52 protein-coding genes and 1 pseudogene (2 of these 53 cut by a window edge) are annotated in these 57,671 nt (G+C 43.3%); 17 read left to right on the top strand and 36 right to left on the bottom strand.

Annotated elements, in window-relative coordinates:
- Nucleotides 1-47: the 5' end (the start) of a thioesterase family protein gene (locus JQC93_RS04465; RefSeq protein WP_205157238.1), read on the bottom strand. 496 nt of this gene lie to the left of the window's left edge; only the first 47 of its 543 coding nucleotides appear in the window; its start codon is at nucleotides 45-47; the stop codon falls past the left edge of the window.
- 228 nt (nucleotides 48-275) lie between these two features.
- On the opposite strand from JQC93_RS04465, the gene ppk1 reads away from it, so the two are divergent.
- Both ppk1 and ppx read left to right on the top strand, forming a co-directional pair.
- On the top strand, nucleotides 276-2,357 hold the full coding sequence (gene ppk1, locus JQC93_RS04460; protein ID WP_205157390.1) for a polyphosphate kinase 1: 2,082 nt from the start codon (nucleotides 276-278) through the stop codon (nucleotides 2,355-2,357).
- A 3-nt stretch (nucleotides 2,358-2,360) separates the two neighbouring features.
- Complete coding sequence (gene ppx / locus JQC93_RS04455) at nucleotides 2,361-3,878, top strand: exopolyphosphatase (protein WP_205157237.1); 1,518 nt, start codon at nucleotides 2,361-2,363, stop codon at nucleotides 3,876-3,878.
- On the opposite strand, the gene JQC93_RS04450 is transcribed toward ppx, so the two are convergent.
- Nucleotides 3,858-4,805, bottom strand: coding sequence for an NAD(P)H-binding protein (locus tag JQC93_RS04450; protein WP_205157236.1), 948 nt, complete (start codon nucleotides 4,803-4,805; stop codon nucleotides 3,858-3,860). The genes ppx and JQC93_RS04450 overlap by 21 nt on opposite strands.
- An 83-nt stretch (nucleotides 4,806-4,888) precedes the next feature.
- Here JQC93_RS04450 and JQC93_RS04445 point away from each other — a divergent pair, with 83 nt between their 5' ends.
- Nucleotides 4,889-5,764 (top strand): LysR family transcriptional regulator, encoded by an 876-nt coding sequence (locus JQC93_RS04445; RefSeq protein WP_205157235.1) that lies wholly within the window; start codon nucleotides 4,889-4,891, stop codon nucleotides 5,762-5,764.
- Here the strand turns inward: JQC93_RS04445 and JQC93_RS04440 are convergent.
- The 13 genes from JQC93_RS04440 to JQC93_RS04380 form a co-directional block, all read right to left on the bottom strand.
- The gene (locus tag JQC93_RS04440; protein WP_205157234.1) at nucleotides 5,757-6,617 is read right to left on the bottom strand and encodes a sulfurtransferase; all 861 of its coding nucleotides are present in this window, start codon (nucleotides 6,615-6,617) and stop codon (nucleotides 5,757-5,759) included. The two genes, JQC93_RS04445 and JQC93_RS04440, sit on opposite strands and share 8 nt — an antisense overlap.
- Nucleotides 6,618-6,668: 51 nt before the next feature.
- On the bottom strand, nucleotides 6,669-7,064 hold the full coding sequence (locus JQC93_RS04435; RefSeq protein ID WP_205157233.1) for a nuclear transport factor 2 family protein: 396 nt from the start codon (nucleotides 7,062-7,064) through the stop codon (nucleotides 6,669-6,671).
- Nucleotides 7,065-7,106: 42 nt separating this feature from the next.
- Nucleotides 7,107-7,781, bottom strand: coding sequence for an SDR family oxidoreductase (locus tag JQC93_RS04430; RefSeq protein ID WP_205157232.1), 675 nt, complete (start codon nucleotides 7,779-7,781; stop codon nucleotides 7,107-7,109).
- Between the two features lie 156 nt (nucleotides 7,782-7,937).
- Entirely contained in the window at nucleotides 7,938-8,570 is a 633-nt protein-coding gene (locus JQC93_RS04425) for an HAD family hydrolase (protein ID WP_205157231.1), read from the bottom strand.
- Between the two features lie 26 nt (nucleotides 8,571-8,596).
- Nucleotides 8,597-9,070 carry a GNAT family N-acetyltransferase gene (locus tag JQC93_RS04420; protein WP_205157389.1) on the bottom strand — a complete coding sequence of 158 codons (474 nt, stop codon included), beginning with the start codon at nucleotides 9,068-9,070 and terminating at the stop codon, nucleotides 8,597-8,599.
- Between the two features lie 60 nt (nucleotides 9,071-9,130).
- Nucleotides 9,131-9,595: a 2TM domain-containing protein gene (locus JQC93_RS04415; protein WP_205157230.1), complete on the bottom strand. Its 465-nt coding sequence runs from the start codon at nucleotides 9,593-9,595 to the stop codon at nucleotides 9,131-9,133.
- Nucleotides 9,596-9,752: 157 nt separating this feature from the next.
- Nucleotides 9,753-10,040, bottom strand: coding sequence for a carboxymuconolactone decarboxylase family protein (locus JQC93_RS04410; protein ID WP_205157229.1), 288 nt, complete (start codon nucleotides 10,038-10,040; stop codon nucleotides 9,753-9,755).
- Nucleotides 10,041-10,240: 200 nt separating this feature from the next.
- Nucleotides 10,241-11,974 carry a methyl-accepting chemotaxis protein gene (locus JQC93_RS04405; protein WP_205157228.1) on the bottom strand — a complete coding sequence of 578 codons (1,734 nt, stop codon included), beginning with the start codon at nucleotides 11,972-11,974 and terminating at the stop codon, nucleotides 10,241-10,243.
- 328 nt (nucleotides 11,975-12,302) lie between these two features.
- Entirely contained in the window at nucleotides 12,303-12,878 is a 576-nt protein-coding gene (locus tag JQC93_RS04400) for a YdeI/OmpD-associated family protein (RefSeq protein WP_205157227.1), read from the bottom strand.
- 129 nt (nucleotides 12,879-13,007) lie between these two features.
- Complete coding sequence (locus JQC93_RS04395) at nucleotides 13,008-13,358, bottom strand: hypothetical protein (protein ID WP_205157226.1); 351 nt, start codon at nucleotides 13,356-13,358, stop codon at nucleotides 13,008-13,010.
- A 108-nt stretch (nucleotides 13,359-13,466) separates the two neighbouring features.
- Nucleotides 13,467-13,880 (bottom strand): VOC family protein, encoded by a 414-nt coding sequence (locus tag JQC93_RS04390; RefSeq protein ID WP_205157225.1) that lies wholly within the window; start codon nucleotides 13,878-13,880, stop codon nucleotides 13,467-13,469.
- 340 nt (nucleotides 13,881-14,220) lie between these two features.
- Nucleotides 14,221-14,712, bottom strand: a complete 492-nt coding sequence (locus tag JQC93_RS04385; RefSeq protein ID WP_205157224.1) for a YcxB family protein — start codon at nucleotides 14,710-14,712, stop codon at nucleotides 14,221-14,223.
- A gap of 176 nt (nucleotides 14,713-14,888) precedes the next feature.
- Nucleotides 14,889-16,082 (bottom strand): acetate/propionate family kinase, encoded by a 1,194-nt coding sequence (locus JQC93_RS04380; protein WP_205157223.1) that lies wholly within the window; start codon nucleotides 16,080-16,082, stop codon nucleotides 14,889-14,891.
- A gap of 203 nt (nucleotides 16,083-16,285) precedes the next feature.
- On the opposite strand from JQC93_RS04380, the gene JQC93_RS04375 reads away from it, so the two are divergent.
- Entirely contained in the window at nucleotides 16,286-16,936 is a 651-nt protein-coding gene (locus tag JQC93_RS04375) for a glutathione S-transferase family protein (RefSeq protein ID WP_205157222.1), read from the top strand.
- Between the two features lie 63 nt (nucleotides 16,937-16,999).
- On the opposite strand, the gene JQC93_RS04370 is transcribed toward JQC93_RS04375, so the two are convergent.
- Nucleotides 17,000-18,919: a DEAD/DEAH box helicase gene (locus JQC93_RS04370; protein WP_205157221.1), complete on the bottom strand. Its 1,920-nt coding sequence runs from the start codon at nucleotides 18,917-18,919 to the stop codon at nucleotides 17,000-17,002.
- A 331-nt stretch (nucleotides 18,920-19,250) separates the two neighbouring features.
- Here JQC93_RS04370 and rnb point away from each other — a divergent pair, with 331 nt between their 5' ends.
- Complete coding sequence (rnb, locus tag JQC93_RS04365) at nucleotides 19,251-21,230, top strand: exoribonuclease II (RefSeq protein WP_205157220.1); 1,980 nt, start codon at nucleotides 19,251-19,253, stop codon at nucleotides 21,228-21,230.
- A gap of 51 nt (nucleotides 21,231-21,281) precedes the next feature.
- Nucleotides 21,282-22,118 (top strand): AraC family transcriptional regulator, encoded by an 837-nt coding sequence (locus JQC93_RS04360; RefSeq protein WP_205157219.1) that lies wholly within the window; start codon nucleotides 21,282-21,284, stop codon nucleotides 22,116-22,118.
- Here the strand turns inward: JQC93_RS04360 and JQC93_RS04355 are convergent.
- Nucleotides 22,103-22,438, bottom strand: coding sequence for a DUF3024 domain-containing protein (locus JQC93_RS04355; RefSeq protein WP_084882932.1), 336 nt, complete (start codon nucleotides 22,436-22,438; stop codon nucleotides 22,103-22,105). The genes JQC93_RS04360 and JQC93_RS04355 overlap by 16 nt on opposite strands.
- 95 nt (nucleotides 22,439-22,533) lie before the next feature.
- On the opposite strand from JQC93_RS04355, the gene JQC93_RS04350 reads away from it, so the two are divergent.
- A complete protein-coding gene (locus JQC93_RS04350) occupies nucleotides 22,534-23,343 on the top strand; it encodes a phosphate ABC transporter substrate-binding protein (protein ID WP_205157218.1) in 810 nt (269 codons plus the stop codon).
- A gap of 85 nt (nucleotides 23,344-23,428) precedes the next feature.
- Here JQC93_RS04350 and JQC93_RS04345 read toward each other — a convergent pair whose 3' ends face one another.
- A complete protein-coding gene (locus JQC93_RS04345; RefSeq protein ID WP_205157217.1) occupies nucleotides 23,429-26,182 on the bottom strand; it encodes a M16 family metallopeptidase in 2,754 nt (917 codons plus the stop codon).
- Between the two features lie 205 nt (nucleotides 26,183-26,387).
- On the opposite strand from JQC93_RS04345, the gene JQC93_RS04340 reads away from it, so the two are divergent.
- Nucleotides 26,388-26,933: a YaeQ family protein gene (locus tag JQC93_RS04340; protein WP_205157216.1), complete on the top strand. Its 546-nt coding sequence runs from the start codon at nucleotides 26,388-26,390 to the stop codon at nucleotides 26,931-26,933.
- Nucleotides 26,930-27,469: a hypothetical protein gene (locus JQC93_RS04335; protein WP_205157215.1), complete on the top strand. Its 540-nt coding sequence runs from the start codon at nucleotides 26,930-26,932 to the stop codon at nucleotides 27,467-27,469. Before JQC93_RS04340 ends, JQC93_RS04335 begins: the two co-directional genes overlap by 4 nt.
- 56 nt (nucleotides 27,470-27,525) lie before the next feature.
- On the opposite strand, the gene JQC93_RS04330 is transcribed toward JQC93_RS04335, so the two are convergent.
- Entirely contained in the window at nucleotides 27,526-28,794 is a 1,269-nt protein-coding gene (locus tag JQC93_RS04330) for an O-acetylhomoserine aminocarboxypropyltransferase/cysteine synthase family protein (protein ID WP_205157214.1), read from the bottom strand.
- 189 nt (nucleotides 28,795-28,983) lie between these two features.
- Here JQC93_RS04330 and yjeH point away from each other — a divergent pair, with 189 nt between their 5' ends.
- A complete protein-coding gene (yjeH, locus tag JQC93_RS04325; RefSeq protein ID WP_205157213.1) occupies nucleotides 28,984-30,243 on the top strand; it encodes an L-methionine/branched-chain amino acid transporter in 1,260 nt (419 codons plus the stop codon).
- 18 nt (nucleotides 30,244-30,261) lie between these two features.
- Here yjeH and JQC93_RS04320 read toward each other — a convergent pair whose 3' ends face one another.
- From JQC93_RS04320 to JQC93_RS04310, 3 genes are all read right to left on the bottom strand, one after another.
- Nucleotides 30,262-31,206 carry an ADP-ribosylglycohydrolase family protein gene (locus JQC93_RS04320; RefSeq protein WP_205157212.1) on the bottom strand — a complete coding sequence of 315 codons (945 nt, stop codon included), beginning with the start codon at nucleotides 31,204-31,206 and terminating at the stop codon, nucleotides 30,262-30,264.
- Nucleotides 31,207-31,224: 18 nt separating this feature from the next.
- Nucleotides 31,225-32,307 carry a GGDEF domain-containing protein gene (locus tag JQC93_RS04315; RefSeq protein ID WP_205157211.1) on the bottom strand — a complete coding sequence of 361 codons (1,083 nt, stop codon included), beginning with the start codon at nucleotides 32,305-32,307 and terminating at the stop codon, nucleotides 31,225-31,227.
- A 94-nt stretch (nucleotides 32,308-32,401) separates the two neighbouring features.
- The gene (locus tag JQC93_RS04310) at nucleotides 32,402-34,396 is read right to left on the bottom strand and encodes a peptidase U32 family protein (RefSeq protein WP_205157210.1); all 1,995 of its coding nucleotides are present in this window, start codon (nucleotides 34,394-34,396) and stop codon (nucleotides 32,402-32,404) included.
- A gap of 148 nt (nucleotides 34,397-34,544) precedes the next feature.
- Between JQC93_RS04310 and JQC93_RS04305 the strand changes: the two genes are divergently transcribed.
- The 3 genes from JQC93_RS04305 to JQC93_RS04295 all read left to right on the top strand — a co-directional run bounded on the left by JQC93_RS04305 (nucleotide 34,545) and on the right by JQC93_RS04295 (nucleotide 37,351).
- Entirely contained in the window at nucleotides 34,545-35,093 is a 549-nt protein-coding gene (locus JQC93_RS04305) for a DUF1439 domain-containing protein (protein WP_205157209.1), read from the top strand.
- A 112-nt stretch (nucleotides 35,094-35,205) separates the two neighbouring features.
- A complete protein-coding gene (locus JQC93_RS04300; protein ID WP_205157208.1) occupies nucleotides 35,206-36,162 on the top strand; it encodes an AEC family transporter in 957 nt (318 codons plus the stop codon).
- A gap of 16 nt (nucleotides 36,163-36,178) precedes the next feature.
- Entirely contained in the window at nucleotides 36,179-37,351 is a 1,173-nt protein-coding gene (locus JQC93_RS04295; RefSeq protein WP_205157207.1) for a multidrug effflux MFS transporter, read from the top strand.
- Nucleotides 37,352-37,403: 52 nt separating this feature from the next.
- On the opposite strand, the gene JQC93_RS04290 is transcribed toward JQC93_RS04295, so the two are convergent.
- The 9 genes and pseudogenes from JQC93_RS04290 to JQC93_RS04250 form a co-directional block, all read right to left on the bottom strand.
- Nucleotides 37,404-38,996, bottom strand: a complete 1,593-nt coding sequence (locus tag JQC93_RS04290) for an ABC-F family ATPase (RefSeq protein ID WP_205157206.1) — start codon at nucleotides 38,994-38,996, stop codon at nucleotides 37,404-37,406.
- A 92-nt stretch (nucleotides 38,997-39,088) separates the two neighbouring features.
- A complete protein-coding gene (locus tag JQC93_RS04285; protein ID WP_205157205.1) occupies nucleotides 39,089-40,132 on the bottom strand; it encodes an AI-2E family transporter in 1,044 nt (347 codons plus the stop codon).
- A gap of 12 nt (nucleotides 40,133-40,144) precedes the next feature.
- Nucleotides 40,145-40,558 carry a hypothetical protein gene (locus JQC93_RS04280; protein ID WP_205157204.1) on the bottom strand — a complete coding sequence of 138 codons (414 nt, stop codon included), beginning with the start codon at nucleotides 40,556-40,558 and terminating at the stop codon, nucleotides 40,145-40,147.
- A gap of 22 nt (nucleotides 40,559-40,580) precedes the next feature.
- A complete protein-coding gene (locus tag JQC93_RS04275; protein WP_205157203.1) occupies nucleotides 40,581-40,973 on the bottom strand; it encodes a hypothetical protein in 393 nt (130 codons plus the stop codon).
- Between the two features lie 451 nt (nucleotides 40,974-41,424).
- Nucleotides 41,425-41,919, bottom strand: coding sequence for a hypothetical protein (locus JQC93_RS04270; protein WP_205157202.1), 495 nt, complete (start codon nucleotides 41,917-41,919; stop codon nucleotides 41,425-41,427).
- An 8-nt stretch (nucleotides 41,920-41,927) separates the two neighbouring features.
- Nucleotides 41,928-42,336 (bottom strand): annotated as a pseudogene (locus JQC93_RS04265) (SPASM domain-containing protein); the annotation flags it as partial.
- 189 nt (nucleotides 42,337-42,525) lie between these two features.
- On the bottom strand, nucleotides 42,526-44,319 hold the full coding sequence (locus tag JQC93_RS04260; protein WP_205157201.1) for an ABC transporter transmembrane domain-containing protein: 1,794 nt from the start codon (nucleotides 44,317-44,319) through the stop codon (nucleotides 42,526-42,528).
- Nucleotides 44,320-44,517: 198 nt separating this feature from the next.
- Nucleotides 44,518-45,234, bottom strand: coding sequence for a PEP-CTERM sorting domain-containing protein (locus JQC93_RS04255; protein ID WP_205157200.1), 717 nt, complete (start codon nucleotides 45,232-45,234; stop codon nucleotides 44,518-44,520).
- A gap of 217 nt (nucleotides 45,235-45,451) precedes the next feature.
- A complete protein-coding gene (locus tag JQC93_RS04250; RefSeq protein WP_205157199.1) occupies nucleotides 45,452-47,056 on the bottom strand; it encodes a sensor domain-containing diguanylate cyclase in 1,605 nt (534 codons plus the stop codon).
- Between the two features lie 415 nt (nucleotides 47,057-47,471).
- Between JQC93_RS04250 and JQC93_RS04245 the strand changes: the two genes are divergently transcribed.
- Nucleotides 47,472-47,906 (top strand): chlorhexidine efflux transporter, encoded by a 435-nt coding sequence (locus tag JQC93_RS04245; RefSeq protein ID WP_205157198.1) that lies wholly within the window; start codon nucleotides 47,472-47,474, stop codon nucleotides 47,904-47,906.
- Nucleotides 47,907-47,980: 74 nt separating this feature from the next.
- Here the strand turns inward: JQC93_RS04245 and JQC93_RS04240 are convergent, their stop codons facing one another.
- On the bottom strand, nucleotides 47,981-48,856 hold the full coding sequence (locus JQC93_RS04240) for a LysR family transcriptional regulator (RefSeq protein ID WP_205157197.1): 876 nt from the start codon (nucleotides 48,854-48,856) through the stop codon (nucleotides 47,981-47,983).
- Nucleotides 48,857-48,958: 102 nt separating this feature from the next.
- On the opposite strand from JQC93_RS04240, the gene JQC93_RS04235 reads away from it, so the two are divergent.
- The 3 genes from JQC93_RS04235 (at nucleotide 48,959) to JQC93_RS04225 (ending at nucleotide 51,323) form a co-directional block, all read left to right on the top strand.
- Nucleotides 48,959-49,630, top strand: a complete 672-nt coding sequence (locus tag JQC93_RS04235; protein ID WP_205157196.1) for a hypothetical protein — start codon at nucleotides 48,959-48,961, stop codon at nucleotides 49,628-49,630.
- A 145-nt stretch (nucleotides 49,631-49,775) separates the two neighbouring features.
- On the top strand, nucleotides 49,776-50,657 hold the full coding sequence (locus JQC93_RS04230; protein ID WP_205157195.1) for a LysR family transcriptional regulator: 882 nt from the start codon (nucleotides 49,776-49,778) through the stop codon (nucleotides 50,655-50,657).
- Between the two features lie 204 nt (nucleotides 50,658-50,861).
- On the top strand, nucleotides 50,862-51,323 hold the full coding sequence (locus tag JQC93_RS04225; RefSeq protein ID WP_205157194.1) for a PACE efflux transporter: 462 nt from the start codon (nucleotides 50,862-50,864) through the stop codon (nucleotides 51,321-51,323).
- 549 nt (nucleotides 51,324-51,872) lie between these two features.
- On the opposite strand, the gene JQC93_RS04220 is transcribed toward JQC93_RS04225, so the two are convergent.
- From JQC93_RS04220 to JQC93_RS04205, 4 genes are all read right to left on the bottom strand, one after another.
- Nucleotides 51,873-52,328: a GNAT family N-acetyltransferase gene (locus JQC93_RS04220; protein WP_205157193.1), complete on the bottom strand. Its 456-nt coding sequence runs from the start codon at nucleotides 52,326-52,328 to the stop codon at nucleotides 51,873-51,875.
- A gap of 199 nt (nucleotides 52,329-52,527) precedes the next feature.
- Nucleotides 52,528-53,547, bottom strand: a complete 1,020-nt coding sequence (locus JQC93_RS04215) for a linear amide C-N hydrolase (protein WP_205157192.1) — start codon at nucleotides 53,545-53,547, stop codon at nucleotides 52,528-52,530.
- A gap of 218 nt (nucleotides 53,548-53,765) precedes the next feature.
- Nucleotides 53,766-56,861, bottom strand: a complete 3,096-nt coding sequence (locus JQC93_RS04210; RefSeq protein WP_205157191.1) for an efflux RND transporter permease subunit — start codon at nucleotides 56,859-56,861, stop codon at nucleotides 53,766-53,768.
- Nucleotides 56,862-57,034: 173 nt separating this feature from the next.
- Nucleotides 57,035-57,671, bottom strand: partial view of a phosphatase PAP2 family protein gene (locus JQC93_RS04205; RefSeq protein ID WP_205157190.1) — the 3' portion only. Its footprint extends 629 nt past the window's final position; 637 of the gene's 1,266 nt are visible here — the last part of the coding sequence; the start codon falls outside the window, past its right edge; its stop codon occupies nucleotides 57,035-57,037.

The following is a 57,671-nucleotide window of genomic DNA, read 5'->3' as shown; positions in this document are numbered from 1 at the left end:
CGGCTCGCGTTCCAATATGTTTTGGCAAGTCTGGCGAATGGATACATTAGTGGATCTTCCTTAAACTGAAGTCGTATTGTGTTGTTCTCAATTTGATCTACACTACTAACTTAACAATATTAAAACAAGTGTTTAACTTCAGTAACGCTCGAAAATTCATTGATTTACAATGTCTATCTTTCTTGAGCAGCACATTAGTGTGACATATAGGTGTTACATATTTGTAGTATTTTTTAACGGTTCTTAAAGTAACGATGACTCCCCCAATTATTTACATGAAAACCGAAAAACTGTACGTAGAAAAAGAGCTGAGCTGGCTATCGTTTAACGAGCGCGTCCTTCAAGAAGCGGCGGATAAAACTGTGCCGCTCATTGAGAGGATCCGTTTTCTTGGCATATTTTCCAATAATCTCGATGAATTTTATAAAGTTCGATTTGCCGATGTTAAGAGGCGAATACTGATCAGCCAAGAGCGCGGTAAGGAAGACAACTCCAAACATCTACTAAAAAAGATGCAATCGAAAGCGGCGAATTTGAGCGACCGGTTTGAGGAGTTATACAGCGAACTGCTTCTAGAAATGGCGCGACGTCGAATCTTTTTGGTTAATGAATCACAGCTGACGGAAACTCAACAAGTCTGGCTAAGAAAGTACTTTCATAAGGAAGTAAAACCACACATCACCCCTCTGTTGCTTACCGATGACATTGACGTTCTTCAATTTCTAAAAGATGAATACGCCTATGTCTGTGTGGAACTCAAGAACGACACACAAGTGCAGTATGCCTTGTTGGAAATTCCCACCGACCATTTGCAACGTTTTGTTATGGTCCCAGAGCAAAAAGGTAAGCGACGCAAGACCATCATACTGCTCGACAATGTCATACGGCTCTGTCTCGACGAACTGTTTGGCGCCTTTTTTGATTACGAAGAAATTGCATGTTATTCCATAAAAATGACTCGCGATGCGGAGTACGATCTCAGCCATGAGGTTGAGTTTAGTTTGCTCGAGCAGATGTCTGAAGGGATAGAGCAGCGCCTTACTGCCATGCCAGTGAGGTTTATTTACGAAAAAGGCATGCCGCAGCCTATGCTGGATTTTCTTTGCCAGAAATTGCGTATTTCTAATTACGATAGTTTGTTGTCGGGCAGCCGTTACCAAAACTTCAAAGACTTTATTGGGTTTCCAAATGTAGGACGGGACTACTTAGAAAATAAGCCTCTTCCTCCGTTTACCTCTGCCGCATTCGAGCAGTACCCAAACAGTTTCGATGCGATTAAACAGCGTGATATTTTACTGTACTACCCTTATCACACGTTCGATCATATCGTTGAGTTGGTTAGACAATCATCTTTCGATCCTAAAGTCCGCAGTATTAAAATCAATATCTATCGCGTGGCGAAAGATTCTAAATTGATGAACTCACTCATTGATGCCGTACACAATGGAAAAAACGTTACCGTCGTTGTAGAGCTGCAAGCGCGATTTGACGAAGAAGCCAACATAAACTGGTCTAAACGTCTGGTAGACGCTGGCGTACAAGTGATCTTTGGCGCTCCAGGATTAAAGATACACTCAAAATTGTTGCTGATCAGCCGTAAAGAAGGCGATGAAATCGTACGTTATGCGCATATTGGCACTGGTAACTTTCACGAAAAGACCGCACGAATTTATACTGATTATGCATTGTTGACAGCCAACCCTAGCCTTACTAATGAAGTACGCGCAGTCTTTGGATACATTGAGAACCCATATCGTCCCGTTAATTTCGAAAAATTAATCGTGTCCCCGCGAAACTCTCGCAAACGCATGTATGCATTGATTGACAACGAAATTAATAATGCGCTCGCTGGCCTACCCGCTTCAATCACATTTAAAGTGAACAATTTGGTCGACAAAGGCATCGTTGACCGTCTATATCAAGCGAGTCAAGCAGGTGTTGTAGTAAGAGGGATCATTCGCGGCATGTGCTCTTTGGTACCTGGTATTAAAGGGATAAGCGACAACATTGTTCTAACTAGTGTCGTTGACCGCTTTTTAGAGCATCCGCGAGTGTTTATTCTCGGCAATGCTGGGAGCCCAAGTGTCTATATTTCGTCCGCAGATTGGATGACACGTAATGTAGACCACCGTATTGAAGTTGCGACCCCCGTGCTCGACCCTAAACTCGTGCAACGTATCATCGATATCGTTGACATACAGTTAAAAGACACTGTGAAAGCGCGTTGGATTGATAAAGAAATGAGCAATTCTTATGTACCTCGCGGAAATAGAAGAAAAATTCGCTCCCAAGTTGCTATTTACGACTATTTGAAACAAGCTGAAAAGAGAGATAGGAAGCAGTATAAAACGCATTAATATATGGACAATTCTCCCAGCGATTCAGTACAAGACGACTCACGACAGATAGCCGCTTTAGATTTAGGCTCCAACAGTTTCCACTTGGTGGTTGCAAAGGTTGTGGGTAACGATATCCAAATTGTCAGTCGACATAAGCAACGTGTGCGTTTAGCGCAAGGTTTGGATGAGCAAAACAACCTTAGTAATCAAGCAATCGAGCGTGGGCTTGATTGCTTAGCAGCGTTTGCCGAACGATTATCCGGTTTTGATGTGGACGATGTGCGCATTGCAGCCACACATACATTACGTGTGGCCAACAATGCCCATATATTTTTGCAGCGCGCCGCTCAAATCCTCCCCTTTCCAATCGAGATTATTCCAGGTACTGAAGAAGCTCGCCTAATTTACTTAGGGGTGTCACATACTCAAGTTGAAGCAGACAAGAAACTGGTCATCGATATAGGTGGTGGCAGTACAGAGCTGGTAATTGGTGAAGAGCTGGAACCCATAAAACTCACAAGCACATTAATGGGCTGTGTGAGTTTTACCGAGCGCTTCTTTAGCAAGGGTAAATTGTCGGCAAACCGGTTCAAAAAAGCGCAAGTTGCCGCTCAGCAGCAGTTAGAACATGTAAAAGAAAGCTACCTCAAAACAGGCTGGACGACGTCTATTGGATCATCAGGCACCGTAAAAGCTATACGTGAGGTAGTCATCGGCCAAGGACACGACGACGGTGTTATTACGCCTAAGCGTCTAAAAACCTTAATCGAATCATTGTGCGAGTTTGAGCACATAGACGATATTAAGCTGTCAAAACTGCCGTCGGAGCGACTTCCGGTCTTTGCGGCGGGCGTGGCAATACTCTATGCCATTATGAAAGTGCTGCAGATTAGTGAGCTCCACTACTCTTCTGGGGCTCTGCGTGAAGGGATATTGTATGAAATGGACAGTCGTTTCGACCGAACCGATATCCGAATGCGCACAGCCGAAACCCTTGCACAAAAATACGCGGTTGAACTGAGTCATGCTGAAAACGTCAAAGCGACACTTGATCACTTGTTGTGCCAGTATTTGGATCAAACCAAACTGAAAAAGAAACGTGAATTGTCCCAGCTACTCGGGTGGGCTGCGCTGTTGCATGAAGTGGGTTTAAGTATTCATTTTCAAGGGCACCATAAACACTCCGCTTACCTGCTCCAACACTCTTACATGCCTGGTTTTAACCGAGAGCATCAGCTGTTGTTGGCTACACTATCTCGTTTCCAACGCAAGACAATTAAGCTAACTGAGCTGCGTGATTTCTACCTGTTTCGCAAAAAAGATGTGTTGGATTTGATTAAGCTGTTTAGGCTTTCTATTGTGCTCAATTCTCAAAGAGACAATGATCCCGTTTATGCACAGCTGGATGTAAGTGATGAAAGTTGGGTGGTATCGCTCGAGGATGAGCTCTTTAACCACCCTGTTCTCTCTGCCGATTTTGACAATGAAATCATGTACTGGGATAAAGTTGAGTGGAATTTAGTGGTTAATAACGTTTAAGCTGTTCACGGGTTTTTGTTGGTGACTAAGGGTGTCGCCAACTATCTTGTGTAATGAGGTCGAGAGGTAGTTGTGTGCGAGTGTCGTTTTCAGCTTTGTTCCATCGAGAACTAATGTGGAACGCCATAAGTAACGCATCTCTAACACCTCTTTAAACAGCGGCACAACGAGACTTGTGCAAGTGATAGCCCACCAAGGAAATCTACCGGCTGTTAGCTCTATATCATTGGCTTTAAACGCTTTTTTCCAGTCGTCAATTGTTGCAACGACACCTACATCATGAAATACCTCAAACGAAGTGTGTTGCTGTTCAGCCGCACTAATAGCGTTAGCACATAGGTCAGGTAAATAGCTCCAAAAATGTTGATGCTGCGGATCATGAGGTGACGCCATTTTCCACCCACGCTTGGTAGGCTTAAACGTCATATTAAACCACTGGTCTTGACCTCCGATAAAATCCCCGGCGCGAATGATAGTGACTCTCGCTCCTTTTGTTGCTGCTTTTTTTAACCTCTGCTCCATCGCTAGTCGAATATCCCCTTTTTCGGTTTGACTGGATAATGGAGTTGCTTCGTCAATGGCCACATTACTCGTAGGCAAGCAATAGACGTTACCAGGGAATAGGATGTGGAGTTTCTTCTGCTCTACAACGGACACAATGCGATCGAGCAATTGGTATGCGTTACTGCGCCATTGCGTATAAGGTGGGTTAATACCGTATACGATTAAGTCAACGCCCTCACAGGCAACTGAAATATCCTTGGTATGATTAATATCGCCTTCAATGACTTCGATGCGCGAGTCGTTAACGTTAAGTTTAGACTGAGTCCTTTTGAACACACTGACTCGCCAACCTGACTCTAATAATGCTTTAACCGTTGAAGACCCAAAATTACCTGTTGAACCGAACACCAATGCTTTTTTCATGATTATCTCTCCTTTGAATAGGTACATAGTAATATTCCTCGTACAATAGAGAAGATGCAGAGTTTCGATGGGGATATTCAAAATTGAATAACAGTGATTGGCAACAATGGCACTTTTTCGTTGTTATTGCAGAGCAAGGAAGTTTAAACAAGGCCTCCAACGAGTTAGGAATATCCCAACCGACGCTCAGTAGGCAACTGTACGCGTTAGAAAAATCTGTAGGCAATTGCTTGTTCGATAGAAGTACTCAGGGATTAACATTGACAGCATTTGGCCAAGCTCTGCTGCCACAGGCCAAACGTATGCAAGAGAGTGCTTTTGCGTTGCAACGTATAGCATCAGGTCAGCAGCACTCGTTGTCAGGGCGCGTTCGACTTTCGGTTAATGAGAACATTGCTCAGTATTACTTAGCACCGGTGATTGCACAGTTTCTTGAGAAGCATCCACAGTTGTCTGTCGAGGTGGATGTGAGTAACAAAGCGACTAACATTGACAAGCGAGATACGGATATTGCAGTAAGAATGTTTAAACCGACGCAATTAGACGTTGTTTCTAAACATCTCGATGATATTCCTGTCCATTTTTATGCGTCTTCAGAGTACATAAAACAATTTGGTGCACCTGCAACCATCGAAGAGTTGTTTAACCATCGTTTAATTGGCTTTGATAGAGACAGACAATTTGAGGATAAAGCCGAGGAGTATGGTTGGAGTATTCGCAACGAGGATTTTAAGTTCCGTACCGATAATATTCCCCTTCAGTTTGAGGTCGCATGCGCAGGCGGTGGGATCGTCGCAACACATCAAGCGATGGCGAGTCAGTACAATCTAGTGAAAATCGATTTGGGCATACAACCGCAGACACTGTCTGTGCATTTAGTGTGTCATAGAGACCTTTATCAAAACTCAAATATCCAAGCGCTCTATCGTTTTCTGTCTGAACAGCTACGTTTTACTTAGACTCATTAACTGAGGTTTCTATAGGTAAACTCTCGTCGCTGCCCCATTCACTCCATGAGCCATCGTAAAGTGATAGGTCAGTTAAACCTGCAGTTGTCGCAGCAAAGGCGGCAATACATGCCGTGACCCCCGACCCACATGAAAAAACCAGTTTTGTACTTTGTGAATGCTTAGAATTGTTCAAAACTTGTTTAAATTCTCGCTGTAATATCTGAATCGATTTAAGTTGGCGCCCATCCAATAGTTTTGAAAACGGTAGATTAGACGACCCAGGTATGTGTCCGCTTCTTACACCGGGTCTGGGCTCTTGAACCTTGCCTAAAAATCGTTGCTCACCACGCACGTCGACAACTAAAAACTCTCTATTTTTTATGTTTTTATGTATTTCATCAGCCTTTGTTAACAAGGTTGAGTTGAGTGCTAGTGCCTCTGGTGACGTTGTCACACTTTGTGCGATTATCGACGTTGTTTCTCTGGATTCTTCAATCCATCTTGGCAAACCGCCACGTAAAATTGCGACCTGTTTAAAGCCAAAACTGCGCAAGATCCACCAAGCGCGAGGCGCAGAATAGAGGCCCTGATTATCGTAAATTATTATGGTATCTGTAGACTTAACCCCCATAGCAGCAAGCAACGAACTTACTTTGCTTGCATCTGGGTACGGATGGACACCCTCTACGTCAGCGACAAAATCATGCTCTAGATCCATTTTGATGCTATTTGGGATATGCAGTGGGCGATCATAAACAATAGGATCAATACCTATGACTTTTTCCATGCTGGCGTCGAGTATTTTTAGATTTGGCAAAGAAATATTTTCGGCCAGCCACTGGGTAGAAACTGAGTGCTCCATAGAAAATCCTTTTTGTATTGGTGTTGTATAGGTGTTGTCTATTAATTCACTTTATTCGGGCTCGATGAGTGTAACCCATTTTGCGCGCCATGGTTGAGGCGTCATGTCGTCGGGCCAAAACTCTTTTTGTGTGGTGATGAGCCCTTCTTTCACCACATGGAAAGTGATCGCTCGTGCTTGTTGAACCCCATCAGTGATAGAGACATCGGTAACAACTTGATTAGCGTCAGCTACAATAGAATTAATCTTAAAACGCCAGAGACCATGCGCAGGGTAAAAAGAGTTTACGGCAACAAAATTATCTCGCCCACTAATTAGCTCGTTAGATTGTGGCCAAAACCCTTTAAAGTCGGCGGATAAAAACTGGCTCGCGTGTTCAAAGTTGTTGCTCTTCATTGCGTCCCAAAACGCGAGAACAGTTTGTTTCGGTGTTGCTGCTTTGTTCATGCCCTATCCTTGTGGCAGTGTTTTAGATGTTAGCGGTAAAGACTATTCAACTTCAACCATGGGTCTAAACGTGAGTTCGTGTATGACGACATCGCTTGGCAGGTCAAATAGCGTGGTTATTGTTTTTGCTACGCCTTCTGGGCTCATATACTCTGGTCTGTCTGCGGGTCTAAAGTTGGTGTCGGTGCCACCTGGGATCAGGTTGGTGACTCTGACCCCAAAGGGTTGGGCTTCTTTCATTAAGACGCCAGTAAATCCAGACAAACCTTGTTTCATTGCGGTATAGACCGACATTGTTTCACTGGCACGTTTAACAACGGTGCTGGTTACATTAATAATGTAACCCGAGCGCTGCACCTTCATATCCGTTAGTGCAAGCTTTGACAGCAACATTGGCGCTCTGAGGTTTATCGCATAGCTTTTGTCTAATTCCTCGAAGGAAAACTCTTCAATCGGGCACTTACGGGCATTCATTCCTGCGTTGTTAATAAGCACATCTAATCCGCCAAGCTCAGAACGTGCTTGAGCGTAGAGCTTTTCGACTTGTAACGACTCAGCGAGGTCATAACAGGCATATAGACAGCCCGTTTTAGCTGCTAGTGCTTCTAACGAGTCGACGCTCCTCGCCGTAGCAAACACCTGATGCCCCTTTGCAGATAGCTGTTTGACTAACTGGTTCCCTATACCACTGCTTGCACCTGTTACTAGTATTTTCATCGTAATTGCCTTGTGATTATCTGGTGTTGTCGGCTGCCGTTCGAGTAAATTCAGCACTGCCATCTTTGGTAATGTCTCTCTAATTCATTGACTATACGTGAGCTGAATGAGCCTGGCATTAGAATAACCGTTACAAACCGTAGCTAGAGCCGCTCGTCATTTTAGTTGTTGAAAATCGGAAATTATGTGACTTGCAGCAGATAGGTCATTGTTTAGATTAAATTCATGTTGAACCGCGATTACATCGCAACCACTGCCTAGAGCGGCCGATATGCCGGCAGTAGAATCTTCAAATACCAATGTACCTTGAGGAGTAGCCGACAGCTTGTTAAGGGCGACGTTATAGGCTTCTGGGTGAGGCTTGTGTTGAGTCACGTGTTCTTGGGTGATTATGCAGTCAAACGCACCAGATAGTTCGTGTTGGCCAAGTATTTCTTCAACCATCCACATAGCCGCAGAACTGACAATACCGCAGGGCTTATTTTGCGCCCTTAAAGCAAAGATATACTCTTTTGCTCCTGGGGTCAGAGTCACCTTGCGTCGCAACAATGTTTGGTAATGTTGTTTGAACCGCTGTCTAAAGGCTTCGGCATTGGGTTTTATAGCTTGGTGCCTAAAGAAGTGTTCCGTTACCGACAGCCAACTCTCTCCCATTACTGTTTTATAGTCATTCACTTGGGCGTCAATACCAAATTCTTGGCACGCAAATACAATTGCTTGGCCCTTGAGTGGCTCAGAGTTGACCAGAGTTCCATCAAGGTCAAACAGAATTGTACGGTAGTCTTTCATTGGATTCCTAGTTAATGGCAAACTGTCTAGTGACTCGTCGATTTGTACTTTAGGCTTTGGACCGTTAAAGGCTTTCTAATCATGGTCACAAACTGAGCATCTCGATGGACTTCTTCAAATCCGTGCCTAGAGTATAAGTTGCACACTCGATTGCCGTTCAAATAACAGAGCTTAATGGGTTTATTTATCTCATCAGCCTGTCTCGTCACACTATTTAGGATATTTCCACCAATCCCCCTCGAATGAAACTCAGGTATTAGAAAAAATCGCCCAAAATATAGGCGTTCAGAATGCTCAGATACTAGGAAACTACCAATGGACTGTGATTGCCATTCGATAATATTTGGTTTCGCATCCTGCCACTCCTGACGATGGATAGCACGTTGCACCTTTTCATCCCAACCAAATACGGCATCGACAGCCGCGTATTCGGCGGATTTTTTAAGCGCATACAAGAACTCATAATCTTGAGATTCCGCTTGCCTTTGCGTTGTTTTAATGGTTTTCAATAGCCTTGTTAAACCTGCAGGTGTTAGTAGTATTTGTCCAAGACATTAGCGCTATAACTTCTTACCCAAGCGCTTTTCAATCTGACGTTTTTCCCAATTTGCACCAAATAGATCAAACACTTCAAAGGCGCTTAATCCGTGATTAATGATGCCTATGCCCCAACCCATTGCAGGCCAAATTGCCCAAATATAGCTAGAGTCAGTGACTAAATTAATGATAAACAGCAGTCCAATGACCGAAAGGTAGGTGATCAAATGGGAGTAAAAGCTTTTTATCGCTCTAACTTGATCGATGACGGTTTGTTCATCTTGATTAAGCTCTGTATCTTGGTTCATAGTGTGCTCCTGTTGAAGTTCCGAAATGGATAACTCAAAAACAGCAGCGAGAGATTTTTGCGACTCTAGGCTAGGTTTATGACCACGTTCAATTCGTTGAATTGTGCGAATGCTTAATCCACTCAACTCAGCTAACTGCTCCTGTGACCACCCTCGTTTTAGTCGATGCTTTCTAACCATTGTTCAAATCCTTTTCGCTGTGTCTTCAAAACCTTATCGATTTAGGTTTCAAATGTGAACGTCACTAGGGCGACAGCCTTATGACAGCTTAGCAAAATCAATGATTTAAGCAAAGGTGCAGCGAGAAAAGCGTAACTGCTACATGCACAATAATGTCTTATGTATAGACGTCGAGATTGATTTTATACTTCGTCAACACTTCTTGTAGTTGCAGTTTTTTTTGTCCTGCAGCAACCGCCATTACTTTTGCAGTTACGTCAGAAATCTCCCCTTGGGTAACACCGTTTAATTTGCATTGTTTAAGGTAATAGTTAATGCACGGTAGGCAGTTCAATGCCATCGCAGCAGATAAACCAACTAACAACTCTGTCTTTGTATCTAGATGCTCATTTTCATGGGTTGAGTGATAAAATGCTTCATAATGCTGTTGATGTTTTCCTAACATGAGTTTCCCTATTTTTAATTGCGTGTAGGCGGGGTTTTCGTGCTCATACTGATGATTGCAGGAAACCCCCGCTATTTAATGTCGAGGTTAAAATTTTACTCTAAGTGCCCTTGCCTCAAGCTCACAAAATGAAGCGAGCTCGTTAGAGTCAAAGACTATACCTATGGACTGTGAAACGTTAGTGGTTTCTATCAAATGACTTATTCGAGGATAAACCGTCCGACTAGTGTATTCAGCTTAGCGTTATTTCTGGTAAGCTCTTGAGTGTTTCCAACCGTTTTCGCGCTGCTTTCTTCTAATCGAGCGGCCATATTTTGAATCGCGACCATGTTCGCATTGATCTCATTACTCACTTGGCTCTGCTCTTGCGCAGCAGTAGCAATATGGGTACTGATGTCCGATATTTTAGCGATAGATTGACTCACTACATCCAGAGATTCGGTTACTTCTGAGGTTTTGTTGGCGGTTGTTTCACAACTGCCGCGTGTGTGATCCATTGCACTGCTTACATTGCTGCTTCCAGACTGCAATTTCCCCAACATATCGCTAATTTCGCCAGTACTTTGTTGAGTTCGACCCGCAAGTGCTCTAACTTCGTCAGCAACCACAGCGAAACCTCGCCCAGCTTCACCTGCGCGAGCCGCTTCGATGGCGGCATTAAGTGCCAAAAGGTTGGTTTGTTCAGCAATGCCACCAATCACTTCTAGTACATGACTAATATTGTCCACATCAGTGACCATGCTGTTGATGGAGACTGTCATTTCGTCTACTTGACTCACTAACTCATTAACGCTACTTACCGCTTGGCCAACTACATTTCTGCTGACATCAGCACCAGTGTTTGCGCTATTGGTTAACTCTGCTGCTCCTGAGGCACTTTCTGATACGTTTTCCGCGGTGGCAGCCATTTCAGTAATTGCGGTTACCGCTTGTTCGGTTTCAAGCTGATGATGTTTAATCATATCTTCGTTACTGTTTGCTTGATGCTCCAGAGCCTCGATCCCTTGAGTGATCTCGGTGTTTGTCTGCTTAATTTGCAACAACATGGATTGTATTTGGCTGACAAAATGGTTGATACCTTCTGAAATCTGCCCTATGTCGTCTTTGGTTGTCACCTGTAAGCGCTTAGTAAGATCAGCGTCGCCACTACCTAACTCTTGCACCAAGTGTTTTAACGCAATTATGGGTTGGTAAGCGTAACGGATAGCAAAGCCGGCCAGAACGACAATGACTATACCTGTCCCTAGTAGAGCGAGTGTAATACGAGTATTTAAAGCGTTGGTGTGTTGTTGAATGAAATCGTTATCGATATATCCTGTGAGTGTCCAGTCTAGTTCACCAAATGGGATTTCGTATTCATACGCGTTTAGGTTACCCTCGACAACGTTAGTGAATATTTCAGTTTGTTGATGATCGATAAGTTTTAGGTAACTGCCCTCACTGTGCAGTGACGACAAAGTTCGTTGTATATTACTTAAATCCACTTCGAAGATGTCGTAACCGCTCATCCCTGAGTAGTTGGTTAACGAAATAAGTGGGATACCGTCGCGATAATAAACACCACTGATGTAGCTTTCTTCACCAGCTAACTCAGCCAATTCGAGCATTCGGTTTTTTTCTTCTTCTGTGATGTCCGCAAAGCCAGGTGCAAATACACTTCCTGATAACACTTTTACAATACTGTGGAAGCCTGTAAGCTCGATTAAACTCTCTATATTACTCAGGCTCACTTTTAAACTCTTTGACAATATAAAAGTATTGTCTAAATCTGAGCGAACTTTTTCAGAAATTAATACCAATTTATCTTGAACATTGGCCGTGTCGGTTTGAGTAAGATCAGCGCGTATAAAATATTGCACGCTACTGAATGAAGTGACTAGTGATATACTCAACATCATGAATATCACCAAGTAGATCTTGGTTTTAAATGCCATCGCTTTCATATCTTTGCATCTCGTATCTTATTGAAGAAAAAGAAATTATTCTGTAATCCTCATTGGTATCGGCAGCAGTATTAAAACACGAGTCGTTTTATATGAAATTGTGATCTGGTTAGAAACAGTACAGCTATTCTTTGATGTTGAGCACACATAAAATAGCAGTATTACACTGTGGCACGTAATAGATGGGGTTATCTTTAGTCAGTTAAAGAAATACTCGAGAAGCACTTAATGTACACCCAATTAGTATATTAAGAGTTCGTAATTTCGATTAGTCACAATGATGATTTATAAAGTAGTTTCTATTTATAGAGACAATAGCCTAGCTTGGTTTCCTATTCTCTTTCAATTGAGTCATGTATTTATCAAATCGCCTAGCTCGTGTCTCTGGTCTTTTAGCACTCGTTAATCCATACGCGATCACATAGCGGTCTGATTTAGTGAGACTATTATAAAAGTCGAGAGCTTGAGGAAATGGGGTCAGAGCAGATAAAAAATCGTTAGGCACGGTCATTTCACTGGCAGTATAAGCATTTTCCCAGCGTCCATCCGCTTTTGCAGCATTCACTTGCAACAATCCAAATTCAGTCATGGTTTGTTCGTTGATCAACCTTTGGGCAATGTCTCGATTGCGTTTTGACCAATTACTGCCGGGTTTTCTAGGAGTCACTCTCTGTAGGTAAGAGTGATCATCCAACGATTTTTTTACCCCGTCGATCCAACCCCAACGTAATAACTCAATGACCGCCTCTTCCCAGGCGATGCTCGAAGTCGCTGAGTGCTTCTTATAAATTCTTATCCAAAGCTCAGTATGAGTTGCGTGGTTTTCTTGAAGCCAGCTAAAAAGTTGTTTCGACGTTTCAAACGGCAATATTAGGTTAGAGTTAACGTCAGGCACTGTATTCCTATCCTTAGACTGTGTACTGTAAATCGAAACGCACCAGCCAATTTAGTTCTGTCAGAGGGGACTGCAGTCAGCAAACTCTGACTTATAGGGGATCATGCCGAGAGGTTTAGTTTGTCACTGTTATAAACCGAAGCCGACTCTTGGCTGTTTACGGACCGAACGGACACCCCATGCCGACAAATCGGGTTTTGGCTGGCCTGAATAATCACCCAAACAAATATAGCCCTTTGCCAAATAACGATATAAAAAATCTCCCCCTTCCAGTGATGCTGTTTTGTCGTCACCAAAGGGCAACTTAATTCTCTCAACTCTTAAATCTTGGGCGCTTTTAAATGCTGGATATACTGAAGAATTTACTTTATGGGCATCGAGATCTTTAATGAGCGCTTTGTCGGACATCTTCGCTGTGGTTCGACTGAATAACATGATGAGTCGCATTTGTTGTTCTGACGAGACGATGATCATTTCCATGGGAGGCTTCCTATTAAACAAGGCAGTATATAGGAACGCCTCAAACAACACGAACGAACAATGCGCTCTGGGCACAAATAAACTAAGACAAAAAAAGCTTGTACTCTTTTATGCGTTCCTCAATGAAGGGTCGTCGCTAAGGTACTCAACAAACTCCACTTCAAACCCAGCGGGGTCGATGAAATATACGTTTTTCCGGTGAGGCTCTTTAGTCCCTGGGTTAGCAATTTGAAATCCAGCCTTGGTTAAGCGCTCTGTTACGCTATCGACATTGTTCGTGACAAAGGCAAAATGAGCTAAACCAATCTGATGGCCCGCGAGATCCCTATTTATTCCCACTCCATTATCACTTAACGCGATGTAGTGATATTGGTCTCCAAAATGAAGCCATGTTCTAGGCTTACCGTGCCATTCCCCTTGCCCTGTATCGCGCACTTTCCAATGCGGAAAAGCCACCTGATAAAACTCGAGCATTTTTGGGATATCGTTAACGACTAAATTGATGTGTTCTAGATGTATCATACCTTCTCCATGACGTTGCTGTTATCTACAACGACCATGCTAATACCTCAAGTTATATTGAGGTAAAGAGAAATTCTAACTTATTTTTAGCTTCTGTAGTGATTGAAGGTTTTGCCACAATGAAACAAAGCCCCCATCTTCGATAGGCTTATGAACCACAGCGTTAAACCTGGTTCTACCTACAGGGTTTTCTTTGGTTGCAGGCAGCTTTCTCGAATTAAGGCTTGTCAACGTTTGTAATGCAACGCGGTAGCGGATGGCTATCGCGACGCCAGTAATGTTTAGCTGCAGTAACACTATGCTGACAATGAGCTGCCAGCGAGCCGGTGCTGAAACGCTATTAGACTTTTGAGTGTGCGTGATGCTCTATCATAAAGGCGATCGCTTCCTCACTTAAACAAGATTTACTGAGGTATTGACGCTGTTTACCCATATGTAGGATAAAACCCAGATCGGTTTGCTGAAGTTGGTCTATCTCATTCCATGCAATACTACGGGTAGTTTTTGCGCTTTTATAACGGACTCCATTAGCAGCAACACTAAACTCCACTTTACTGTTTGCGCTTGTGCTAAATGTTTGTCTCCATAACCACCAAGTTCTTTTAAAGAACACACTAAGTACCTCAACAACGCTTAGGACGATAAAGAACCACCCTATGTAACTATTGGGTAGTAATTCAAACTCTAATACAACCACACCAAAGACGACGAACAGTAACGCTTTAAAATACGCTTTTGGAAATTTAACCGGAACGCTTGTTTGGTCGTAACACTCAGCAAAAAATCGTTTGTCGAGCGGGTATTGAGTCGTGAATTTGAAATCGTTTGTCATAGGTGATTACTTTAAGTTTGCTGTATGTGAGTGTTGTTTGCTGCAATCTTGCAGCGGGATTATTGTATAGCTTGTTGATGGTTTTGGGCGAGAAATGTTGGTGATGTTTTCACATTTGTTTTTCAAAAAAAAAGCGAGCTCTAAGCTCGCTTTTGATTCTTTATGTATCGATTCTATTACAGAAGTTCTACTGACTGCTGAGCGATAACAAATTCTTCGTTGGTTGGGATAACAACGGCTAGCGCGTCAAGCAATTCAGACTTAGCGACAATACCGCTAGCGCCAAAACGTGCGTCTTCGTTACCTTTCTTATCTTCAACAAATCCAAGCAAGTTAAGATTGTTCAAGATTTCACGACGAATATCTAGCGAGTTTTCACCAATACCACCAGTGAAGATAATAGCATCTAGGGCATCAAGTGGAATCAGGTAAGAACCAATGTATTTTGCTACACGGTAAGTGAAGACTTGGAATGCCAACTTAGCGCCTTCATGGCCTTCTTCCATCGCTTGTAAAATGCCACGGGCGTCAGACGTAATGCCAGATACACCTAAGAAGCCTGATTTTTTGTTTAACGTGTCAAAAACTTGTTCTTGCGTCCAGCCCTTCTTCATCAAAAACTCAATGATACCTGGATCAAGGTCACCTGAGCGTGTACCCATCATAAGGCCAGCAAGTGGTGTGAAACCCATAGAGGTATCAACCGATTGTCCGTCTTTAATTGCACATACAGAAGCGCCGTTACCTAGGTGAACAGTAATGAAATTACACTGCTCTACAGGCTTATCCAACATTTTGGCGGCTTCACGTGATACATAGTAGTGACTTGTACCGTGGAAACCATAGCGACGAATACCGTATTTTTCGTAAAGCTCGTGAGAGATAGCGCCAGTAAAAGCTTTTTGAGGCATCGTTTGGTGGAATGCAGTATCAAATACTGCGAACTGTGGTAACGATGGGAATGCTGCCATTGCAGCATGAATACCTTTCGCACCTGCAGGGTTATGCAGTGGTGCTAGGTCAGACAAGTTTTCAATTTCAGCAAGCACTTCGCTATCGATGCGTACTGTCTTAGTAAATTTTTCACCACCGTGAACGATACGGTGACCTACTGCTACGATGGTGTCTGTTAGGTTCTCATCTTCAATGAGTTTCACGATACGTGTGATTGCATTGGCATGATGATTGTCTGCAGCAGTGATAGCTTCTTCGGTTTTGATTCCGTTAAGCTTCCAAGCGATTGTGGCTTCTGGCATTCCGAAGCACTCGCCCAATCCACTGACAATTTCGTCGCCGTTTACTGAGTTGATGACGGCGAATTTAAGCGAAGAGCTACCTGAGTTGATCACTAAAACGTTTGCATTTGGCATTGTAGGGGGTCCTGCACGTTATAATTGTCTGACAAATTGAATTAGGATTATTAAACATTTTTTGAATATTTAAAATTTAATTATGTCACAGAAAAACCAAACATTGATCTGGGTCAAATTACAGTTTAGGTTAGAGCGGTGTACTGTGCGTATTGATTAAAAGTCAAACACCACCAATCGGCAACAATCATAGAGGATTTGATATGCGGCTCATTATAGGTAATAAAAACTATTCGTCTTGGTCTTTACGTGCATGGATTGCCATGGCAAAGACAGGTCTCCCTTTTGAAGAAACCCTGTTGCAACTCGACACTAAAGAGTTTTATCAGCAAATAGGTAAGGTAAATCCAGCATTGAAAGTCCCTACTCTAGTCGATGGATCTTTCGTTGTTTGGGACTCACTTGCCATTTGTGAATACCTTAATGACTATTATTTCGATGGTCGGGCTTGGCCACAAGATCGCTCTCAACGAACGCTCGCGCGCTGCATTGCTAATGAAATGCACTCTGGCTTTCCCCACGTAAGAAATGCAATGCCAATGAATATTCGAGCCAAGCGAAAAATTACCATTGATGAACATATTCAAAAAGAGATCGATAGAATAGTACAAATCTGGACTGATTGTATGAAGAAACAATCGTCACCAGGTTGGTTGTTTGGTCAATGGAGCATCGCTGATGCGATGTTTTTACCGGTAGTGTTCCGATTTATTACTTACGGCATACCAGTTAGCGATGAAGCTAAAGCGTATATGGACTTTGTCATACAGGATAAAGACGTACAACGCTGGATTAAGGATGCATTAGCGGAAAGCGAAATCATCGAGCTAGATGAAGCGGGTGAAGAGGTTTAACCATAATCCCTTTACTCAAACGCTATAAAGTAAAAAGGCTCGCATAAGCGAGCCTTTTATTATTTATCCGCGACCGTGGCCACGTTCACCACGGTAGTTTCCGCGATTGTCTCCGCCACGATTGCGATCGAAACGACGCTCACCTTCACGGCGTGGAGCACGCTCTCCGTCTGCGTTACGACGTGGACGACGTTCGCCACCACCTTCGCCATCACGACGTGGACGACGTTCACCGCCACCTTCGCCACGACGCTCAAAGCGACGACCGCCATCACGATTTCCACCGTCACGACGTGGACCGCGATTTTCACGGAAATCATCGAAGTCACTTACGACAGCGTTGATCTCTTTTTGGCGAATGCGAAGCTTCTTCAGTTTACCTGCAGAGTCTTGATTCATATCGCGTGGTAACTGAACAAATGAATGCTCTTGAGCCAGTTTGATTGCACCAATTGCGCCTTTACCCAAACCAAGTTCATTTGCCAATGCACCAACGATGTCCTTAACTTGAACACCTTGCTCACGTCCAACTTGGAACTGGTAAGTTTCCCAGTCTGCTTTGTTGTAGCTACGTCCTTCACCGCGACCACCGTCACGACCACCACCTTCACGGCGCTCTTTACGACGTTTCTTATCACGCTCAATCGCGTCGATCATTGGGTCTGGGCCTTTGTAGAACAAAGGACGCTTACCTTGTTGTCGCTTAAGCAGGATCGCTGCAAGAGTTGCTGCGTCCATTTCTAGCGATTCGGTCAATTGGCTGATTAGCTCTGCAAAGTTCTCTAGAGACGGGTTTTCTTTCTCCAGTGCTAGCTCTTCACCTAATTGAGTCAGGCGAGATGCTGCAACTTTGTCACGGTTAGGCAATTGAATCTCAGCCATGCTTGACTTGGTCACGCGCTCAATAGTACGAAGCATGCGCATTTGGTTAGTGCGAACCAACAAGATTGCACTACCTTTACGTCCAGCACGACCAGTACGACCAATGCGGTGGATGTATGATTCTACATCGAATGGAATGTCGTAGTTGAATACGTGAGTAATACGAGGAACATCAAGACCACGGGCTACAACGTCAGTTGCAACAATGATATCAATGATGCCTTTTTTAATGTGATCAACTGTGCGCTCACGCAATGACTGTGGAATGTCACCGTGTAGAGGTGCAACCTTAAAGCCACGATCAGATAAGTAGTCTGCTAGACGTTCAGTGTCTTGACGAGTACGAACAAACACAATCGAACCATCGGTTTCTTCAGTTTCAAGAAGACGAACCATTGCTTCGTCTTTCTCTACACCTTTCACAACCCAAAACTGCTGCTCTACTTTATCAACTGTGTGGTTTTTACCCGCAACGTCAACGGTTTTAGGGTCACGCAGAAAACGCTCAACAATATTGCGTAGCATTGGAGGCATGGTTGCAGAGAACAATACGCGTTGCGCAGTTTCTGGTGCGTGCTCTAGAATCCAAGTTACGTCGTCAACAAAACCCATGTTCAACATTTCGTCTGCTTCATCAAGAACAAACGTGTGAATTTCGTTTAGGTGCAGTTTATCGCGCTTAATCAAATCCATTACACGGCCTGGGGTACCCACTACAATGTGAGTGCCAGAGCGCAGTGCACGCATCTGATCAGAAATTGAAGCGCCACCGTAGATTTCAAGAACTTTTAGGCCCTTGATTTCTTTACCCAAGGTTTTAATTTCTGCTGCAACCTGAATCGCCAGTTCGCGAGTTGGTGCTAAGATAACAGCTTGTGGAGAGCGTTGGGTTAAATCAATCTTATTTAGAAGAGGTAGAGAAAACGCGGCTGTTTTACCAGTACCTGTTTGTGCTTTACCCAGTAAATCGTTGCCATCAAGCAGAAGAGGAATAGAGGCTGCTTGAATTGGAGTTGGAGCAACGAAGCCCATGTTGTTTAGAGACGTCAACAGTTGTTCGTTCAGCGCGAGTTGGCTGAAGGTCGTTTGATTTTCTTGCATTGTGAACCCATTAAATGGTTAAAAGTGGTCCCACAAGCTCAATCACGATACTGATCCGCCCACTGTGCCACTCCATTGGAGAAGGGACAGTATTTTTCTTAAAGCAATTAGGGACATATAAGAGCGGCGCATCATACCTGCATATTTTGATTTGTGCTACAAAAAATTGAGTCTCATCACATTTTTAGTACTATCGTGGCATGAAAAACACAACAAATATCCCATCCTAGCGATTGAGATACGAGTTTATCCCTTATATAGTGTGCCTAACTCTATGCAGCGATTTGCTCCATAGTCCTCACGCCAACCCTTTGAAGGCTATAAAGACTCAATGTTTCAAGACAATCCGTTACTTGCTCAGTTAAAAGCTCAAATCCAGGAAACCTTGCCAAAAAAAGAAGGTACCGTTAAAGCCACCGACAAAAAATTTGGTTTTTTGGAAATCGACAGTAAAAAAAGTGTCTTTATCCCACCACCGTTTATGAAGAAGGTCATGCACGGTGATAAAGTCTCTGCCATTATTCGTAGTGATAACGGTAAAGACAGTGCTGAGCCCGAAACGCTCATCGAGCAGGCGGTAACACGCTTTATTGGGCGTATTAGGCGCTTCAAAGGTCGACTTAACGTGGTGCCTGACCATCCACAGCTGAAAAAACTCACTTTAAAAGCGAAGACTGTAAAAGGTTTACCTGCCGACGAGCTTAAAGAGGGAGACTGGGTTGTCGCACACCTAACTCAACATCCATTGGCGGGTGATGATGGTTTTTTTGCTGAAATATCGGAGAAAATTACCGATGCCGATGACAAGATCGCTCCTTGGTGGGTGACACTCGCGCAAAATGACCTTCCAAATCGCGAACCCGATGGTATTGCTGACGATGCATGGCAGCTTAACGACTCTGAAAGTCTGCAACGCACCGATTTGACCGACGTACACTTTGTCACCATCGATGGTGAGTCGACCAAAGATATGGACGATGCTCTCTTTGCTAAGCCTTTGGACAACGGACAGCTTGAATTGAGCGTCGCCATTGCTGACCCAACCGCGTACATCAGCCCAGATTCAGAGATGGATAAGGTGGCACGCGAACGTGGGTTTACCATTTATTTACCAGGTCGCAATATTCCAATGTTGCCACGATTTTTGGCCGACAATTTATGTTCACTAATAGAAAATGAAGTACGCCCTGCGATTGTTGCGGTTATGGTTATCAATCAAGACGGAAGTATCAGTGACAACGTCACCTTTAAGGCTGCTTTGGTAAAATCTCATGCACGCCTTAACTACAATCAAGTATCTAACTGGCTTGAACAGGGTACTGAAAGCGAGTGGCAACCCGATGGCACGACAAAAGACGTGATTGAGAGTCTTCATAAGGTCGCACAACTGCGCAGTGCTTGGCGTGAAAAGCACGCGGTAGTGTTCCCAGATCGTCCTGATTACCGTTTCGAGTTAAGCGAAAACAACGATGTAATCGCCATCCATGCTGATGAACGCCGAATCGCTAACAAGCTTGTTGAAGAAACTATGATAGCCGCTAATATTTGTGCAGGTCGCCTACTGCGTGAAAAACTCGAAATTGGGGTATTTAATACTCACCACGGCATTAAGTCAGAAAAAATAAAAGCGGCAATCGAGATGCTCAATGAAGCGGGCGCGCCTAATGTTACCGAAGAGTCATTATTAACTTTGGAAGGGTTTTCAGCGGTTCGTCGTTGGTTAAATCAACAACCAACTGCGTATCTTGATAATCGTATGCGTAAACTACAAGGTTATGGTGAAACCAGTATTGAAGCTGGACCTCACTTTGCAATGGGCCTTGACGTTTATGCCACTTGGACTTCTCCAATTCGCAAGTATGGAGACATGATCAATCATCGCCTTTTAAAGGCTGCTATTACAGGAGATGCTCCAGTACAAAAGCCCGACGCGAGTATTGGAGATGAGTTGGGCCTGCATAAAAAGCACCATAAGATTGCAGAGCGCAACATAGCCGATTGGTTGTACGTTCGAACGCTTGCTGACGATGCCAAGAATGAAGCGGAATACGAAGCTGAAATTTTTGATATTTCACGAGCTGGTCTGCGCGCACGTATTGGGGTTAATGGTGCTGCGGTGTTCATTCCTTTGTCGTCGGTTTGCAGCAATCGTGAACGCATAGTAGGCAACCATGAACTCGGCATGGTGCTGCTTGATGGTAAGGTCCATTATCGCCTTGCCGATGCAATTGATATTGTTATTACGTCAGTCAATCAAGAAACTCGTAACATAGTCGCAAAACCTAAACACGTATTAGCGGAACCGTCGTAGATAATACTCTCGAGGGAGGGCTATCCTCCCTCGAGAGTTTAGAGGAATACAATGAGCGCAATTCGAGTTAACTATTTCACTAGTTTTATATCACGTCGACGTGAACGCTACCCTGCTGCACAAATTGGTATTTTGTGGGTGAAAGCAGGAAGTATGGCATTTCGCCTCAATAACGGTTCGGAAGACACCATCCACGCAGGTCAATACTGTTTCTATAACTCCCAAGAGCTCATTAACCTAGAAACACAGTTTAATGATGAGATGTTTGATGCTGTAGCGATAATTTTGTCGCCGGATCTGTTGCAAACTTTTCTTAACTTATACAACGCGCCAGACAATTATCGGCCCAGTACACATCTACCCATTGTTGATTGTGATGATTACTTTCATTCGCAAATGGGCACGATCCTCACCTACTTTGAGCAACCATCGGTTGATAACTCTTCCTTAGAATTTGTGGCGATGTCTCTATTGAGTCAGCTTTGTTCATCAGCAAGCGCGACTATCGATATGATTAAGCAGTCGCTAGAACTTAGTATCACGCAAAAAGTGATTCACTATATTGAAAAAAACATCGATGGATCAATTACACTTGATGAAACGGCCAGTTATGTTGGAACCTCCATCGCGACGTTGAAAAGAAAGTTAGCCGCTGATGATTTATCTTTTTCGAATTTGGTTAAAGTAAAAAGAATTAACTACGCAACGACTCAGTTACGCGTCACCAATAACTCGATTACCCAAATTGCTTATGAAGCGGGTTACAAGAGTGCGGCGCATTTCAGTACCGCATTTAAATCCATTCACAATCAAACACCTAAAGAGTTTAGAGCGATGTTGAGAAAAAATCGCGCAAAAGCGGCTAAGTCGATTCAACCCCAAAACTGATGATTTCGATCCAATTTAATGGCTTCAAACAACTGGTACAGGGGTAAACTCCCCTGCTCTAGGTTACTCCATTGCTGTGTACTGGTTGGGTCTGGTACTAGAATTACCCAACCTTGAGTTACTTTTTCCACGCGGAGTATAGATTCAGTATTTTCAACATGGTTTGAATCAACACGCATCACTAGGCGCTTAAAAAGCACACCATTATCTTCTACGTGATAAGCTACTTTTTCGAGCTCAGCCGCGATATTACGGTTTCGATAGTCACACACGTCCTTTGCCAAATTGGCCAGTTGATGTTGTTCCCATTGCGTTAACATAAAGCCTCCAACTCGCTCGTTGACCGAGCAGTCACATTTCTGTCACCTTAACGTCATATCATAGCGTCGAAATTAATTAATTATGGAGCACCCCCATGTTTAGAGTTGCCCTTGCTACTCTGCTTTTTGTTTTTGCCCACGTTGCATCAGCAGAACAAATATCAATCGTAGGGTCGACGTCGGTCAGTCGCGTTATGGATATTTTAGCTGAAGATTACAATAAAACCTCACCAGAAAACCCCGTTGCAGTCCAAGGAATTGGATCCAGTGCGGGCGTAACTCTAGTAAATAAGAAAGTTTCTGAGCTTGGTATGAGTTCTCGTTACCTCACCGAGGCTGAAGCGCATGATTCACTAAAAATTATCACTATCGCGTACGACGGCCTAGCGTTGGTCGTTAATCACACCAACCCGATTACAAATCTGACTCGTGAACAACTGAGCGATATATACCACGGCAACATTACCAACTGGAAAGAAGTTGGCGGTGACAACAAAAAAATTGCAGTCGTAACGCGCGAAACCGCTTCAGGTACAAGATACAGTTTTGAAAGTTTGCTGGGTCTTACCCAAATCATTAATCAAAAGTTAGTGTCGGATATTAGCCATGAGAACTTAGTGGTAAACAGTAATTCAATGGTGAAAACCATCGTCAGCAATAACCCACATGCGATCGGTTACATTTCTATAGGCTCTGTTGATGCGAGCGTAAAACCGGTTCAGTTTGAAGGAATCGCTCCAACAGCAAAAAGTATCCTTGAGAAAAAATACGAGCTTCGTCGCCCGTTCTTGGTGTTTTACGATACAGAGAATGTAAGTAAAGAGTCATTGGGGTTTGTTGATTACCTCACTAAGCCTCATGCGCAAGACATTATTGAGCGTAGTGGCTACATTAAGTTCCATTAACTGTAACTCAGTAACAACGAAGAAGGCCCGATTGCAATAGCATCGGGCCTTTTTCGTTATTGACAGCGGTTGGTATGTAATCACGCTACTCTGTTAATACACCTATCGATAATCCTTGTTCAGCAAAAAGCAGCTGAAGTCTCTGATTCACTGCATGTTTGTCTATCTGCATCAGCGTTATTGGGTAGTTGAGCATGTCTATCGAATCAATCCCATTAAGATAATTATCTGCATATAAAAATGCCATAGTGTACTCATCATCCATAGACGCTTGTAACTGAGAAACGTAAATAGCCATATGGCGTTCAAACTCTTCATCTGTGACGCCATGGTTCAAAAGATCAGCAATGATTGTCTCTGTTTCTCCAATTAGCGCTTCGGTGTTTTGTGGGTCTGTGTACATTTCAAAATCAACAGTGGTCTCGGGAATTCGCCCATAACCAATAGTCGAATACTCGTCAACGCCGTACACCCAACCTTTACTTTCTCGTAGTTCTCTTTCCAATCTCTCTTGTGCAATAGAGACAGCTAAAGCGGCTGTCGCTTGCTCGACAAACCCTACTTCTTCGCTTTTAGGGGTAACGTAGCCGTACAGCACCAAAGATTGTTCTGGCTCTGCCCCACTGCGCTCTATTCGCGTTGTAGTCGGTGCTTGATAATCTGGTATGGTCGAAAACTCATAGGCTACACCTTGCTGTAGGCCGCCAATATAGGTTTCGAGCTGGCCAATAATTGTTTGTGAGTCAAAGTTACCTACAATCGATAAAACATACCCGTCCACATTGCGGTAATAAGCATTATATAGCGCTAAAACATCTGCGCTTTCAACCTGTTCAAGTAGGGGTTCATTGAGTCGACTATAGATCGAGTGACCATGATAACGAACGTCGTCCATAGCAATAAAAAATTGATCGATACTGTCCCAGCTATTGAACTCATCGATGGTCGATGCCTTAACTTGGTCAAACACGTTTTGATCGAGTTGTTCTCTCGACATTAGTGCAAAAATTAGGTTTAGAGCCTGCTCAGTCTGATTTGACGGTGATTCTAATGACAATCCATGGTCAAAAGAATCAAAGTATGGGTACACAGCTATATCCTGGTTTAGCAAGTAACCTTCAAGTTGTGACGTCGTTGCCCAGTCATACTGGCTCGTTGTCAACACATCTGAAGCGAGGTAAGACGCTGCGAGTTCAAGGTCTGTTTGTAGGCCGTAACTGCCGCCTTGAGACATCATGAAATAAGAAACGGTTTGAGACTCCGCTCTTTGTTCTAATATAACTGTGACACCATTATTAAGTGTTATCACTTTGGCATTGATCAAACTTGACTGGTCTATAACGCTCCCTTTTGATTTGGTAGGCTGCGGAAGAGAAACAACCGGAGCAACAGCTGCGAGTTGTGGGCTTTTTGATAAGGTGATTGGGATTGTTAATACTTGTACTAGCTCCGACCGGTCAAGAGAGTTGCCTGAGAATCCCCAACGCATAGGGCGACTAGCCCAGTATTGTACATAGTCATTTATATACTCTTTCCCCATAATGCTAAGTCCCTGCTTAGTTACACGATCAGCCTCAATAGGGCTAAACATTACAGAGTTGCTGAGGGCCGAGTAATAGATTTCCACGACGTAAGTGCGCGGGCTCCAATCGGTTATGTGTTGAGTCTTCTGTATTTCAAAGAAAGTGTCTAAATACACAAACTCTTCATCAGTAAGCCCAAATTTTGCGAGGCGATCAAGTTGTTCTCGCAGCAGTAGCGTAACCTCTGAATGTGCATCATTGTCGTGCTCTAAGTACACATAAGTTGCGTAACTGTTTTCCCAATGTTCAAGATCGACCTCACTGGATAGTGATAGTAACTCCTTTTCTTCAGCAGCCATAACGATGCGCTGTTGTAAGATGTCGTTTAATGCGTACAGCAAATATTCATTAAACCAGTCTTTATTGGTATGCAGTGAATTGGCGGAATCGATTAGCTGAGCGTGAGTAAATGCGTAAGCATCGGGCTGCTCAAAAAATACAGTGCCGCGATTGGTATCGATTGGAGTTTTAAATGGATTGGGTTTAGATTTTTCTCCACCCGAGAAAATCGCTTTCATCGACTCAATTTGCTGTTGGTCTATATTACCTGCGACGATTAAGATTGCGTTCGAGGGTTTATAGTTTCTAGAGGCAAATGACTCGAGCTGTGCTCTCGTTGCTGTTTCAATAATCTGTTTATTACCGATGGGGTCTCGACCACTCAAAGGCGTGTCTTGGTATAACGCTTTGTAATCGCTGTCCCAATACCCGCTGTCAGCGCGATAGGCTCGCTCTGCATTCACGATTCCTTTTTCGATGCTCAGTTGTGCTTCTGTCATGGCGAATCGGCCATGCGCAATATCGGCGTACCATTCTAGGAGCGAGTAAAAATTCATACTAGAGCCGATATCTGCACTAAGGTCTATGTAATACTCAGTAACGTCGCCAGAAGTCCATGCATTAACGTCGTTTTCCTGCTCCTGACCAAGTTCCAATAGCATTTGATCTATTTGATCAGCGGTGAAGCTTTCGGTTCCCTTAAAGGCCATGTGCTCTAATAGATGAGCAAGGCCCAACTCATCGTCACGCTCGTCTAATGAACCCGCATTGATGTACATACTGATGCTGACTTCTTCAACCTCATAAGGCAGTACGTAGTATCTAAGCCCATTATCTAGCACGCCTTGTTGGAGCTCTGGCATAACCTGCAAAGGTTGTCGCAAATACTCGGCTTCTAAAGAATTGGTCTGAACGCCACTACAACCAGCGACAAAAATACCAAGCGCTATTAAGTACAAATATTGCACGACTCGCATAAACTATCCTTTTTAATACCCCAAGTAATAGAGTAACGTCGTCTGTAAAAATTAAACAGTGAGCCCTGATCTAATTCGCTGATTTATCGCAGTATTCTCAGTTCTACATCGTATTGATAGATCACTCTTATAAGGTTGATTGGATGCCAGATTTTACGCCACATCTGGTATAATCCAGCCATTGACCCTATACGAGCAGTACTTAATGGCGCTTAAACCAACGATATATAAATTTCGTGTATCACTGACGGATCTCAATCGAGACTATTTTGATAATTTTCAACTCACAGTTGCTCAGCATCCATCTGAAACATTGACCCGTTTAGCCGCTCGGCTCATAGCGTTTTGCCATAGTGCAGAGCCCGACTTACAGTTCACAAAAGGACTGTCGAGTATTGAAGAACCTGACATTTGGACTAGAAATTTAACCGATGAAATAGAGCACTGGATAGAAGTCGGTGAACCCGAATCAGAGAGAATTAAAAAAGCCAGTCGAGTCAGTAAAAACCTGTCTATTTATAGTTTTAATACTAAATCGGAAGCGTGGTGGAAACAGCAGGGACTGGCTATTTCACGGTATGCAAATAGCGTATATCAGCTCGACAACGACGGAGTTGAAGCCTTCGCAGGATTAATGACTCGCACGATGGATGTTTCGGTGATGCTTACTGGGGCCGACTTTTATATTGAAGCCGGAGGTGAGTCTGTTCAGGTTTCTATGTCTACATTGTTTGATTCAACAGACACATGATAAGAACACAATTAGTTGCACTTGGATTTCCAGTGTTATCGGATGCTCGACAACAGCAACGCATGATAGAGCTATGCAAGTCAAGTGATGACTTTTTCAAAGCTGCATTAACTAAAGCCAAACTGCAACCCGCAGCGGCAACTCCTGAGCAGACGTTACCGTCATTGCTTGGTATTTATGGGCATCGGTTTGAGCAGTGTTTGTCAGAGCTTTCAGCCCAATCAGAGTCATTAATCGCGATGAGTGATGTGCTTAATGAGTCTTTGCCGTCTGAGCACGCTGACAAGTTTGTTAATCAATCGGCTCTAGATACCGAGATCACAAGCCGCATTTACTTGTTTATTCAGGGACGGATGAAACTGGACTACTCATTAGCCAATGAGTTTTCTCAACGTGCGGCCAGCGAACTTGCCCACTTTACTACTCAGTCAGAAGACGAAATCCGAGTGAAGCTTAACCAGTCTTATTACGTGGGTGTGGATGCGAGAAACAAACAAAGCAAAATATTGCGCTGGTTTGAAAAGTGGTTTAACTAGCGGTTTATCGCTTACGGTACTCTAGGAAGAGTACCGTAAGATTTCTGTTTGATCTTTTACGCACTTAACGCTTGTTCTAGGTCGCCGATAATGTCATCAATATGTTCGATACCGACCGACAAGCGGATCATTTCAGGCGCGACGCCCGCCCTAGCCTGCTCTTCTTCGCTAAGCTGTCGGTGCGTGGTTGAAGCAGGATGACACGCTAATGACTTAGCGTCGCCAATGTTAACCAAGCGTTTAAAAATGTTTAGCGCATCATAAAAACGTACACCTGCTTCAAAACCGTCTTTTAGGCCAAAGGATAAGATTGCGGAAGGTTTACCTCCCATGTACTTTTGAGCTAATTGATAATGTTCAGACTCAGGTAAACCAGCGTAACTTACCCAGCTTACAGCAGGATGCTCTTCTAAATATTGGGCAACCTTAAGTGCATTTTCTACGTGCCTTTCCATGCGCAAAGGCAGTGTTTCCAAGCCTTGAATAAGCAAAAACGCATTCATTGGTGATAACGCAGAACCGGTGTTGCGTAACGGTACTGTTCGAGCACGGCCAATAAACGCGGCTTCTCCAAAGGCTTCAGTGTATACAACACCATGATAGGAAGGTTCAGGTTGGTTAAACACAGGGAATCTTTCTTTGTGTTCAGCCCATGGGAATTTTCCTGAATCTACAATCACACCGCCAAGTGTAGTGCCGTGCCCACCAACATACTTAGTTAAAGAGTGAACGACAATATCAGCACCAAACTCAATAGGTTTGCATAGTGCTGGCGTGGCGACGGTATTGTCAACAACCACTGGAACACCTTGTGCATGAGCTAAAGTCGCTATGGCTTCAATGTCGGCGACGTTTCCAGCCGGGTTTCCGATACTTTCACAATAAACCGCCTTGGTGTTTTCATCGATTAGTTGCGCGATGCTTTCTGGCTTATCATCTTTAGCAAATCGTACTTCGATGCCTTGTTTAGGAAGCATGTGCGCAAACAGCGTATAGGTACCACCATAAAGTTGCGGAGCAGAAACAATATTGTCGCCCGCTTCTGCTAAGGTTTGAATCGCATAATTAATCGCAGCACTGCCCGCGCTAACAACTAATCCAGCGATGCCGCCCTCTAGAGCGGCCATTCGCTTTTCCAACACGTCGTTGGTCGGATTCATAATCCGAGTGTAAATGTTACCTGGAACCGCAAGGTTAAACAGATCAGCGCCATGTTGGGCATTATCAAACTCATAAGCAGCAGTTTGATACATTGGAACTGCCACGGCCTTCGTCGTAGGTTCGGTTTCGTAACCAAAATGTATCGACAACGTTTCGTCTTTCATTGCTCTTCCTTGTGTAAAAATAGGTGTTGTAGTGCCCAACATAGTGCCTTTTCTTAGCGTTTATTTACGAGCCATAGGTCAAACTTTGCATTAAAGGCAATAATTATTCGTTTCTCGTCATTAGTTAGTCGTGTTTATCCAACCAAAAACCGTTACCATGTTTCTAAGCATAGCTATGACGGAACATGAATGAGCGAACTTAAAAAGGACATCACGTTGGTCACCGGAATTGGTCAAATGTCCACGACACTACTTGGCACAGGTCTGTTTATGGTGCCAGCCATTGCCGCATCCATTGCAGGACAGCATCTTCTTTGGGCGTGGGTAATTTTACTTTGCGCGGTTTGTCCAATAGCGCTTACCTTTGCCGCACTGGGAAAACGATACCCAAATGCAGGAGGTGCATCCTATTTTGTAAAAAAGGCATTCAATTCACGCCTAGAAAGAGCGATGGCTTGGTTGTTTATCAGCGTTATGCCAGTGGGCGTCCCTGCAGCCGTTGCTTTGGCCGGGGGCTTTGCGCAGCAAATTCTTCCCGCAGGACTGTCTGATCCAATTAGTGCCCAACTCTTAACTGTGCTTTTACTTATAGTAGTAAACCTCGCCGGAACACGTTCATCAAGTCGATTACAAACTGCCATAGCGATTGGCATAGTCGCGCTCGTTGTCGCCTTTATGGTTAAAGGCTCTGTAGGAACCGAGGATGTAACATTGCCAAAATTAACGTCCACAGACTTTGTTCCTATTGGTCAAGCACTCGCGGTCATGTTTTGGTGCTTCGTTGGTATCGAAGCGTTCGCCCATATGGGTGAGGAATTTAAAAATCCACAGCGAGACTATCCGTTAGCGATACTGCTCGGTTGTGTCATAGCGGGTTTAGTCTATTGGGCGTTCTCCGTCGTTGTTTTAAAATTTGGCGCCTATGGCACTTCCGAACTTGATCGTTCGTCAATTCCTTATATTGCTCAATTGTTGTTTGGAGCAAAAGCAACATTGTTAATAAGTGTAATGGGATTTTTAGCCTGTTTTGCGACTATTAATTTATACACTCAAAGTTTATCACGCATGATTTGGTCTCAAGCGCGCGAGTATAAACCTCAAAGCCCACTGGCAAAGCTTAATCGTAAGGGAGTACCACTCAATGCGACGCTCGTTGTGGGTGTCGTCTTAGCCTTAGGATCCGTTGCGGGAGAACTTTCAGGGGTTGATTTGGAAGTGTTTCTTAAGCTAGCTAATGGTGTTTTCGTGGTGATCTACTTAATGAGCATGTTCGCGGCAATTAAACTTCTTTCTGGTTACTATCGAGGGCTGGCCTTTGTCGCGTCATTGGTATGCTTGAGCGTGTTTGGTTTCTTAGGGTGGGCTATGCTTTATGCGTTAGGTCTATTTTGTCTGTTTTGGATGGTTCTAAGCCATTCACCCGCAATATCTGAGCAACCGACAGACTAAACGTACCAGACCCAATAGTTATAGCGCAAAAGCATTCTGCGGAAGATCGGTTTTTTCTATCCACTCTGTCGGTAAGGCTTTGTCACCACCTTGGTAGCATGCAGCTAATATTGCGCCGAGTGCGATAGCTCTGCCGCTGCTGTCACCTCCGCAGTATATGTTTTCGCGAATGGACTGTTGGTAGTTTTTTGCATGAAACATAAGATGGCAAATCACCACAAAGGACGATGAAAGCTGGCTACCAGAGCCAACCTTGACGGCAACTTCCCTCGAACTTGACTGACGCATAATCAAAACCTTATCGATATCTTTTGCCACCAATCCGCCCAAACGATGCGCAACCTTTAAACACTCTTTGGGGTCGTACCCTAATAATGCACAGCGAAGCATAACCGCTACACCTTTTGCGTATTCAACCGCGACATCATTATTGTTTGTGACTCTAACGGCCGTTTCAACCCAATCAAGCAGCTCTTCCTCTTGATAATAACGCGTCACAATTGGCGGCAATACTGTTAATGCAAGATTAGTAGCAGAGTTAGCGCCTACCCCAATAAACGGTAAATCTTTATCTTCTAACTGATGAATGTTCATTAATGTCTGTTTGGTCGGTTCATCTATAAACCCTTGCCACTGGCCACCAAAATCAAACCAACTTCGATAAGAGGAAATATACGCCGATTCAACGTAACTTCCTTTTTGAACTAAGCTATCGATGAGCGACAGCATCTGGGCGCCATAATGCGTGAGATCGCCGCTCTGTTTACCATTGTGTACAAATTGACTCGTCGACGCATAGTCATCGACAGTCGATGGGTAAAATTCTGGGGCGTCTTTTGCTAAATCGACGATTTTTTGTTGGTCATTAAGAAAGTGAAAACCCAAACATGCCGCGTCCGCGACTAAAGCACCTACGTTGGCATGCCAGGCTCTTAAGTGAATGGCGGTGTCGTCTTGTTTCATTGATTCACCTTGTCATCTTTAGGCGATTTTCAAACAGCTTTCGGTTCGATTTCGACCAGCGTCTTTCGCAATGTATAGTGCTTTATCTGCCAATATTAGCAGATCTTTCAGAGAGTCGTGCTGATCACTTGACGTGGAAATACCTAAACTCGCAGTACACCTAAAACCTGGTTCTTCTGGCAAAGGTATGGGATGTGACTCGATTGCAGAGCGTATTACTTCCGCTTTACGTGTCGCAAACTCTAGTGGTGTATTTGGCATCACTAATGCAAACTCTTCTCCACCGATGCGTGCAAAAAGATCTTCTGGTCGGCAGTGTTGTTCGATGATGTTACACACCTCGGTTAATACAAGATCGCCTGCTATATGACCGTGCCTATCATTCACACGCTTAAAATAGTCAAGATCCAAAATGATAAGACTGACGTTTTGCCCCTCAATGCGCTCTTCGAGCATATTCGCACCTTGTGAGAAGAAGGTATGGCGATTTGCTATTCCGGTAAGGGAATCCGTTGTCGCTTGATGTTTAAGTTTCTTTTCATTGACCGAGATTTCATTGGCAAAAATACTAAGCACTACAATAACCTCTAGCATATTAACCAACATAACTGATTGATAGATATACCGATTGGTTTGTTCGCTAACGACGATCATTGGATTAAGGTTAGTGGTGTTTTCGCAATAGAAAAACAGTGCGACTGCCAAACAACTTAGAATGATTTTTTCTCGTTTTTCATCTAATTCGAACAGCAAATAAGTTCCGGTTGGGACCAAGTAATAGTAAAGATGAAAACCCGATGCATTGGTTAGATAGACGTTGGACGATACAACCAAATGCATCATTAACACGCTAAAAAACCAAATTTTACCTCCGCGATAAAACCCTTTTGCGCTAAAGGCTAACGTAAGTACATAAGCAACAGTGAAGCCAAAATTGATACTAGCGACGCCTAGGTGCCCTAGAAATGAAACGTAGGTAAGCGTATACAGACCCGATGTCACCGCGGTAATTAGCGCAATAATATTGAGCAAACGTACTTTGTTTGCGCTACCGAACGGCAGCTTATTTGTACCTAGGTGGTAGATTTGATTCAAAGTCACGGGCACTCTCACCCAAAGTTATTATTCCACTTCTAATGATAACGCATATTACTTACATTTAAAGCATTTAAATTACACCAATATAACAGCTAATTCACACACCCTTGTAATACTGATGGTTAGATGTAGGTCTAACATACTGTTGTAAACTCTCGCTCACAACATCATATCCGGCAACCAATTGAATAAATCCATTGGCTAATGCTCTAATATCACTGTTAAATTTAGTTTCGGTTTGAATATCTCTTAAATCGATAAGGAAATCCGTAAACAGAGTCGAGTGGTCTTTGATGACCTCTAAGTTTAAAGTGTGGTGTTGAGCATGAAGCTGATTATATTCGCCCCCTATTTTATTAATGATATAGGGTGAGTCGTTTAGGTTTATGATCGACGTGCGTTTGCTGCACTTAGGTAAACAGCCGTTGTTTTGTTTTATTTTTTTACACCCACTGCTTTGCATAAACAAACACTGCCGACTGGTCATGAGTGTATTGGGCTGCAACACTGCATAGAAAGCACGAAATCCACTTGGCCTTTTAATTCGATTCATTTGTACTTTACTAAGCTCATTAGAAACGAATCCACCTGACGCGCCAAACTCTTGCTTTAAACACTCTAGTGCATAGCTGTTGCTCAAGTTAAGTTGCCTTCCTGCAATCCATTGAACACCCAACTTCTGTGCTTCTATCGCAATACCGATATTGTCAGTGATAATTAGTGACGGCGTCACTAATTTAAGAAGTTCTACCGCCGATTCGTAGTCTTTATCGATAAGTACCGCTGGGAAATAGGGAGAACATTGTGGATACAAACTTAGTTGTTGCGCCCAATGTTTCCACGTTTTGCCTAACGCATTAGGAAGCTGAACAAACAGTTCGACCTCTAGATCGTGCAGTTGCTCTACTTGTTCAAAATCAGACAAAAGAATAGAAAGACTCGCAACATGCTCATTCGACACGGCGTCACTTTCAATACTCGGTAATGTAATATGAGTTCGAGGTGTTTTGGTGGTTGATCTCAGCGTTCGCTTGTCGTTATACATCTGAGCAAAAGGTGCTACCGATTGCTCCATCGTTTGCATTATGCGCGTATTGTCATCGTATACGCCCTTTTTGGCGATCTGTATGCCACTTTCAGACGCGTCATTGTTGGACTCAGCACGTGCCAACCAAGCATGATTACGGGGATTATCAATGTACATTGCTTTATCAATGTTCCCCATCAAGTACCCATTACTGAAATCTCGGTTAAATACCGTATACAACGGCGTCATGTCGGTTAACGGCGCTTTACCAGTTTGATAGGCATCGATTTGCGCTCGCCACTGTTGAACTGTGGTAAAGACATAGTGGGACTTCTTTATACGCCCTTCTACTTTTAGTGAATAGACTCCAGCTTCAGCTAATTGCGCCATGTTGCTAAATGCACTGTTGTCTTTCATGTTCAGTGGGAACTCTGCACCTGCATCCGTTTTTTCGAATGGGTCTCGGCAAGGTTGACTGCAACGACCTCTATTACCTGACGCGCCACTGCGAACTGAGCTTATGTAGCATAATCCTGAAAATCCAATACAGTATGAGCCGTGCACAAAGACTTCCATTGATACACCATGCTGTTTGCCGTAACTGGCTAAGTCAGTGATCTCGTCAATGCTGAGCTCTCTTGACAAATTAACGCGACTCGCCCCCAACTGACTAAGTGCGGTAATTTGCCCTTTATTGTGGGTATTCATTTGCGTCGATGCATGAACATCTAACGTAGAGAAATGATGCTTTAGCAAATAAGCTAAGCCAAAATCTTGAATAATCACACCATCGATAGCAGAAGTCGTTAGTCTGTCTAATAAGCGCCACAATGCTGCTAACTCACTTTCTAACATCATGATGTTAAGTGTTAGAAAGACTTGGCATTGCTGTTGATGAGCTATTTCGATGACCACCATTAAATCGTCATAGCTTAAATTGGTGGCACGATTTCTCGCATTAAAACGATCCAGTCCGCAATACACTGCGTCTGCTCCAGCTGCAATTGCGGCTAGTATAGAGTCTAAATCGCCACCAGGGGCTAAAAGTTCAAATGGTTGCTTCACAACGTCATACTCAATCAAAAAATCAGCCGTATTCTACCGCGTTTACCCTTGGGGTGCATTTATTTGTCATTGATCACATTTCTAATTGCATTTTCATAGGCTCTCAGTCATCGTATTGACATAAACCCGCTGTTTAAAAGGACGTTCCATGACAAACCGCTTATTTAAAATACTTACCGTAGTAATGATTGTCGTTACCAGCGGTTGTGCAAGTTATTCCATTTCAGAGCAGCAAATGACGGACTACGTGTCTAACAACCTGTCAGCAAATCAATCTATAGATGTAGAAGGACTGGTTAAAGCTGAAATTGGATTGAATGATGTCGAGATCCGAATTGGCCGTGCAGATGCAGATAGAATCAGTGTCTTTGCCAACACCAATGCGCTCGTCGAGGTTATGAATGGCACAGAATTAGACTTAGATTTAGCGATGGAATTTAGCGCAATTCCATACTATGAAAAAGAGACTGGAGAAGTGTTTATCAAGTCGGTCCGGTTGGAACAATTTGACGATAAATCAAATACGTTGCCTTCAGCACTCACTCCGTTACTGAAACCCGCAGTATCGGTTGTAGGAGACGTATTGTCTCAATACCCTGTTTATCAACTCGACAACAGCAAATTTGAACAGGCTTTACTTAAATCGGCTCAACCCAATCTAGTGATTAAAAATAACAAATTGGTGATCGAACTTTAAAGACGCTGCATGTGAAACTACCGCTTAACACCAGAAATAATGCGGTCAAAATTTTACCGCATATGGCCTTTTTGTAATACAATATCATTTTACAGAATCAAAACAGGCCGTTATGAGCGACTTTCTATCTCAAATTGCATTTTCTCTCTCCATCACTGGGCCAATTTGTGTCACGCTAATCTTAGGGATTTGGTTAAAGTACAAACACATCATTACCGATGAGTTTATTGAAATTGGCTCAAAAGTTGTGTTCCAAGTGACCTTGCCCGCGCTGCTATTTTTAAGCATCGTTACCGCCGATCATGATTTTGAGTCAGCCAGCCGAATGCTCATATTTGCAACGGTAGCCAGTGTCAGCTTTTTCGTTTTGACGATGCTCATTACTCACCGCGTTTTTAAACGCAGCGCAGACGCAGGTGTTATTGTACAAGCCAGTTTTCGCGCTAATACTGGGATTATTGGGATCGCGTATGTTGCTAACGCATACGGAGAAAGCGGTATCGCGTTAGCGGCACTTTACGTCGCTGCAACCACACTGCTCTACAACGTATTGGCCGTTATCTGCCTTACCCCAACGGGTGGAACGACGCCCAAAGCCTTGGTTAAATTACTGGTCAAAACAATGACCAAAAACCCACTGATAATTTCAATCGTCGCTGGCTTAGTAGTATACGGGTTATCAATCCCAGTGCCGTCAATGATTATCGACGCGGGTGATTATCTAGCAAAAATGACTCTACCACTTGCTTTGCTGTGTACCGGTGGCTCACTTAATCTTCGCGCTCTAAAACAAGACGCAACCGCAACGTGGTACGCAACTAGCTTTAAACTTGTTCTAGCTCCTTTATTAATCACGTCAGCAGCGGTACTGTTAGGGTTTCGCGATATAGAGTTAGCCATTTTATTTTTTATGAATGCTGCTCCAGTTGCCGCCGCCAGTTATGTTATGGCGCGCAGTATGGGTGGCAATGCAACACTTGCCGCTAATACCATTGCTTTAACGACTTTACTATCCACACTGACCTGCTCACTGGGCATTGTGATTTTGTCTTCACTCCAACTCATTTAGGTGGTTCACCCGTTTTATGGGCCAACATTTTAAAATTCGTTCCATTTTTATCGCATGCTTCATTATTAGTATTGGTCAACTTAGCATGGGGTTGGTGTTCCCTTCACTGCCTTGGATTGCACAAGACTTCAATGTCACCTTGGAAGAAGCCCAATTATTAGTCAGTGTCTATATGCTTGGTTTCGGGCCGTCACAATTTTTGTACGGCCCTATTTCTGACTCTTTAGGGCGAAAAAAAGTATTACTTACCGGTCTGGTCATTGCGCTGTTTGGTTTAGCCATCATTATCGCTTTTTCCGATTCGTTTACAGCGGTTGTCTTAGGGCGATTTATTCAAGGTATTGGTACTGGCGGTTGCGCTGTGCTGGCGAGAGCATCGACGCGAGATCGCTTTAGTGGTGAGCAGTTGCCTGTAGCGATGTCATATATCGCCATTGTCGCATCAATTACTCCGCTACTAGCACCTATTTTAGGTGGGTTTATCAACCATCACTTTGGTTGGTCAATGGTGTTTATATCTTTGCTTGGCTATGTCGTTGTCGGCTGGGGCTTGATCGCGCTCAAGTTTAAAGAGAGCTTATCTGAAACGAAACCTGTACCCTCACTTAAAAATATGGCGTCACAGTACGCTGTCTTTTTGCGATCGCCCTACTTTATGAGTTTTGCCAGCATCAGTTGGCTTAATTTCAGCTTGATGATCACAACAGTGTCAATCATGCCATTTATTATGCAAGTCCAAATCGGTATGAGTTCGGATCAATATGCGATGTGGGCGCTGATTCCAGCGTTAGGAATGTTGATTGGTACCAGTCTAAGTAACCGCTTAAGGCCCAGGTTTGGTAATAAGAAGATACTGTTAGTTACGCCTACTCTGCATATCATAAGCGCTATCTGGCTGTTCTTTACCCCTTTAGAACCACTGCTGCTAATGATTGGTCAAATGATACTAATAGTAGGGAATGCCATTGCTTTGCCTTGTGCCCAAGCACTGGTTCTTCAACCGTATAAAAAGTCAGCAGGCTCAGCCGCCGCTTTATCGGGAGGTGGGCAAATGATTGTCTCTTCGATTGTTAGTGTCGCTTTGGTTCAGCTCGGAGTACAAGAAGCGTGGCACTTATCGATGGTGATCGCTCTTTTTGCGGTTATTACTGTTGCTAATATTCAGCGCGGATTCAGTGTTAAACCATAAAAAAAGAGCGCTTATATAAGCGCTCTTCTTCAGAATCTAACTAATCTAAGGGTTACTCAACCACACCTTTGGATTTTAGAAACTCTGCATAAGAGCCTCTAAAGTCAGTGATTTTACCATCACGAATTTCGATTATACGCGTTGCTAAAGAATCGACAAAGACTCGGTCGTGCGACACGAAAAATAGCGTTCCTTTGTACTGCTCTAAGGCGTTATTGAGTGATTCAATCGACTCCATGTCCATATGGTTAGTGGGTTCGTCCATTAGTAGGATATTTGGCTTGTGCATCATGATTTTGCCAAGCAACATACGTCCCTGTTCACCACCTGATAGCACTTTAACAGACTTTTTGATGTCATCTTGTGAGAACAACATACGCCCTAAGAAGCTCCTAAGAACTTGTTCGTCGTCGCCTTCTTGGCGCCATTGGCCCATCCATGTCATAAGATCCATATCTTCAGCAAAGTCGCTAGCGTGATCTTGCGCATAGTACCCAATGTTGGTGTTTTCAGACCACTTGTACGACCCAGTGCGTGGCTCAAGCGCGCCTGCTAACGTGTTGAGTAACGTCGTTTTACCCACGCCATTTTCACCGATGATCGCGACACGCTCACCCACTTCAAAAATAGCGTCAAAGTTACTGTATAGGTCTTCTTCAAAGCCTTGACATAGGTTTTCCAAAACAAGTGCATTTCGGAACAGCTCTTTCGACTGTTCGAAGCGGATAAATGGGTTTTGACGACTTGACGCTTTCACTTCGTCCAATTGGATTTTGTCGATTTGCTTAGCACGTGATGTCGCCTGCTTCGCTTTAGATGCGTTAGCAGAAAAGCGTGCCACAAAGGTTTGTAGTTCGGCTATTTGTGCCTTTTTCTTGGCGTTGTCAGCCAATAAACGCTCACGTACTTGGCTTGCTGCTAACATGTACTCGTCGTAGTTGCCAGGGAACAGTCTAAGTTCACCATAATCTAAATCTGCCATGTGAGTACAAACACTGTTTAGAAAGTGACGGTCGTGCGAGATTATTATCATCGTACAGTTGCGTTGGTTTAGGGTTTCTTCAAGCCAGCGAATGGTATCGATATCGAGGTTGTTGGTCGGTTCATCGAGAAGCATTACATGCGGGTCAGCAAATAGCACTTGTGCAAGTAGCACACGAAGTTTCCAACCAGGTGCGACTTCACTCATCAAACCAAAATGCTGCGATTCAGGAATACCTACCGCCAACAGCAACTCTCCCGCTTTGGCTTCGGCCATGTATCCGTCCATTTCAGCAAACTGGACTTCAAGATCGGCGACTAACATGCCTTCATCTTCACTCATTTCTGGCAATGAATAGATACGGTCACGCTCTTGTTTCACTTCCCAAAGCTCTTTGTAGCCCATGATCACGGTATCAATAACCGTATATTGCTCATAGGCAAACTGGTCCTGATTTAGCTTAGCAATACGTTCATTTGGGTCGTAGCTAACGTTGCCGCCAGATGGATCAAGCTCGCCACTGAGGATTTTCATAAACGTAGACTTGCCACAACCATTGGCGCCAATCAAACCGTAGCGGTTACCTTGGCCAAATTTAACAGAGATGTTTTCGAAAAGCGGCTTCGATCCAAATTGTTGGGTGATATTGTTGGTTGAGAGCACTGTCTGTACCTTTATGAGTCAATGGGAGCGCAACAGTACTGATTTCCACTACGGGATGCAAGTAAATAGTGAGTTGGGTCACCTTTTGTCGTCTATCGTTTACCATCGATAGACAGCAATGTAGAAATCCATTCCAACCCAGAAATACGTCGACATATTAAACTCACTAAAACCATCAACGGAACGGCTAAAAACATCCCCACTAAGCCCCAAATTGCGCCCCAAAAGGTTAACGAAACCAGCACAATAAAGGGGCTTAGGTTAAGTTTTGTGCCCAAATAGGCCGGTTCTATAAGATTGCCTATAACAAATTGAACGACAGTTAAAAGGCCGACAATGATCAGCACAGGGGTAAACTGTTCAAATTGCAGCAGCGCTTGTAGTGCGGGTAATGCGACCCCGAGTATTGAGCCTAAATTGGGAATGAAATTAATAAAGAACACCAGAATACCCCACATCGCAGCAAAATGTACTCCCATCAACTCCAAGACGGCGAACGTCGCGACGGCGGTAAGCGCACTAATGATCGATTTTAATGATAAGTATGTTTGAATGGAGTTTGCGATGTCTTGCCAGACTACCTGTACATTCTTTGCTTTTTCTTCCGTCCCAGCGAGGCTAGCCAATTTTTGTGGGATCATTTTCTGCTCTGCCATCAAAAACATTGTAAACATAAAGGTAAGCAATACATTAGATAGCACCAAAGATATTGACTCTCCGAACCACCCTAGCAGGCCAGCAAATTGACTGCTAGCTCCAAAGGTAGTTACATCGAAGTGAACTTTATTCCCTAACATCGCGACTAAGTGGTTAAATCGTTCCTCATAAAGCGGTTGAAATTCAGTAAACTCTTCAACTTGACTAGAAAGTGCTTGAGAAAGAATAAGAACAATAGCGACCAAAACGAGCAATGTAATGACAGAGACTAGCGCATCATTGAGGTACTTGCCTATCACTGGAATGAGCTTTACAGCCTGACGTGTTGAACTCAGTATGACCGCCAAAAATACGCCTAAGACAATCGGAATTATCAGTGCTTTGCCATAGATCAACATTGCCATCATACCGAACAATATGATTGTCCAGTACGCGATTTTCTGTGGGTCGAGAATGATCGATGACTCACTGTTGTTCATAGAAATGGCCTGCTATTTTTTTATAAGGGTTTTGATTGCAAGACCAATCAGGGGAGAAAGACCGTCTAAAGACTTAGTGGGAGACAATAATTGGGTAATTGGGCCAGTCGCAGATTCGTAGGCGCGGTCACGAATATCTTGGAGCAGCTTTTCTTCGTCACTGGGTTGTAAGTTATTGGCGACGATGAGAGGAATAACCCCCAAAACAAAGTTGGTACCTGCCAGTGTTAGTGCCGCTGCCTGTTGGGGCTGTTGTTCCATTAAATAGAAGTAAAATCCCGCATTGAGGCCTAGCAGGGCTATCAGCATACAAAGAACACTTATAACGACTAATACCGCGGTAATTTTTGTTCGTTTCATCTCAGCTTTTAGTAACGCTGATTGGGCTTTCGTAGCCACCTGCATCTTATCCACGAATTCACTCATTACGCTTTCCTTAATTTACGAGTTATTTTAATGTACGGCCCACGAGCAGTCCGGCAGTGAATAGACCAATGCCAACAGCGATAGGTATATTTTTAAGCTCTTCCTCTAGGCCAGCCAGTTTCTTTTTGACGACCTCGAGATCAAACTCTTCGTTTGACGAATTTTTCACTTCATCCGCTAACGCCAGTAGCAGTTCGCATTCTGGAGACTGGGATGCTGATGTAGTGTTGCTTTCGGGCGCTTCGGTTGTGCTCGTTTCTGGTGTTGAGGATTCTTCAGCTCGTTCATTCTTGTCGGTTTGATTCTTCGCTTGCCGATTTTCAATGGCCATTAACGCTTGCTGAAGTTCAAGAATATCTCTTTGTTCTTGACTGAGTTTGCTTAAGTCAGCCTCTTTCTTAGACTCGTTTTTCATTACTACCCCTTTTGCTAAGCCTAGAAACAATTTCTATGTCGACTTTCATTTCATCGTTAGTTACTTCGGTGAACAGTTAGCCATACAATTTGGCTCTATAGTAACGTGTAGAATTACCTACAGAATTTACACGTAGGTTGCAGGTGAAAATCAATTGAGTGGCCAGGTTTTACCAGACGCAGGGCAAGTCAAACATCACTATTCCTATATAAAGATGTGGCTGCATGAATGGTTTACCGTTTGTGGTCCTCACCTCTGGTAGAAAATAAGTAGTGGCCTTTTGATTGCCTAGAACTATAATTTTCAAAACGTTATCTACTATAGTGAGTTGATTGACTAAATATAGCTCAGTTTACACTTTCGCTCTGATTATTTGACCCAAAGTGTACAACTGCAGAGAAAACATCGCCCTAATACATGCTGTTGAGTTCTAAAGGTTTGGACGAGGTCTTTATGTATTGCTCGCAATTTGTGCCTGTAACATTGACAGCTGAATCAGAGTTAACGCCACGGTATTCTTAAAGCCATGGTCTTTGTTCCATAGATTAGCAGCGTCTAACAAAGCCTCCTCTGTATAAGCCCCAGTATCTTCGGCGTAACCGAGTATGATCAACGAACGATAAAATTCGTTAAGCGCTATTTTGGGCAAAGGTGCGAGTAAAAGCCCGGTTTCAACTAACATGGTAAGCACATCGTAACGCGCTTTGCTTGCTCGATAGTTGGCCGATGCTTGTTTTTGCTCTACGTCGCAAGCCTTTGCGCTCGGTGTTTTTTGGCATAGGTTAAATAGCTCAGCATAGTGAGTATAGTTAGACGACATATCCTCATACGCCAGAGCCTTCATCCCAATAACCTTTTCGCGCCCTTGCGAAGAGTCGTAACTCACTCCTTCAGAGGCAAACGAACTGCTAGTAATGAGCAGGAGTAAAAACAGATAGTTTTTCATGTTTTTACCTACAATTGAATGCGCATTGCAGCGCTATTGAGTTGTTTATGGACGTCATAGCCCATTGAGCGTACTAACATAGATATATAGGGATCGATATGCGAAAAGAATTGGTGCCAACCACGACATAGATAGTTCAGCCCTACCTCACCACTGGTTGTCTTTACAAAGCGATTTTTTAGGACACTCACCATAACAGGCAAATTGGTAATCACACTGCCTACATTGACTAGGCAAACTGGTCTCTTTAGCACGACCAAACTTCTCTTGAGCAGGATTAAATTGCAATTCGTCTAGGGTGTTAGTTTGGATATTGCCGAGTTTATATTCTGGATAAACATAGTGGTCGCACTCAAACACATCGCCGTTAACCTCTATGGCTAACCCTTTGCCACACATTGGGGCCAATAGGCTTAGCCATAATGTTCATTCGTTTAACTGGAGCGCGTTGAGTGGAGTACGTCATAGAGTCCTCTGCGATGTGCAACGTTACAAATGAGTTGCCTTTGAATACGATGAACTCATTGTGAGTAAGCGCACCATACTTCAGTAAAAGTTCTTAGTAATCAGCAAAAATACCTGTTTTGGTTCAAATCAATGCTTTCATCAATGCTGTTTAAATTGTAAATCGACAAGTCGTTTATACATAGGACTGGACTGCAGTAGTTGTTGGTGCGTTCCAGTTGCAACCACATTTCCTTGCTCCATAACCGCTATTTGATCGGCATGTTTAATGGTTGATAAACGATGGGCAATGATTACGGTAGTTCTCCCTTTCATTAATTCTTCCAATGCCTGCTGAACATAATGTTCACTTTCGCTGTCTAACGCAGATGTGGCCTCATCAAGTAACAATATTTGAGGATCTTTTAGAATGGCTCGTGCTATTGCAATACGTTGCCTTTGACCACCTGATAAGCGCACGCCTTTATCACCCAGGTAGCTTTTGTAGCCTTCGGGTAACGCTTGAATAAACTCATGGGCATGTGCTTTTTTAGCTGCTTCTATAACTTCTTCGTCACTTGCATCTGGGCAGCCGTATCGAATGTTATGCAGCACGTCACTACTGAACAGTGCGGGTTGCTGAGGAACTAGAGCCATTAAATTTCTCAGTTCTGAAGGGTTGAACTGAGTAATATCTTGTTCTCCAATCGTCACGGTACCGGATTGTGGATCGTAGAAACGTTGAAGTAGTTCGAATATCGTACTTTTGCCTGCACCAGACGGACCAACTAACGCCAACACCTGGCCGGAACTTACCTTAACATCAAGATGTTTAAGCGCTGCTATTTTTGGACGAGATGGGTAAAAGAAGTCAACTTGGTTAAACGCGATACTTGCATCTATCTGATTTAGGTTCAAAGGATCTTGTGGAGCGGTAATAGCACTTTCTACACGCAATATTTCGATCAATCGTTCCGTTGCACCTGCGGCTCTTTGTAATTCACCCAATACTTCGGATACGGTCGCAAATGAGGAAGCCACCAAAATAGCATAGAAGACGAATGCACCAAGATCACCGCCACTCATACGCCCAGCAATGACATCGCTGCCCCCAACCCAAAGCATGCCGGTAATTGCACCAAAAACAATAATAATGACACCTGCGATTAGTATTGCTCTTTGCTTGACTCGATTTTTACCAATTTCAAATGCTCTTTCTACTTCGTAGGAGAAGCGGCTGGACTCTTGCGATTCTTGAATATAACTCTGGACAGTTTTTATATGTTCGATTGCTTCGCCAGCATAACTGCCTACATCGCCCATCGAGTCCTGACTCTGTTTCGATAATGCCCTAACCTTTCGACCATAGAACAGAATAGGCACCAAAATGAGCGGTACGGAAATCATAACGATCAGCGACAGTTTTACATCGGTGGCAAACAACATGATCAACGCACCAATCGACATGAGGACGCTTCGAATGGCCATGGAAAACGACGATCCAATGATACTTTGCAGCAATGTTGTATCTGTAGTAATGCGCGCCATAATGTCGCCACTACCAGCAGCCTCAAAGTAGCTCGGATGAAGGGATATCACATGATTAAACACGGCTTTTCGTATGTCGGCACTCACCCTTTCGCCCAGCCATGAAACCAGATAAAAACGACAAAACGTACCTGCTGCGATAAAGACAGTCACACCAATAATAAACAGCACAGCGGATTGCAACTGCTGCTGTGATTGTTGAACGAAACCGGTATCAATGAGTAAGCGAACGCCTTGCCCAATAGTCAGCGTCATTGCGGCTGTAAACACCAGTGCAATCACCGCAAGTAAAACTTGAGTCTTATAGGGCTTTATAAACTTTAGTAATTCAACCAATATCCCGAGGTGGCTACTATTAGCGTTAGTTTGTTCGCTCTCTTTCGGCCGAAAAGACGTGGCATCGCTCATGGAGACGTTCCTTGTTCTCAAGATATTGCAATAATGTCCCTGTGTTATCTCACGTGTGCTAACACTCTGTCAAATATAGACAAACCTCTAAACTATCCGAAGTGTTTCTGGTGACTCTTCGTTGGCTAATTCACCTAATTTAAGACAAAAAAAAGCACACTTCGAAAAAGTGCGCTTTAAAAATTTCAGCTCAAACTGTTAGTTTTTTCGACGTCTCGCTACACCTGCGCCAAATAGCCCTAATCCAAACAGTGCTAATGTGGCAGGCTCAGGAACATCAACGGAGAAAATACTGATGTCGGAAAAATCGTCTGAGATGTCTAAACCAGCTAACGCAAAGTCATCAATTCTGTCAAAAAACGCCCAACTTGAGTACAAGTCAAATGAGTCTGCAACCATGCCAACGTCTAGACTGTAAATTCCACGCCAACTGTCTCCTGAAAATTCAGTGTTAGCCACTTCAACACCATCGATATAAGCGGACATTCCACCGTCCTCATAAGGACGAAGATCAATCAAATAAATGGTATTAATGAGCGCTGTACCCATTTCTAAATCTGAGTTCAAAAAGGCCACATTTAACCATTCTTTGTACCCGATTTCGTCAGGATCATCTAACCAGCTACCGTTTTCTATACCGATCCCATCGAAATCACACGCAAACATACCAGTACAGCCAGAAGTATTTGGATCGTTTGCAGACAACACTGGACTGGTTCTTCGAATAGTATCAAATGCGGAAAGTTCTATCCAAAAATCTTGGTCGGGACCCTCATGCATAGCTTTGTATGTCTGCGCGCCATCCGCGCCCCCCCATACATCGGCATCAGTAAAGTCGATAAAAAATGCTTGAGTACTAAACCCCACAACCGCGAGTGCGGCGCCGAGGAACCCTTGTTTCAACGTGCTGATCATAGTCAAATTCCTTGTTAACAACGTAGGTATTAGGTGACATCACATCTGCCACCCAGATTAAGTCTGTTACACTTACTTACTAGTTCAATAGTGTTAAGCACAAATCAGACCACTATTTATCCCATTGTTAATTAAGAAGTTTTAAAAACTTACCCTTACAAAGTGTAAGGTATTTCGGCAGTCAGTTGCGTTTACGACTAACTATGGTTTGAGGAGGCTACGCTCTTTGAGCGTAAACTTGTGTTTGATTCTTACCTAATGACTTTGCATCATACATAGCTACGTCAGCTTGCTTTAGTACGAAGTCGTAATCGGCATTCGATGTAGTAAAACGAATTAAGCCTATGCTACCCGTCAAAGTAAGCTGCACATCATCTTCCAGTTCATACAGGCCAAAAACATTTTCTCTGACGCGTTCTAGTAGGTCTTCAACCTCAGTGTCAGAGGTTATGTCACGAAACAATATAACAAACTCATCACCACCCAACCTCGCAGGGATATGCGCAGGTAAACCATCAAAGAAACTGAGTGGGTCATTGTCGTAACTTTGCTTAAACAATACCTTAGCAAGTCGTTGGCCAAACTGGTGTAGCAATTGATCACCCGCACGATGACCGTAGCTATCGTTAACGCTTTTAAAATCGTCAAAGTCAATGAATACTAGAGTAGATATACTTTTGGCAGATTTGGACGATTTAGTCGATAAGTCAAACAACTGTTCAAAGTAACTTCGATTTGGCAGGTTTGTTGTGGCATCTAGAAACGCTAATTTTGATATTTCAAACTTGTTAGCATTCAGTTTATCCACCATCGAAGTCAGCGAGTGATTAAGCTGGCGAATTTCAAATGGGGTAAAATTCCCATTATGCTTAAGAGCTTTGTTACGCGGAACACCATCTTCTATAGACTTGATAGATTGTAGTAAGCGATTAAGTGGTGTTATCACAACCAAAGAAAGTGGCAAAACAACCAACATCGCTAAACCTAGGCCAATCAACATGACTAACATAGCCATATAGTCAATATTGTTTGCCTTTTCTCTTAGTTCGGCAACCGGTTGTGGAACCATGACTCCCCAATTGGCTTTTGGCACATAGGTATATCCCGCAATCATATCCCCTTTAAGTGCGGGAGAATAAAACTGCTCGACACCCGTCTGTTTGTTCAGCATTTTCTGCACAGCGCTTATTGAAGAGATGTTCTTCCTAGCTTGTACCCAAGAAGTTAAAGGATGCGCCAATACATTGCCTGCCTGATCGACGATCGCCGCATGACCTTGCTCACCGAATGCGACCTTCTTGCCTGTTTCAAAAATATATTGTGTAGAAAGATAACCAACCAATAACCCATTGGGCACTTCCTTAACCACTAGCATTATCGGCTGCTGGTCTCGAGTACTATCTACTGTGACGGTAGATATGGACACCTCACCTACTACAGTTGTTTTTTTAGCAAGCTCTAGCAGATGTGAGTCCATCGTTTTTGGGCAGGGCTGGCTTGAATAGAAAAGACATCGGGTCACTTCACCTCGGTCATTAACCTTGCTCACCATTGTGAAATGGTAAGTACTCATCAATGCAGAGACTTCTGGCAACAACAGTTGTTTTTCAGAAGGTAAATCTATAATGGAGAAGAAGCCGATGACATCATCGTAATAGCGCTCAAACGCGGTCGACAGGTTTTTTGCGATAACAAGATGACGCTGTTCGACATCTTTAATCTCAGACTCTAACGCTTCTGAATATGGCCAAACCCAAAAAAGGACCAATGGAATCGTTACTAAAATAGTTGAAATAAGCAGTAAAAGTTGACGAAGCTTCATTGTGTACCTTCTTGCTTAACACAACAGCTAAGCAAACCAAATCGAATCCCTGATATTGGGGTATGCGCATATTTTAAGCGCACTATACTACACTCAAAAATAGTTGAGTACATTAGTTAAAGTTTGATACGTGCCACAGAAAAGAATATGTAATCCATTACATATGCTAGAAACTTTAAGTTATTAAAAATTAAACATAAAAATTCTAGTTTCTTACTCACTTAGTCACTTAGTCACTTAGTCACTAGAAACGAGTTAAATAGTCAATTAGTTTGCTTGGTTCGAAACTTTAAATCAGCGTGCTTAGTGGCTCTTAACAAAAAATCATCGAGGTGTATCGAATATTTTAATGGGTCCTAATTTAATATTTAGGCTCTGATGTTGGGACAATGCCGCCGTTAACAGGAGGCAAAACATGACCAACATTATTGTACAACCCAATATTCGACCCTATAGAAGCCGACTACGACAATTACTATTCCTACAGTCTGTAGTTTTAATTGCCGTAGCCCCACTCTTTATGAATGATATAACTGATTTCATTCCGTTTGGCAGTAAACTACTGCTTCTTCTATTTCTCTCGGATTTTTGGAACGCTACCTACAATTTTGGATTTGATAGTATCCTATTAAAGCGATATAAATCTGTAGAAAAAAGTGTTGCCATTAAAGGCATTTACATTGCGTTGTTTCAGTTAGGCTTAGTAGTACTTACGACGCCACTGATTTCTACTCTCGTTGATGGTACCTTCTGGGATGTTATCAGCGCGGACTTTTGGTTTAGCTTATTGGTGTTCAACTATAGCTATGTAAGCAATTCTCTATATGAGCTACTGTTTTTTAAACAATAAAATGGCGAACTCGCACATAACTATGCGTAGCCACTTTATCTACAAGTTCTAGTTTTAAACTCAGTAAAGGAACTTTAGTTTCTAAACAAAAGTTCCCTGAAGTACTCAGCTACCGGACCCGAGCTAGTGTTAGACTTCCACAGCAAGTCGAGACCATACGATTGACTTGTTTTAACAAACGCTGGTTGAAATTGAACTAGCGAACCTAGAGCAACGCGCTCTTCAAGCATAATTTTTGGCAAAAATGCCCAGCCAATCCCTTGCTCGACCATCCTAATCATGTCGTCTTGATCGTGTGCCAACCAGATTGACTGGGATAGCGTAGTAATAGGACCAAGCACCCCATGTTCATACATACTACTGCAGATTATCTGTCGCTCTGTGGTAAGCATTTCATTTTCTACGACCTTAAGATCAGCCAAATCGCAATCTGGACTGCAAACACACACCCATTCAACTTCCTTAAAACACGCAAACTCAAAATATTCTGGGATCCCCTGAGAAGTGAGGTTCAATACAAAATCCACGCGATTGTCGTTGAGAGCTGCAAATAAACTTTCACTTTTTTCTTTAAAGATTTGTACCTGGGTAAACGGGTATTTTTGCGCTAGCTTTTCAAGCGCCGTTTCAACAAATGCAAAAGGAACCAATGGGTCTAAACCTATAGCAATACTGTTTTCGACTTTGTCTCGGACACTAGTTGTGTAGTGCTCTATTCTGTCAGCTTGGCGCATTAATACCTTTGCTTGTTGATATAAATGCTCTCCTTCTGGCGTCATCACCGGGTACTTTCCAGCCCTATCAAAAAGCTGAACACCAAGATCAGTTTCTAGGTTACTGACACTCACACTGACTGTACTTTGACTTTTTCCTATATGGCGCCCCGCTGCAGAAAAAGAACCCTTCTCAGCTGCTGTTACAAATGCGTGTAAATATTCGAGGTTAATCATCCTTGGTACCTATTGATATTTTTAATGGTTACTAATTTAACCTATTTCAATAGGAATGCAAAAATTGTTTCAACTTCAAACATTACGAAATAGGTAAACACAATGAAAAAACTACTATTAGCTCTCTCAATGACTGCACTTTGCGGTGCAGCGGTAGCCAACGAAAAAGCGACCGAAGAAGTGAACTACGGAGATCCAACCGCTAGCTTTACTACACTCGGTGTGAGCGCAAGTGAAGGCGGGACGCAACTAAACGGTATGATTGGTCTTGGAAGCAATATTTTCCAAGCCGATATTGGCGTGGACAACAAAACAGGAGATCTTAATTACCGCGGTCGTTACTTCCATGTGACGGAAGGGCTTGGATATTCGGTGGATGTTCTAGGTGATGCAAATACCACCACAGCCCTTGCGGGTGCGATTTACAAGTTTAATGTAACTGACAATATTAAACTTTTCCCTATGGCTTCTGTTGGTTATACAAAATCAAAAGATACGGTTGCAGGCGCTACATCAGAGTCAGCACTTGGACAAGCCGGACTATACGGAATGTATGGTTTCGACGACGGGCATTGGATTTATGCCAACCCGAAAGCGACCTACCATGCCGACAGTAAAGAGTGGTTACCGCAAGTAGAAGTTGGCGGTGGATTTATGATACTCAATAACGCATCTATTGGTGCAAAAATAGAATACACCGGGGAATCAACTAAAAAAGGCTTGTCGCCTAAAGAAGATACTGTTGCTTGGCTACAGGCGAACTACTACTTCTAATCTATGTACATTCACCAAATAGAGCCTCTCGATTGCTTGTAAGAGGCTCTTATCTTCTCTACGCATTAGTTATAATCTACTTGCCAAACAACAGTGTAACTCTATTATTGGTTATCATGATTCGAACTAAATAATTACCGCTTAAATGCTAATTACTCCTGAACGTTTACTCTATATGGTTTCCGTCGCTGAAAACGGTTCTTTTTCTGCCGCGGGACGAAAACTCGGAGTCACAGCCTCCGCAGTTGCCCAGGTTATTCAAAACATGGAAATCGACTTAAACGTCGTCCTATTTGATCGAGTCGCAGGCAAAGCGCCAGTATTAACTGCAGTGGGCAAAGCGCTCTATTTCCAAGCACTGGAAGTTGCACCTAGACTGCAGGCTATGGAGAAAAGAGCACAAGCATACCAAGCGGGCATAGAAGAGAAACTGACCATTGCTACCTACGGCTTTACGCTCTATGAGACACATCTCGACGCGATTAGAAGTCTCATCAAAGCCTATCCAGAAGTAAAACTAAACCTAATCGATGTAGAGCAAACGCAGGCTCTTGCTCCTAACGTCAGTGGAGCAGCAGACATCATCATAGCGCCGGCCAAAATGGAGAATCGTTCTGGCTATGAGACACGAACAATTGATCAAATTGATTGGCGCTATGTAGCAGCCCAATCGCATCCACTAGCTAAGGTAAAGGGCGAGCTATCTCGGCACGATCTATTACTCCATTCTCAACTGATACCGCAAGAAAATGAATTTGCCGATAAATGGTTGATTGAATCACTGCGTTTTAGCACCAACCTAATTGAATGCGCTCGATTTTATCAACTTAGGGCATTGCTATTGGATGGTTTAGCGTTTGCTATGCTGCCTGAGCCTTTAGCAACACCGTTACTAAATAGTGGTGAGTTAGTCGAATTATCGATGGACTTTGACGATAATCAGACACGTTGGCCTATTGAGCTTTGCTGGACACCGTCTATTGGGCCTGCGGGGCAGTATTTCATTGAGCAATTTGTTGAGTTGTAGACAAATGCAACGTGTTTTGTAGCACTGAATATGATTAAACTATTATAAAACAGGGCCTCCCCTCATTACCTATCTATTTCTTAAATACAACCTAACTTAATCTCGGTAAATAATTGTTAGATAATAACTCCATCAAAAGGCACAGTCGTCTGATTGTACGCCAATAACAAGACTACAGCTTGCGACGGAAAGATGGAGAGAACAATGAATACTAAGCACACGGTTTCTAGAACAAAACTTGACAGACTACGCCATACGATATTATTTGAAGTTGGGCTCATTACAACGCTCATTCCTTTAGGATCGCTGTTCTTTGACGGCCCTAAGCATCATATCGGTTTTGTTGCAGTAGCCATTTCACTACTGGCAATGATCTGGAATTTGGTTTTCAATTATTTGTTTGACCAATGGTTACTAAAAGCTCAAGGACATTGTGAAAAGTCCGTATTGCAGCGAGTGTTACATACACTTCTATTTGAGTTTGGTCTTATTTTAGTAACTGTCCCACTATTAGCTGTTTCATTAAATCTATCGTTTATTGAAGCATTTATCGCTGACATAGGATTTGTTGTTTACGCGCTTTTCTATGCTGCGTTGTACAATGTCATTTATGATCGTGTATTTCCTGTTAGCTCTGGGCATCGTATGCATGCAACGCAGGAGTAGTAACAAGGGTTACTCAGTATTCACGAATAATGCTTTACCTTAGTTTTTTACTTATGACTACAACCCATTAATCCGTTGTTAATTCATAAAGTGCACATCAGGTGCACTTTTTGTCGTTGTTACTTTTAAAAGATCGCGATTGCGTTAGTAAAAGCTGTTTTTATTGAAGGTTAGCGCGCTATCTTAAAGGCAAGAACGCGACCAAATTCAGTCTCTGGCTCTATATCCCCTTGGTTCAGGTACTCTACAATAGTGAACCATGAACTAGGATGGTACTTCGCATTCGAAATGACATCATTGAAAGTCTATTATTTCACGGTGTTAACCGCGCATCGTCGATTAAGCCATTAATATCGTATTAAACGTTTGGCCTTTGCCACGGCTATCTAGTATCTAAACATGTCTAATAACGTAATGTACTTTCCGAATGTGCTTTTGCTTTCATTTTCACTTGGCTTAGTCCTCGATCCTCTAACAAGAGTCTTCAACTGCTACTCAATTGCGTTGTTGTATTTTATTTTAAGCGAGTACATAACCAAGTCGTTCCAGTTAAAGTTTCTTACTGCCGCCTTCGGTGAGAGTTTTCTCATAATTGTGTGACGTTTTAACCAGCGTAAACCCAACATTAGGGTAGAACTTATGTGATTCTTGGCGATTAATATTTGAACGAACGACAATGCAAGTTAAGCCTTTGTCCAACGACCATTTTTCGGCGGCTGATACTAATGACTGCCCAACACCTTTAAGTCTAAATTGCTCCCCCACTACAAGCGCTACGATCTCAGCTTTGTTCTGGGATGCAAGAAATATCCTTTGCTCTACGACCAGCCAACCTGCAACGTTAGTGCCTATTTTTGCTATAAACATTTCGTGTTTGTTCGATTCGGTTAGCTCCTGTACCCAAACTCTAGTTTGATCTGCGGTCGCACTATAACCCCATTGGCGGGTTAATGTGTGTATTGAAGCTATATCGACATCAATTGGCAGGGCTATGTCAACGTTCATGGTACTCCTTGATACTACAGACAATCAGCATTAATACGATACAGTATAACGAATTGCCTAGCACCAACGGAGTTGCTTTGATTTTGTGTCGTGTAAAGGAATCATTGCCCTCTCCTATAACCTTTCTCAGGCTTCATAAAAAAAGCCCCCAATAGCTTGGCGCTAATGAGGGCTTTAAGGGGTGTCCTATTTATCGATATTATTTGTGAGCTGGGTGGATCCCTAGTGATACTGATTCGCTAATCGTGTTGTCAAACTGAGTGAAATCATACTTTTCAGCCGCCCATGTATCGTGACGATCTAATACCCATTCTCCGCTATTACGGTCTGTGTGTACCGTCCACAATGTTGGAAACGTCGCTGGGTTATCCAGTGTGTAATCTAACTGCTCGTACCCTGCAAATGTGCTGTTGGCCACTGCTCGCATCGCGACTTTTGCTTGGTCTGAATCCGTAACGTTTCGAACGTACATATCGGTAATGATTTCTTTGGCACGCAAACGTCGGTCGATTGGGTGAATAGAGCCATCCGATTTTTTGCCATTAGCGTCAAATTCGAGGTGGACAGCTAGTTCAGGGTTATTCGATAGTTGAGCCGCGTTGTCGCCACGATAAACTTTAAGTTCTCCGCGCACAAACTCTACAACCGCTTTGTCGCCTGTTTTGTCAGCAAACTGGTAGTGAACTGGCGCTTGAGTACAATGACCCTCTTTTCCAGGTAAGTTACACACTTCGTCTTCAATAATATCGACTTTACCGTTTTGTATAGCGTCAATCACACCTTCGACTGTTGCGTAGTTATCGACTGCCCAGTTAGGCACTTGAAGTGACGATACATCAGGAGTTCCAGCCGACCCCTCTGGAAACGCTGTGTACTCTCTTCCTAAGTAGAGAATGCGCGCTTCTAGGCCTTGGTCATTCATCGCTTCCGCTACTAGGCTGCTACCCATACTAGAGGTTGCTTGTGCAAAAGATTTAATTTTAAGGGTCGCATATTGGCTAACCCCAGAAACAGCGTTTTCGGTGGCGGCGTATTTGGTTTCGACACCTTTTCCTGTGCCTAAAACTTCGGCCTCGTCATAACCATGCCAATCCATAGAGCGTGATGACACAGAGGCATTACCATTGTGATAAACGGCTGTCGTACAGGCTACTGCTGTGCCAACAATTGTAACCGTAGTAGTTGCGGCAAGTGCGAGTGCTAAAATTGATTTTTTCATTGTGTATACCTTATTTAGTTAACGTTCAGTCCGTCTTAATGTCTGCTGCTCCGTTGCTGTGGTAGTACAATATCGAAAATCAGTAATCAGGTAAAAGAAGCACCTTTAAGTCTAACTAATAGGAAGGTCAGGATCGTTAGAACATTTGGAGAGCATATGGTATGCAAAAAAAACCACCTGGTAATCAGGTGGTTAATAACTCGACAATCTTTGCTTAACTATACGACCTCAACACTAGGCGTAGGTGTGATTTGCCCAATAGTTTTGTTTGGCTTTGACTTTAGTTCTCTAAGTGATTGGAAAACTACAAAAAGTACACAGGCAGCGATGCAACCAATAAACGTTGCAGAGACGATGCCACCGAACGAAGCCCAACCTAACGCCTGCTGAGCGCCACTGCCAATTGCATCTGCGAGCATCAATGGCACCAACCCAACAGCAAAAGAAAACGCCGTCATGAATACTGCTCTTGCGCGCAATCGCATCGCTTCAACCGCAGCGTCCTTAATAGGTAATCCATCCACTTCTCTGAGCTCTTTTGCGTATTCAACAATAAGAATCGCATTTCTTACTGCCATACCAATCAATAGCACCGCCGCGAGTTGGGTAAACAGTGTAATTTCAGCACCCAGTTGTTCTACCCCAATGACTATACCGATCACAGCGCTTGGTACCATTGTCATGATAGCCGCGGGGATAAGCCAACTTTCGTATTGCGCTACCAAAACTAAATAGGTAATAAGTAGTGCCAGCGCTAGAATAACCAACGCTTGGTTACCCGCTTCTACTTCTTCTTTAGCAGTACCAGTAAATTCAATCGAGTATCCTTCAGGCAAATCTAAAGCTTGCACATCATTGATCACCGCTCCAGTAGAGGCTGTTGGCAATACGTCAATCGATACGGATTGTTCAGCATTAAACCTATTAATAAAGTTAGGCACGCGCACGGATTCAACGCTGAACAATTTACTGACAGGTTGGCTTTGCCCGTTGCCGTAGGTGATATAGACATCGTTTAATGATTGTTCGTTAAGTCGATATTGAGGGGCGTTTTGCATCATGACTTTGTAGTTACGACCATTGTGGTTAAAGGTATTCACATATTGTCCACCAAAATGGGCTTGCATTCCGTCAACGAGATCGGCATAACTTATCCCATACTCTAGCATTTGCTTACGATTAACATGCAGTTTCATAGACGGCTTGTTGACTTCAAACTGAGTCATGGCAACCGCTGTAGATTCCTTACTGTTAAGTTGTGCTAAAACGTTATTTGTATCCGTAGCAAGCTCTTCGGGCGATCTCGCTAGATGATCGATTAGCATAAAATTAACGCCATCAACCATACCCAACTCTGGAATGACCGGTGGTTTAAATGCAAAACCTTCGATATCTAGCTGTTGTAGCGCGTTATTCGCCATAGAGGTGATCTCGGCATCAGAATGATCTCGGTTATTGATATCTTCTAGGTTCAATAGAATCAAAAAGCTACTCATATCCGCTGTATTGTTTAGAAGATTAAACCCAGAAGCCGCAATAGAGTTTTTAACACCTGGCAATTGCTGAAGTGTATCAACCATTTCTAGAGCCCGAGAATCGGTCACACCAAGTGCTGTACCAGGTGCAAACCCACCAATAACAAAAATCGCACTGGTATCCTCTGAGGGTAACATTCCTTGTGGAAGATCCTTACCGTGATCCAAGGCTACCCAGACCCCACCTGCTAACAACAATAGCGAAATGACTGGGAAGCGAACACTCCCTTTAGTTAACAACGTAAACCCGGTGATCTTTAGATTGATCACTCGTTCTACTTGCGACGCTAGTTTTCCTTTTTTGGGCGGTTTCATAAATAATGCACATAAAGCCGGTGTAAGGCTTAGTGCGACTATTGTCGACACCAGCACAGACACACTCAGTACAACGCCGAATTCCGCGTAGATAATTCCTGTCATACCGCTCATAAATATTGTCGGTGCAAATACGGACAGTAACACCAACGCCGATGCTATGATTGGCGCTACCACTTTGTCCAGGGCTCTACTTACTGCCTGCTTAACGTCTAACTGCGGATAGTGATGAAGTTCATGTTCAGCGGCTTCAATGACAATTATTGCAGCATCAACAACGATACCGATTGCCATTACCAGCCCAAGCATTGAGATGATGTTTATGTCGATTCCCGCCGCGTACATAACGGAAAATGTACCAATTAACGACACTGGAATCGCTGTTACTGTAATGAGTGTTAGACGAATTGATTGCAGGAACACCAACGAAACTAATCCAACTATAATAACAGCCAATAGCAGTGTTTCGACGACATTTTCAATTGCACCGTGAACAAAACTGGTCGCATCGTACACATAGTCGATTTGAAATTTTCCATCTAGACTATTTACTAGTTTTGCAACAGCATCTCCTACCTCTACGGCATTAGCGTCAGGTGACTTATAAATAAAAATAACAGAGCCATCGTTTACTCCCGCGTAGGCATTGGCCGTGTACACTTCAGCACCTAGCTCAATGTCAGCAACGTCTTTTAACATCACCTTTCTCTGTAAAACATCACCACGGAGAACGATCTGTTCAAATTGTTCTGTCGTTGTTAATCCACCGTCAACCGACAACGGGTACTCTAAAACGTCACCAAGTAATGATCCCACTGGACTAATTTTGTTTTGTGTCGCAATAGCGTGTTGGATGGTACCAACATCTATCGAGTATTTTCGCATTTTGTCGGGATTAAGCCACACTCGCATCGCGTACTTCTTCTCACCAAGTACATCAACTTTTGAAACGCCCGGAATACGTTGCAATGCTTCTTTAAAAGCGCCACCTGCGTAGGCGCTTATTTCAGTGTCTTGTGCTTGACGAGTAGGATCTTGTATTGACAGGCCAATTAACATGCCATTGGAGAGCTTTTCGACAGTCACTCCATTAACCTTCACGCTTGAAGGGAGCTCAGGTAGCGCTAAATTAACTCTATTTTGAACCAGTGTTACGGCGCTATCCGCATCGGTACCATTCTCAAAAACGACTTCTAGTGCATAACTCCCGTCAGCGCCCGACGTCGACTTCATGTATTGCATGCCTGCAACACCATTCACTTGTTTCTCGATTTCTGGAGCGACAGTTTTTGTTATTACTTCCGCAGTTGCACCATCCATCCATGTATCAACAGCGATGGTTACAGGTGCTACATCGGGATAGCGCCCCATTGGAGAGAGATAGGCAGACACCACACCAGAGATCGATATGAAAAGCGAAATGACAATGGCCATCTTGGGCCGCTTAATAAAGAATTTAAACATAGAGTTCATCTCCAATGGGATAATTGCGCGTGCAGCCTAACGCTTCGTTAGGGGATCAACAAATTACTTACCATCGAAAAACCTAATACATTAAGTCTGGTGAGAGGGGCACAGTAAAATCAAAAAAAGCCCACTTTAATCGCTCAAAGTGGGCCATAAATATACCTAATTACTTAGAATCGATTGGCGATGCTCAATACCACAGACTTTGATTGATACCCCAATTGCTTGCTCTTCCAGTTCGCGTCCTGATGCTGGTACTTAACACTCACGTCCCACTCCTTATTAAGGTCGTAACGCACACCGGCCTCAGCCAACAACACTGAATCACTTTTAAGTTTTTGGTACTGAACGTGAGCAAATGTGTGCAGATCATCAACGACTTCATAATCGAGGTGTGAATTTAGCGTTGGCATGATGCGATATTCTGTTACTCTGGAATGTTTGCCACCATTGTTTTTGTCAATTTCGAAATCTAGTATGTATCCCGCAGCGCCTGCACCTAAACTTGCAGTAAGATTGTCCGTTAATTCAAATGCTCGATTGTAAGTTGCGCCTAATGACCATTGTCTAAAGGCTAAGTACACGTCCTCTCCAGCCTCATAATGATTTCCCTCAAAGTCGAAGCTGTATTCGGTTTGACCATATTGTCTGGTTTCATTGGGTGACAGATTCACCTCTAAAAACGAATCTTCATTAATTTGATAGTCGTACGTTAACGACGCAAATGGTTGTACTTCGTCGACCAGTGTGCTCCCCGGTAGGCCCGCTTTTCGTAAGCTATCTTCTAAATTAAAACCGATGTCAAGC

Origin of the sequence: Vibrio ulleungensis, from assembly GCF_016900875.1 — a bacterium.
Classification (GTDB): domain Bacteria; phylum Pseudomonadota; class Gammaproteobacteria; order Enterobacterales; family Vibrionaceae; genus Vibrio; species Vibrio ulleungensis.
The sequence above is the reverse complement of the archived record's forward strand: the minus strand, read 5'-3'. Positions and strand labels throughout refer to the sequence as shown.

What these genes read in the sequence shown, in the direction of transcription:
- JQC93_RS04235 (WP_205157196.1), top strand. Translation starts at nt 48,959, where the DNA reads ATGAAAAAACTACTATTAGCTCTCTCAATGACTGCACTTTGCGGTGCA.
- JQC93_RS04210 (WP_205157191.1), bottom strand. Translation starts at nt 56,861, where the DNA reads ATGTTTAAATTCTTTATTAAGCGGCCCAAGATGGCCATTGTCATTTCG.
- JQC93_RS04405 (WP_205157228.1), bottom strand. Translation starts at nt 11,974, where the DNA reads ATGGCATTTAAAACCAAGATCTACTTGGTGATATTCATGATGTTGAGT.
- ppx (WP_205157237.1), top strand. Translation starts at nt 2,361, where the DNA reads ATGGACAATTCTCCCAGCGATTCAGTACAAGACGACTCACGACAGATA.
- rnb (WP_205157220.1), top strand. Translation starts at nt 19,251, where the DNA reads ATGTTTCAAGACAATCCGTTACTTGCTCAGTTAAAAGCTCAAATCCAG.
- JQC93_RS04280 (WP_205157204.1), bottom strand. Translation starts at nt 40,558, where the DNA reads ATGAGTGAATTCGTGGATAAGATGCAGGTGGCTACGAAAGCCCAATCA.
- JQC93_RS04225 (WP_205157194.1), top strand. Translation starts at nt 50,862, where the DNA reads ATGAATACTAAGCACACGGTTTCTAGAACAAAACTTGACAGACTACGC.
- JQC93_RS04425 (WP_205157231.1), bottom strand. Translation starts at nt 8,570, where the DNA reads ATGAAAGACTACCGTACAATTCTGTTTGACCTTGATGGAACTCTGGTC.
- JQC93_RS04305 (WP_205157209.1), top strand. Translation starts at nt 34,545, where the DNA reads ATGACAAACCGCTTATTTAAAATACTTACCGTAGTAATGATTGTCGTT.
- JQC93_RS04300 (WP_205157208.1), top strand. Translation starts at nt 35,206, where the DNA reads ATGAGCGACTTTCTATCTCAAATTGCATTTTCTCTCTCCATCACTGGG.
- JQC93_RS04350 (WP_205157218.1), top strand. Translation starts at nt 22,534, where the DNA reads ATGTTTAGAGTTGCCCTTGCTACTCTGCTTTTTGTTTTTGCCCACGTT.
- JQC93_RS04395 (WP_205157226.1), bottom strand. Translation starts at nt 13,358, where the DNA reads ATGGAAATGATCATCGTCTCGTCAGAACAACAAATGCGACTCATCATG.
- JQC93_RS04370 (WP_205157221.1), bottom strand. Translation starts at nt 18,919, where the DNA reads ATGCAAGAAAATCAAACGACCTTCAGCCAACTCGCGCTGAACGAACAA.
- JQC93_RS04230 (WP_205157195.1), top strand. Translation starts at nt 49,776, where the DNA reads ATGCTAATTACTCCTGAACGTTTACTCTATATGGTTTCCGTCGCTGAA.
- JQC93_RS04440 (WP_205157234.1), bottom strand. Translation starts at nt 6,617, where the DNA reads ATGGAGCACTCAGTTTCTACCCAGTGGCTGGCCGAAAATATTTCTTTG.
- JQC93_RS04385 (WP_205157224.1), bottom strand. Translation starts at nt 14,712, where the DNA reads ATGACAAACGATTTCAAATTCACGACTCAATACCCGCTCGACAAACGA.
- JQC93_RS04435 (WP_205157233.1), bottom strand. Translation starts at nt 7,064, where the DNA reads ATGAACAAAGCAGCAACACCGAAACAAACTGTTCTCGCGTTTTGGGAC.
- JQC93_RS04345 (WP_205157217.1), bottom strand. Translation starts at nt 26,182, where the DNA reads ATGCGAGTCGTGCAATATTTGTACTTAATAGCGCTTGGTATTTTTGTC.
- JQC93_RS04430 (WP_205157232.1), bottom strand. Translation starts at nt 7,781, where the DNA reads ATGAAAATACTAGTAACAGGTGCAAGCAGTGGTATAGGGAACCAGTTA.
- JQC93_RS04245 (WP_205157198.1), top strand. Translation starts at nt 47,472, where the DNA reads ATGACCAACATTATTGTACAACCCAATATTCGACCCTATAGAAGCCGA.
- JQC93_RS04380 (WP_205157223.1), bottom strand. Translation starts at nt 16,082, where the DNA reads ATGCCAAATGCAAACGTTTTAGTGATCAACTCAGGTAGCTCTTCGCTT.
- JQC93_RS04335 (WP_205157215.1), top strand. Translation starts at nt 26,930, where the DNA reads ATGATAAGAACACAATTAGTTGCACTTGGATTTCCAGTGTTATCGGAT.
- JQC93_RS04340 (WP_205157216.1), top strand. Translation starts at nt 26,388, where the DNA reads ATGGCGCTTAAACCAACGATATATAAATTTCGTGTATCACTGACGGAT.
- JQC93_RS04360 (WP_205157219.1), top strand. Translation starts at nt 21,282, where the DNA reads ATGAGCGCAATTCGAGTTAACTATTTCACTAGTTTTATATCACGTCGA.
- ppk1 (WP_205157390.1), top strand. Translation starts at nt 276, where the DNA reads ATGAAAACCGAAAAACTGTACGTAGAAAAAGAGCTGAGCTGGCTATCG.
- JQC93_RS04295 (WP_205157207.1), top strand. Translation starts at nt 36,179, where the DNA reads ATGGGCCAACATTTTAAAATTCGTTCCATTTTTATCGCATGCTTCATT.
- JQC93_RS04260 (WP_205157201.1), bottom strand. Translation starts at nt 44,319, where the DNA reads ATGAGCGATGCCACGTCTTTTCGGCCGAAAGAGAGCGAACAAACTAAC.
- JQC93_RS04410 (WP_205157229.1), bottom strand. Translation starts at nt 10,040, where the DNA reads ATGTTAGGAAAACATCAACAGCATTATGAAGCATTTTATCACTCAACC.
- JQC93_RS04285 (WP_205157205.1), bottom strand. Translation starts at nt 40,132, where the DNA reads ATGAACAACAGTGAGTCATCGATCATTCTCGACCCACAGAAAATCGCG.
- JQC93_RS04375 (WP_205157222.1), top strand. Translation starts at nt 16,286, where the DNA reads ATGCGGCTCATTATAGGTAATAAAAACTATTCGTCTTGGTCTTTACGT.
- JQC93_RS04390 (WP_205157225.1), bottom strand. Translation starts at nt 13,880, where the DNA reads ATGATACATCTAGAACACATCAATTTAGTCGTTAACGATATCCCAAAA.
- JQC93_RS04270 (WP_205157202.1), bottom strand. Translation starts at nt 41,919, where the DNA reads ATGAAAAACTATCTGTTTTTACTCCTGCTCATTACTAGCAGTTCGTTT.
- JQC93_RS04250 (WP_205157199.1), bottom strand. Translation starts at nt 47,056, where the DNA reads ATGAAGCTTCGTCAACTTTTACTGCTTATTTCAACTATTTTAGTAACG.
- JQC93_RS04220 (WP_205157193.1), bottom strand. Translation starts at nt 52,328, where the DNA reads ATGAACGTTGACATAGCCCTGCCAATTGATGTCGATATAGCTTCAATA.
- JQC93_RS04330 (WP_205157214.1), bottom strand. Translation starts at nt 28,794, where the DNA reads ATGAAAGACGAAACGTTGTCGATACATTTTGGTTACGAAACCGAACCT.
- JQC93_RS04450 (WP_205157236.1), bottom strand. Translation starts at nt 4,805, where the DNA reads ATGAAAAAAGCATTGGTGTTCGGTTCAACAGGTAATTTTGGGTCTTCA.
- JQC93_RS04275 (WP_205157203.1), bottom strand. Translation starts at nt 40,973, where the DNA reads ATGAAAAACGAGTCTAAGAAAGAGGCTGACTTAAGCAAACTCAGTCAA.
- yjeH (WP_205157213.1), top strand. Translation starts at nt 28,984, where the DNA reads ATGAGCGAACTTAAAAAGGACATCACGTTGGTCACCGGAATTGGTCAA.
- JQC93_RS04320 (WP_205157212.1), bottom strand. Translation starts at nt 31,206, where the DNA reads ATGAAACAAGACGACACCGCCATTCACTTAAGAGCCTGGCATGCCAAC.
- JQC93_RS04415 (WP_205157230.1), bottom strand. Translation starts at nt 9,595, where the DNA reads ATGGTTAGAAAGCATCGACTAAAACGAGGGTGGTCACAGGAGCAGTTA.
- JQC93_RS04255 (WP_205157200.1), bottom strand. Translation starts at nt 45,234, where the DNA reads ATGATCAGCACGTTGAAACAAGGGTTCCTCGGCGCCGCACTCGCGGTT.
- JQC93_RS04240 (WP_205157197.1), bottom strand. Translation starts at nt 48,856, where the DNA reads ATGATTAACCTCGAATATTTACACGCATTTGTAACAGCAGCTGAGAAG.
- JQC93_RS04215 (WP_205157192.1), bottom strand. Translation starts at nt 53,547, where the DNA reads ATGAAAAAATCAATTTTAGCACTCGCACTTGCCGCAACTACTACGGTT.
- JQC93_RS04355 (WP_084882932.1), bottom strand. Translation starts at nt 22,438, where the DNA reads ATGTTAACGCAATGGGAACAACATCAACTGGCCAATTTGGCAAAGGAC.